Annotated in this window: 49 protein-coding genes, 1 tRNA gene and 1 pseudogene (1 of these 51 running past the window's edge); 19 read left to right on the forward strand and 32 right to left on the reverse strand. The window is 66.7% G+C overall.

The genetic code is table 11. The annotated features are described in order from the left end of the window. The 8 genes from EV687_RS00005 to EV687_RS19010 form a co-directional block, all read right to left on the reverse strand. The coding region (locus EV687_RS00005) for an ABC transporter substrate-binding protein (RefSeq protein ID WP_242612395.1) at positions 1–566 on the reverse strand (566 nt) is incomplete at its 3' end. A gap of 354 nt (positions 567–920) precedes the next feature. Beyond that, a complete protein-coding gene (locus tag EV687_RS00010; RefSeq protein ID WP_122225854.1) occupies positions 921–2,870 on the reverse strand; it encodes a copper resistance D family protein in 1,950 nt (649 codons plus the stop codon). Between the two features lie 67 nt (positions 2,871–2,937). Then, the gene (gene copC / locus EV687_RS00015) at positions 2,938–3,303 is read right to left on the reverse strand and encodes a copper homeostasis periplasmic binding protein CopC (protein ID WP_122225855.1); all 366 of its coding nucleotides are present in this window, start codon (positions 3,301–3,303) and stop codon (positions 2,938–2,940) included. Continuing rightward, a complete protein-coding gene (locus tag EV687_RS00020; protein WP_122225856.1) occupies positions 3,297–4,328 on the reverse strand; it encodes an ABC transporter permease in 1,032 nt (343 codons plus the stop codon). Before EV687_RS00020 ends, copC begins: the two co-directional genes overlap by 7 nt. A 25-nt stretch (positions 4,329–4,353) precedes the next feature. Next, positions 4,354–5,388, reverse strand: coding sequence for an ABC transporter substrate-binding protein (locus EV687_RS00025; RefSeq protein ID WP_162846496.1), 1,035 nt, complete (start codon positions 5,386–5,388; stop codon positions 4,354–4,356). A gap of 70 nt (positions 5,389–5,458) precedes the next feature. Then, positions 5,459–6,304, reverse strand: a complete 846-nt coding sequence (locus EV687_RS00030) for an ABC transporter ATP-binding protein (RefSeq protein WP_207226353.1) — start codon at positions 6,302–6,304, stop codon at positions 5,459–5,461. Beyond that, positions 6,298–7,326 (reverse strand): ABC transporter permease, encoded by a 1,029-nt coding sequence (locus EV687_RS00035; RefSeq protein ID WP_122225859.1) that lies wholly within the window; start codon positions 7,324–7,326, stop codon positions 6,298–6,300. The genes EV687_RS00030 and EV687_RS00035 overlap by 7 nt, the downstream gene beginning before the upstream one ends. A gap of 557 nt (positions 7,327–7,883) precedes the next feature. Beyond that, positions 7,884–8,012 (reverse strand): hypothetical protein, encoded by a 129-nt coding sequence (locus EV687_RS19010; RefSeq protein WP_341273246.1) that lies wholly within the window; start codon positions 8,010–8,012, stop codon positions 7,884–7,886. On the opposite strand from EV687_RS19010, the pseudogene EV687_RS19060 reads away from it, so the two are divergent. Beyond that, positions 7,981–8,230: pseudogene (locus EV687_RS19060) on the forward strand (hypothetical protein); the annotation flags it as partial. The gene EV687_RS19010 and the pseudogene EV687_RS19060 overlap by 32 nt on opposite strands. Before the next feature lie 64 nt (positions 8,231–8,294). Here the strand turns inward: EV687_RS19060 and EV687_RS00040 are convergent. The 7 genes from EV687_RS00040 to urtA all read right to left on the reverse strand — a co-directional run bounded on the left by EV687_RS00040 (position 8,295) and on the right by urtA (position 15,333). Further along, entirely contained in the window at positions 8,295–8,645 is a 351-nt protein-coding gene (locus EV687_RS00040) for an FmdB family zinc ribbon protein (protein WP_122225860.1), read from the reverse strand. 65 nt (positions 8,646–8,710) lie between these two features. Continuing rightward, positions 8,711–9,943, reverse strand: coding sequence for a formamidase (fmdA, locus tag EV687_RS00045; RefSeq protein ID WP_122225861.1), 1,233 nt, complete (start codon positions 9,941–9,943; stop codon positions 8,711–8,713). 198 nt (positions 9,944–10,141) lie between these two features. Beyond that, positions 10,142–10,852 (reverse strand): urea ABC transporter ATP-binding subunit UrtE, encoded by a 711-nt coding sequence (gene urtE, locus EV687_RS00050; protein ID WP_122225862.1) that lies wholly within the window; start codon positions 10,850–10,852, stop codon positions 10,142–10,144. 168 nt (positions 10,853–11,020) lie between these two features. Beyond that, a complete protein-coding gene (urtD, locus tag EV687_RS00055) occupies positions 11,021–11,767 on the reverse strand; it encodes an urea ABC transporter ATP-binding protein UrtD (RefSeq protein WP_122225863.1) in 747 nt (248 codons plus the stop codon). Beyond that, positions 11,764–12,924 (reverse strand): urea ABC transporter permease subunit UrtC, encoded by a 1,161-nt coding sequence (urtC, locus tag EV687_RS00060; protein WP_122225864.1) that lies wholly within the window; start codon positions 12,922–12,924, stop codon positions 11,764–11,766. Before urtC ends, urtD begins: the two co-directional genes overlap by 4 nt. 28 nt (positions 12,925–12,952) lie before the next feature. Beyond that, positions 12,953–13,867, reverse strand: coding sequence for an urea ABC transporter permease subunit UrtB (urtB, locus tag EV687_RS00065; protein WP_122225865.1), 915 nt, complete (start codon positions 13,865–13,867; stop codon positions 12,953–12,955). Between the two features lie 194 nt (positions 13,868–14,061). Beyond that, positions 14,062–15,333, reverse strand: a complete 1,272-nt coding sequence (gene urtA, locus EV687_RS00070) for an urea ABC transporter substrate-binding protein (RefSeq protein WP_122225866.1) — start codon at positions 15,331–15,333, stop codon at positions 14,062–14,064. 299 nt (positions 15,334–15,632) lie between these two features. Between urtA and EV687_RS00075 the strand changes: the two genes are divergently transcribed. From EV687_RS00075 to EV687_RS00120, 10 genes are all read left to right on the forward strand, one after another. Beyond that, positions 15,633–19,055 (forward strand): hybrid sensor histidine kinase/response regulator, encoded by a 3,423-nt coding sequence (locus EV687_RS00075; RefSeq protein WP_122225867.1) that lies wholly within the window; start codon positions 15,633–15,635, stop codon positions 19,053–19,055. Between the two features lie 141 nt (positions 19,056–19,196). Continuing rightward, a complete protein-coding gene (locus EV687_RS00080) occupies positions 19,197–20,012 on the forward strand; it encodes a response regulator transcription factor (RefSeq protein ID WP_242612489.1) in 816 nt (271 codons plus the stop codon). 369 nt (positions 20,013–20,381) lie between these two features. Next, positions 20,382–21,101 carry a GntR family transcriptional regulator gene (locus EV687_RS00085; protein WP_242612396.1) on the forward strand — a complete coding sequence of 240 codons (720 nt, stop codon included), beginning with the start codon at positions 20,382–20,384 and terminating at the stop codon, positions 21,099–21,101. Between the two features lie 14 nt (positions 21,102–21,115). After that, positions 21,116–22,765: an ABC transporter substrate-binding protein gene (locus tag EV687_RS00090; RefSeq protein ID WP_207226354.1), complete on the forward strand. Its 1,650-nt coding sequence runs from the start codon at positions 21,116–21,118 to the stop codon at positions 22,763–22,765. A 22-nt stretch (positions 22,766–22,787) separates the two neighbouring features. Then, the gene (locus EV687_RS00095) at positions 22,788–23,777 is read left to right on the forward strand and encodes an ABC transporter permease (RefSeq protein ID WP_207226355.1); all 990 of its coding nucleotides are present in this window, start codon (positions 22,788–22,790) and stop codon (positions 23,775–23,777) included. Continuing rightward, the gene (locus EV687_RS00100) at positions 23,774–24,691 is read left to right on the forward strand and encodes an ABC transporter permease (protein ID WP_122225870.1); all 918 of its coding nucleotides are present in this window, start codon (positions 23,774–23,776) and stop codon (positions 24,689–24,691) included. The genes EV687_RS00095 and EV687_RS00100 overlap by 4 nt, the downstream gene beginning before the upstream one ends. Beyond that, entirely contained in the window at positions 24,688–25,674 is a 987-nt protein-coding gene (locus EV687_RS00105) for an ABC transporter ATP-binding protein (RefSeq protein WP_122225871.1), read from the forward strand. Before EV687_RS00100 ends, EV687_RS00105 begins: the two co-directional genes overlap by 4 nt. Before the next feature lie 13 nt (positions 25,675–25,687). Then, a complete protein-coding gene (locus EV687_RS00110; RefSeq protein WP_122225872.1) occupies positions 25,688–26,743 on the forward strand; it encodes an ABC transporter ATP-binding protein in 1,056 nt (351 codons plus the stop codon). 86 nt (positions 26,744–26,829) lie between these two features. Beyond that, on the forward strand, positions 26,830–28,404 hold the full coding sequence (locus tag EV687_RS00115; protein WP_122227032.1) for a gamma-glutamyltransferase family protein: 1,575 nt from the start codon (positions 26,830–26,832) through the stop codon (positions 28,402–28,404). 113 nt (positions 28,405–28,517) lie between these two features. Then, the gene (locus EV687_RS00120; protein ID WP_122225873.1) at positions 28,518–29,504 is read left to right on the forward strand and encodes a bile acid:sodium symporter family protein; all 987 of its coding nucleotides are present in this window, start codon (positions 28,518–28,520) and stop codon (positions 29,502–29,504) included. A gap of 42 nt (positions 29,505–29,546) precedes the next feature. Here the strand turns inward: EV687_RS00120 and EV687_RS00125 are convergent, their stop codons facing one another. The 6 genes from EV687_RS00125 to EV687_RS00150 form a co-directional block, all read right to left on the reverse strand. Further along, positions 29,547–31,349, reverse strand: coding sequence for a nitric oxide reductase activation protein NorD (locus EV687_RS00125; RefSeq protein ID WP_122225874.1), 1,803 nt, complete (start codon positions 31,347–31,349; stop codon positions 29,547–29,549). 4 nt (positions 31,350–31,353) lie between these two features. Beyond that, positions 31,354–32,181: a CbbQ/NirQ/NorQ/GpvN family protein gene (locus tag EV687_RS00130; RefSeq protein WP_278044253.1), complete on the reverse strand. Its 828-nt coding sequence runs from the start codon at positions 32,179–32,181 to the stop codon at positions 31,354–31,356. A gap of 5 nt (positions 32,182–32,186) precedes the next feature. Beyond that, positions 32,187–33,230 (reverse strand): aliphatic amidase, encoded by a 1,044-nt coding sequence (locus tag EV687_RS00135; RefSeq protein WP_122225876.1) that lies wholly within the window; start codon positions 33,228–33,230, stop codon positions 32,187–32,189. Between the two features lie 98 nt (positions 33,231–33,328). Further along, a complete protein-coding gene (guaD, locus tag EV687_RS00140; protein WP_122225877.1) occupies positions 33,329–34,660 on the reverse strand; it encodes a guanine deaminase in 1,332 nt (443 codons plus the stop codon). A 15-nt stretch (positions 34,661–34,675) separates the two neighbouring features. Beyond that, positions 34,676–34,993 (reverse strand): Grx4 family monothiol glutaredoxin, encoded by a 318-nt coding sequence (grxD, locus tag EV687_RS00145; RefSeq protein ID WP_122225878.1) that lies wholly within the window; start codon positions 34,991–34,993, stop codon positions 34,676–34,678. A gap of 160 nt (positions 34,994–35,153) precedes the next feature. Beyond that, entirely contained in the window at positions 35,154–36,170 is a 1,017-nt protein-coding gene (locus EV687_RS00150; RefSeq protein ID WP_207226384.1) for an RluA family pseudouridine synthase, read from the reverse strand. A 473-nt stretch (positions 36,171–36,643) separates the two neighbouring features. Here EV687_RS00150 and EV687_RS00155 point away from each other — a divergent pair, with 473 nt between their 5' ends. The 4 genes from EV687_RS00155 (at position 36,644) to EV687_RS00170 (ending at position 42,296) form a co-directional block, all read left to right on the forward strand. Further along, the gene (locus EV687_RS00155) at positions 36,644–36,862 is read left to right on the forward strand and encodes a hypothetical protein (RefSeq protein ID WP_122225880.1); all 219 of its coding nucleotides are present in this window, start codon (positions 36,644–36,646) and stop codon (positions 36,860–36,862) included. Between the two features lie 189 nt (positions 36,863–37,051). Beyond that, entirely contained in the window at positions 37,052–40,129 is a 3,078-nt protein-coding gene (locus EV687_RS00160; RefSeq protein WP_122225881.1) for an Rne/Rng family ribonuclease, read from the forward strand. Positions 40,130–40,348: 219 nt separating this feature from the next. Further along, positions 40,349–41,128, forward strand: a complete 780-nt coding sequence (gene yaaA / locus EV687_RS00165; RefSeq protein ID WP_122225882.1) for a peroxide stress protein YaaA — start codon at positions 40,349–40,351, stop codon at positions 41,126–41,128. Between the two features lie 217 nt (positions 41,129–41,345). Next, on the forward strand, positions 41,346–42,296 hold the full coding sequence (locus tag EV687_RS00170) for a 2OG-Fe(II) oxygenase (RefSeq protein ID WP_122225883.1): 951 nt from the start codon (positions 41,346–41,348) through the stop codon (positions 42,294–42,296). Positions 42,297–42,342: 46 nt separating this feature from the next. On the opposite strand, the gene EV687_RS00175 is transcribed toward EV687_RS00170, so the two are convergent. From EV687_RS00175 to EV687_RS00205, 7 genes are all read right to left on the reverse strand, one after another. Next, on the reverse strand, positions 42,343–43,062 hold the full coding sequence (locus EV687_RS00175) for a Sir2 family NAD-dependent protein deacetylase (RefSeq protein WP_122225884.1): 720 nt from the start codon (positions 43,060–43,062) through the stop codon (positions 42,343–42,345). A 44-nt stretch (positions 43,063–43,106) separates the two neighbouring features. Beyond that, the gene (locus tag EV687_RS00180; RefSeq protein WP_122225885.1) at positions 43,107–43,673 is read right to left on the reverse strand and encodes a manganese efflux pump MntP; all 567 of its coding nucleotides are present in this window, start codon (positions 43,671–43,673) and stop codon (positions 43,107–43,109) included. Between the two features lie 313 nt (positions 43,674–43,986). Next, positions 43,987–44,062, reverse strand: a tRNA-Thr gene (locus EV687_RS00185). A gap of 138 nt (positions 44,063–44,200) precedes the next feature. Then, the gene (locus EV687_RS00190) at positions 44,201–45,385 is read right to left on the reverse strand and encodes an arabinose transporter (RefSeq protein ID WP_122225886.1); all 1,185 of its coding nucleotides are present in this window, start codon (positions 45,383–45,385) and stop codon (positions 44,201–44,203) included. A gap of 183 nt (positions 45,386–45,568) precedes the next feature. After that, positions 45,569–46,591 (reverse strand): class 1 fructose-bisphosphatase, encoded by a 1,023-nt coding sequence (locus EV687_RS00195; RefSeq protein ID WP_122225887.1) that lies wholly within the window; start codon positions 46,589–46,591, stop codon positions 45,569–45,571. A 413-nt stretch (positions 46,592–47,004) separates the two neighbouring features. Continuing rightward, positions 47,005–49,731 (reverse strand): aminopeptidase N, encoded by a 2,727-nt coding sequence (pepN, locus tag EV687_RS00200; RefSeq protein WP_122225889.1) that lies wholly within the window; start codon positions 49,729–49,731, stop codon positions 47,005–47,007. A 303-nt stretch (positions 49,732–50,034) separates the two neighbouring features. Further along, a complete protein-coding gene (locus EV687_RS00205) occupies positions 50,035–50,388 on the reverse strand; it encodes a TIGR04438 family Trp-rich protein (RefSeq protein ID WP_423201053.1) in 354 nt (117 codons plus the stop codon). Between the two features lie 3 nt (positions 50,389–50,391). Here EV687_RS00205 and EV687_RS00210 point away from each other — a divergent pair, with 3 nt between their 5' ends. After that, positions 50,392–50,715, forward strand: a complete 324-nt coding sequence (locus EV687_RS00210; RefSeq protein ID WP_122225891.1) for a c-type cytochrome — start codon at positions 50,392–50,394, stop codon at positions 50,713–50,715. Between the two features lie 87 nt (positions 50,716–50,802). Here the strand turns inward: EV687_RS00210 and murA are convergent, their stop codons facing one another. From murA to EV687_RS00230, 4 genes are all read right to left on the reverse strand, one after another. After that, entirely contained in the window at positions 50,803–52,098 is a 1,296-nt protein-coding gene (gene murA, locus EV687_RS00215) for a UDP-N-acetylglucosamine 1-carboxyvinyltransferase (protein ID WP_122227034.1), read from the reverse strand. A gap of 53 nt (positions 52,099–52,151) precedes the next feature. Further along, a complete protein-coding gene (locus EV687_RS00220) occupies positions 52,152–52,388 on the reverse strand; it encodes a BolA family protein (RefSeq protein ID WP_122225892.1) in 237 nt (78 codons plus the stop codon). A 148-nt stretch (positions 52,389–52,536) separates the two neighbouring features. After that, a complete protein-coding gene (locus EV687_RS00225; RefSeq protein WP_122225893.1) occupies positions 52,537–53,346 on the reverse strand; it encodes an ABC transporter permease in 810 nt (269 codons plus the stop codon). Next, positions 53,343–54,272: an ABC transporter ATP-binding protein gene (locus tag EV687_RS00230; RefSeq protein WP_122225894.1), complete on the reverse strand. Its 930-nt coding sequence runs from the start codon at positions 54,270–54,272 to the stop codon at positions 53,343–53,345. The genes EV687_RS00225 and EV687_RS00230 overlap by 4 nt, the downstream gene beginning before the upstream one ends. Positions 54,273–54,702: 430 nt before the next feature. Here EV687_RS00230 and leuB point away from each other — a divergent pair, with 430 nt between their 5' ends. From leuB to EV687_RS00245, 3 genes are all read left to right on the forward strand, one after another. Next, positions 54,703–55,770, forward strand: a complete 1,068-nt coding sequence (gene leuB / locus EV687_RS00235; RefSeq protein WP_122225895.1) for a 3-isopropylmalate dehydrogenase — start codon at positions 54,703–54,705, stop codon at positions 55,768–55,770. Positions 55,771–55,831: 61 nt separating this feature from the next. Beyond that, complete coding sequence (locus EV687_RS00240; RefSeq protein ID WP_242612397.1) at positions 55,832–56,482, forward strand: exopolysaccharide biosynthesis protein; 651 nt, start codon at positions 55,832–55,834, stop codon at positions 56,480–56,482. Positions 56,483–56,557: 75 nt separating this feature from the next. Continuing rightward, a protein-coding gene (locus tag EV687_RS00245; protein WP_122225896.1) for a LysR family transcriptional regulator crosses the window boundary here: on the forward strand, positions 56,558–56,954 show its beginning. 587 nt of this gene lie beyond the right edge of the window; 397 of the gene's 984 nt are visible here — the first part of the coding sequence; the start codon lies at positions 56,558–56,560; the stop codon falls past the right edge of the window.

Consider the following 56,954-nt stretch of genomic DNA (forward strand, 5'->3'; position numbering starts at 1 on the left):
AAGACGATTTCCTCGCCGTGCTTCCACTCCTTGAGCACGAAGGGGCCGCTGCCGATGGGCTTCTCGCCGATTTCCTTGAGGTCGCGGTCCAGCGAAGCCGCCGAATTGATGCCGAAGGCCGGGCTGGAGAGCAGATCGGCCAGCCAGGGCTGTGGCACCGTGGTGTGGAACTCGACCGTGCGCGCGTCGATGACCTTGGCCTCCTTGAAGAAGGAATCCGGCACGGAGGTGGAAATCTTCAGCCAGAAATCGAAGTTCTTGGCCACGGTGGCGGCATCGAGCCGGGAGCCGTCGGTGAACACCACGTCATCGCGCAGCGTGAAGGTCCAGACCGTGCCATCCTGCTTCCAGGCGGTGGCGAGCCAAGGCTGCAGCTGCTGCTTTTCATCCAGGAACACCAGGCTGTCGAGGAGCTGGCGGCGCGGGTATTCGGCCTGCGTCCACCATTGGTAGAAGGTTTTGGGCTCGATCGAATGCAGGTAGACCAGGGTGTCCTTGTCGTCTTGTGTCGTGGCCGTGGCCGGCACGCCGGCCAGCAGTCCGAATGCGGCCAGGCCATATGCCATCCATTTTGCTGGAAACGCCATTGATGATTACCTCGTGGATTGTTGGGCAAAAAAAGACTGCACGCGAATGGATATTTCGTGCAGTCGGTGATCGGCCTGTCATGGATGGATCAAACCCATTCCGGTATCCCGATTGACAGGGATCAAAATCTATCAATGAAAATGGCAGTCGATTAAGAATATTTGCTTGTATTGTTATTCGCAGCAGGCATGTACTGCGGTAACCCATTCATATGGAAAGTATTTTGTGATGCGTGGTTGATTCGATATTCCAGATGGTGATTTATTCATAAGAAAAATGGATGCCGGTTGCAGCTGGATCGGGTGGCCCGCGAAAAGATCGCGAACAGGTTCTCAGTGCCGGTGGCCGGCCGCGGCGCGGCCGGGCTGGGGCGTGCTGGCGATGACTTCCAGCTCGCGCCGCCAGTCCGTCGCCGAGGGCGGCGCGTCTTCCGGCACGATCTGCAGGCGCAGCCAGCCATCGGGGTCGATCAGGAAACCCGTGCCGGCCAATTGCCCAAGGGGGCGCCCGCCGGCGATGGCCAGCGCCTGCCAGGCATCCGGTCCGTGGGCCGTGCAGTCCACCGCCGGGTTTTCGCCAATGCTTGGCAGCCGTCCGACCCGCACCGTCACGACTGCCATGTCGTCGACGGCCGCAGGCAACCAGCCGCTGGCCGGCGCAGCAGCGGACCCCGGGTCCGCCAGCAGATAGACGAAGTGGCCGCGCAGCTGCGTCAGGCTGCGTTCCGGGCGGTGCGGGCAGTCGATGGCCAGCGCAGGGGGAGGCACGGCATAAGGCCAGCGCTGCGTGCCTTGCACGATGTGGCCCGAGACCCGTGCGCGGAAGTAGTCGATCAGCTGCCAGCGCTGGCGCGCATCCAGCGTGGCGATGGTGCCGTGCGCAAAGGGGCTGTGGCCAATGCGGTCGAACACCCGCGTGAGCCAGTCGAACAGGTCGCCGTCGCTGCGTTGCCAGATGTTGTAGACGCTGAGGTCGGCCGGGTTGTCCTCGCTGCGGGCGCAGGCTTCGGTGCAGTGGCGTTGCAGCAGTTCCTCGCCGCGGACGATGGCGGCGGCGGTGTAGCCCGTCTCCGAACGGTAGAAACTGCCCGGATGCGCGGGCAGCACGAAGTGCCGCAGATTGGGCGCCGGCAGCCAGAGCAGCAGCAGGGCGGCCAGCAGCGGGCCCGCCACGCGCGTGCGTCGCCACAGCAGGCTGGCCAGGCCGAGCAGGAGCACCCCCGCCAGCACGAGGCCGCGCCACACCTCGGTGCGGATCCAGGGCTTCTCCCAGGCGCGCGGATCGGGCTGCCAGGGCAGTGGCCATTGCGGCTGCAGGTGCAGCGCGGGGGGCTGCGAGGCCAGCAGCACGGCCAGCAGCAGCACCGGCAGGCCGGCCACCGTTTCCCAGCCGATGCTGCGGCGCAGTGCGCTGGCGCCGGTGTGCGGCAGGCGCGGCGTCAGCACCAGCCGGTGGAAGGCGGCAAAGGCCAGCAGCAGGGCGAAGCCCAGGATCTTGAGCAGTGCCAGCTGCCCGTAGCGGGTCCCGAGCCAGCCGCCGAGCTGGGTGAGCGGGTTGCCGATCAGGCGTTCGGATTGCCACCAGGCGGTCAGCGCCAGCGTGGCAACGGCGAGCAGTCCCAGCCAGGAAAAGCGCGTGACGGCCAGACGCGCGGCGGAAGGGCTGGCCAGGCGCAGCCACTGCCGCAGCGGCAGCAGGCCACCCAGCCAGGCCCCGGCGGCCAGCACGTGCAGCGCCACCAGCCAGGCCAGCGCGCGGTCTTCCAGCGCGGCGGCATGCCCCAGCCGGGCCTGCAGCGCGACGGCAGTGGCGGCCAGCAGTGCAGCCGGCAGCAGGCGCTGCTGGCTCAGCGTGCTTTGCTGGCTGTCCGAACCTTGAGGCCAGCTACTCACTGCCAGCCATACGGCGGCGAGCGACAGGCCCGTGCGACCCAGCAGGGCCTGGCCGAACTGCGTCTCTGATGCCACCAACCAGAGCGCCGGCAGGCCGGCCTGCTCGGTCATGGTCATGGCCTGGGCGGGCAGCCAGACCAGCACCGCCAGCAGTTGGAGACACAGCGCGACCAGCAGGAGGCGCCGCGTCCACTGGCCGAATGCGGTATGGACGAAGCCGGCCGAGGCGCTGGCGCTATCGGTGGTACCGGTGGTATCGGGGAGTTGCCAGGGCCTGGCGATCCACAGCGCAAACAGCAGGGCACCGAAGATCTGCAGCGAGGCGATCAGGTCGAGGCCGCGCCCGAGCAGCAGGAGCGGCGGCGCCAGGTCGGAAAAGCTCCAGGGCATGAAACGGTGTGCGCCGGCTGTGGCGTGCCTTGGCGGCAAGGCCGGCCACGGCGGCTCGCGGCAGGGTTCAGGGCGTGACGGTGAAGCGGTACTGGCCCTTGGTGCGGTGGGTGTCCACCGAGGTGATGGCCCACTCCACCGTGTAGGCGCCGGCCGGCAGGGGCTGCCGCAGGCCGATGCTGAGGATGCGGGTGTCGTCGCTGGAGACCTGCGGCTGGCCGTCGTCCACCGCCTCGCCGGCGGCATTCTTCACGCTCAGCGCGGCCAGCGCGGGTTCGAGCCGTTCGGTGAAATGGATCTGTACGCGCTCGGGCGCCTGGGCGATGCTGCCATCGACCGGCGGCTGCGCCGATTCCAGGTGGGCGTGGGCCCACAGCGATGCCGAGCCGAGCAGTGCGGCCAGTGCGATGGCCGCGCGATGCGTTCCTACCATTGAATATCCCCTTTGCGGCCAACCACCAGCTTGTTGCGCAGCTTGAAGAGCGCGGTGGTCAGCAGTGAAAAAAGCAGTGCCATCAGGAAAAGACCGGCGATGAGGTGGCCGTAGGCACCCCAGCTTTGCGACCAGTCGAGGAAGTAGCCCAGACCGGACTTGACGCCGACCATCTCGGCGACGACCAGCACCGAGAGCGCGCTGCCCAGGCCCATGAAGAGGCCCACGAACACATGCGGCAGGGCGGCCGGCACGGCCACGCGCAGCAACAGGAACCACTGCGAGGACCCCTGGGTGCGCGCCACGTCGTAGTACTCGGAGGGCACGCTCTCGACGCCGGACCAGGTCAGCACCGCCACCGAGAACCAGGTGGCCAGCGCCACCAGGAACACCCCGGCGGTGAAGCTGCTGGGAAAGGCGAACAGCGCCACCGGGATCAGCGCCGTCGCTGGCACCGGGCCGATGTAGCGCAGCACCGGGCGCGTCCAGTAGCCGACCTTGCGCGACCAGCCGGTCGCCAGGCCCGTCAGGAATCCGGCCGCGGCGCCCAGGCCCACCCCGGTCGCCAGCAGGATCAGCGAGGAACGGATTCCGTCGAGCAGCCGCGCATATTCCTTGAAGTACACCTCGACGATGGCCTGGGGACCGGGCACGTAGGGTTGCTTCCAGTAGCCGGTCTTGCTCGAAGCCACCTGCCAGATGGTCAGCAGCACCGCCAGGCCCGCCAGGCGGGGGCCATTGCGCTCGAACCAGCGGCCCGCGGCACCCAGGCGGCCGCGCAGCGGTATGGCCGCCAGCAGCAGCGCACCGATCAGCACCTGCACGGCGGCGAGGTCGGCGGTGAGGCTGCTGCCGGGCTGCCCGGGCAGGTCCGGCCAGGCGTAGGTGACGAGCCCGGCCAGCAGCCAGGCCAGCCCGGCCACGCCCAGGCGCAGCAACTGCCGGACGGGCGCTGCCACGTGGTTGGCGCTGGCGGTTGTGATGCCGACGCTCTCCGGCGTGTGGCTCAGGGCAGTCTGGGTCATGAAGCGCTCCCGGCTCGGGTCTGCATCAGCTCAGCACGTCCACCGAGACCTTGCGCGCCAGCGCATCGACGTCGGTGCGTCGGCGCAGGATGCCCACTTCCTGCAGGTCCTTGCCATAGGCCGAGAGGTGCTGGACCAGGCGGTCGCCGGCCGGGTAGTGCACGTCGTGTGTGTGCGAGCGGATGATCTCGGCGAGGATGGGGCGCTCGATCGGCGAGTACTGCGTGAAGATCTCGGCAGCCTCGTCCGGGTTCTCGCTGACCCACTGGGCCGATTCGAGCAGCGCGCGGGTGAAGGCGGCGGCATCGCCCCGGCGGTTCTGCACGAACTCCTCGCGAACGCCGATGGCGCAGCAGGCCAGCTGCTGGTGCTCGCCGAAGTGCAGGCCGCCGATTTCGGCGAATTCGTCCTTGTGCTGGCGGAAGGTCACGTAGATGGCCGGATCGACGCCCGAGACCGCCTGCACCTCACCCTTGGAGAGCGCCTCGCCCAGCAGGTCGTTGGGGAAGACCTTCCACTCCACCTCGTTCTGCGGGTTGATGCCGACCTTCTGCAGCTCCACGCTGAGGAATTGCTTGGCCGGGTTGTCGATGCTGGGCACGCCGATCGACTTGCCCTTGAGCGTGGCGTAGTCCACCTCCTGCGCACCGTTCTTGGCCAGCACGCGGATGCAGCCGCCATGCACCGTGCCGGTGAACTTGACGGCCACGCCTTGTTCCAGCGGCTTGAGGTATTGCAGGATGAAGTTGACGTAAGTGTCCACCTTGCCGGCCGCCACCGCCTCCACGCCCTGGGCAAAGCCCGAGCCGAAGTTGACGAACTCGACGTTGGCGCCGTGCTTCTCGAAGAAGCCCTTGGCCTGCGCCACCGGCTGCGAGATCAGGCAGATGCCCGAGCCGTTCCAGCCGACCTTGATGACCTCGCCGGTGGGCTGCTGCGCGCGAGAGAGGCTGGGCAGGCCCACGCCGATGAGCGGCGCGCCCACGGCCAGCGCGGCGGCGCCGCGCAGCAGCCTGCGGCGGGAGGGATCGATGGTGCGGTGATGGAGGGAATGGGTCATGGCATGCCTTTCAGTCTTGCAGCGAGTGACGGGTTGGATAGGGGGCGGACATGGAGGGGAAGGGTGGGGCCTACCAGCTGGCATCCAGCCCCAGCAGCGCCAGGCTCTCGCGCCGCAGTTCGGCCAGGCGCGGATCGCCGCGGTGGCGCGGGTAGGGCAGATCCACCTGGAAATCGGCCTTCACGGCGGCCGGGCGCGGACTGAATACCACCACGCGGGTGGCCATGAACAAGGCTTCCTCCACGTCGTGCGTGACCAGGATCGCGGTGAAGCCCTTGGCGCGCCAGAGCGAGACGATCTCCGCCTGCATGCGCAGGCGCGTGAGCGAATCGAGCTTGCCCAGCGGCTCGTCGAGCAGCAGGATGGACGGGTCATTGACCAGTGCGCGCGCCAGCGAGACGCGTTGCGCCATGCCGCCCGAGAGCTGGTGCGGATAGGCCTTGCCGAACTGGGTCAGGCCCACCAGGTCGATGGCCTGGTCAACCCGCTCGCGCTGTTGCCGCAGGGTGCCCTGTGCCTCCGGGCCCAGCGCCACATTGCGCCAGACGGTGCGCCAGGGAAACAGCGTCGGGTCCTGGAACACCACCACGCGCGACGGATCCGGCCCGGTGATGGGGCGGCCGTTCTCGCCGAGTGCACCTGCGCTGGGTGGCTCCAGGCCCGCGATCAGCCGCAGCAGCGTGGACTTGCCGCAACCCGATGGCCCCAGCAGCGCGACGAACTCGCCCGGCTGGACATCCAGGCTGACCTGGTCGAGCACCGGCAGCACCGCGCCGTCGAGGTCGAAGGCGTGACTGACCTGCTCGATGGCCAGCGATGCCCCGGCGCCCGTTGCCTGAGGCCGGGCGTCTTCCCCGCCGTATGCCCCTGCCCCGATGTCCGGCGCCAGCTCGGGCTTGCGTGCCAGTCCTACCATTTGACCAATCCTTTCTGCCAGGACAGCCAGTGGTCCCGGATCTTGAACAACAGCGTGATGGAGCCCGAGCACACCAGCGCCAGCACCAGAATCGTGGTCCAGACATTGGCGTAGGCCGCCCAGCCCTGCGACCATTGGATGTAGAACGCCATGCCTGCCTTGACGCCGATCAGCTCGGCCACCATCAATGCCGAGAAGGCCGCGCCCAGGGCCATGAAAAGCCCGACGAAGACATTGGGCAGTGCCGCTGGAATGGCCACCTTGGTGATCAGGCCCCAGTTGCCCAGCCCCTGCGTGCGGGCGACGTCGTAGAGCGCCTGGTCAACGTTGGCCACGCCCGACCAGGTCAGGATCGCCACCGGAAAACCCGCCGCCAGCGCGATCAGGAAGATGCTGGCGCTCCAGCTCGTCGGAAACGCCAGGAAGACGATGGGCAGCAGGGCCGTGGCCGGCAGCGGGCCGATGAAGCGCAGCACCGGATGCACCCAATAGCCGATGTGGGTGGACCAGCCGATCGCCACCCCCAGCACGAAGCCGGCCAGCGCGCCCAGCGCGAAGCCGACCGTCACCAGCTGCAGCGAGGCCCAGAGGTGTTTGAGCAGTTCATCCCATTCCCACACCAGCACCTCCAGCAGCGCCTGCGGCGGCGGGAAGAAGGGCTGCGGCAGCCAGCCCAGCTTGGCCGCCGTCAGTTGCCAGACGGTGAGAAACAGACCCGAGACGATCAGCCACGGGGCGCGTCGCGCCAGAAACTGCCCGAGGCGCGGCAGCCACGGCGAGAGCAGGGCGCCGAGCACCAGCAGCGCGGCCAGCACACCGGTGCCGATCACCCATGTACCGGTCTCGCTCCAGTCGCCCACGTCCTCGAAGGCGGCGGCGCTGATGGATGCCAGCGCCCATGCCGCACCGGCAGCCAGGCTGGGCAGGGCAATCTGTCGCCAGCGCCCGATGGGCGCGGCATGCGCGCTTGCGGGCAGCAAGCCGCCCGGGCCGGCTGGATGGGAGGCAAGTGTCGAGGCCATGGGAGTGACAGGGACTTTGGTGGCAGAACTGGGGTTGAAACAGGGCCTGTTGCGTGAAGCCGCGCACAGAAACGAAGCCGGATGATGCTGCAGAATCCTGATTCTGTAAGCGAATACTTTGAAATATGCAAATGAGGTTTCAGTGGAATGGCCGGGGATTCATTGGTGATGTGATATTTGAATATGATGAAAAGTTTTTAGGAAAATTGAATATATATTGAATGGTGAGTCATATCAGTTGGTTGCATGCATGTCCGGGATGGCCTGGGAAAAGGGAGTTTCGGATTGGCTGGACGCAGGCACCGGCTTTTGGGGGGTGAAATGGAACATGCGTCCATATAAAAGTTTGAAATGAGTTGATGCAGGGCGCCATGGTTGTGGCGCCTGGTATTGGTTGCGAGAGAAACCTCTGAATCGAGGGGGGCGATGAAATCGATGAAATCGATGGAGTCGACAGGGTCCGGCGGTTTCCCTCGGTCTTGGCGGACGGCAGGGAAAGGGCGCAATGGAGCCTGCGGCGCGGCGCAGGCTCCGGACCTTGGCGGATGGCGCGCCGATCAGGCTGTGGTCGGCGCCTGCGTCAGGTCGGTCAGCAGGTCATCGATGTGTTCGATGTCGATGGACAGGCGCACCGTTTCCTCCTTGACGCCAAAGATCGGCACGCCAGAGCAGGTGGCCGATGACATCGAGCATTGGTTCAAGGCCCCAGCGCGGCCGATGGCTTCAAGCGGATGCCCGGCGTGCTGTCCGAGGGCCTGCAGGCGTTCGTCGATGAGACTGTGCCCATCCTGCGGCGGCGGGGCCTGTTTGGAGGGGCCTGTTTCGCACCGAGCATGAGGGCAGTGCCGTACGCCACCGCGTGGGTCTGGCCCGGCCGGGCCAGGCACTGCGCGCGGCGGTGTGATTGAATGGCGGGTGCATGCCGATGTCCCATCCATTCATTCCAGGCAGCGCTCGCCCAGGCAGGCTCAGTGGCTGATCATCCACGGCCGCTTGGCGGGCGCGAACTTGGCGCCTTCCGGCGTGGTGACGGTGGCCCTGGATTTGCCGGACTGCCCGCTGCAGCAGCCGCAGCCGGCCGGGTGCTTGTAGCGCTGGTAGTCCTTGGAGCGGATGGGTTCGTGGCGCGCGCGTTCGTTGATTTCGGTGGCCCGGCGGGCATTGCGGGCCATCACGCCCAGGCGCGGTGCGGAGGCAAAGATGCGTCCGCAGTCGCTGTCGCCACATGCGGGGCAGGTAGCAGGCGCGTCGCGCAGTTCGTAGCTGCGCATGGCGTCGAAGCCGCCGCAGCCGTTGCAGTGGTACTCGTAGGTGGGCATGGCCGGTCCTCGGTTGGGCTGGGGTGCGGGGCGAGCCGCAGCTGCGGCGGCGTGCCCCACAAGGTTCAGAGATCCGGCGAGATCGGCATGTCGATGCTGCCGTCGAGGTACTTGACCGGGCCGTTCGGGCTGAGGTTGATGTCGAAGTCGAAGATCTGCGTCGGCAGCCACAGCGTGGCGCAGGAGTTCGGGATGTCGACCACGCCGCTGAGGTGGCCTTGCACGGGCGCCGAGCCGAGGATGGCATAGCCCTGCGCGCCGGAGTAGCCGAACTTCTTCAGGTACTCGATGGCGTTGAGGCAAGCGTTCTTGTAGGCGATGTTGGCGTCCAGGTAGTGCTGGGTGCCGCTCTGGTCGACCGAGATGCCCTCGAAGATCAGGTAGTCGTTGTAGTTGGGCACCAGCGGGCTGGGCTTGAAGACCGGGTTCTTGATGCCGTACTTCTCCACGCCGCCCTTGATGAGCTGCACTTTCATGTGCACCCAGCCGGCGGCCATTTCGATGGCCCCGCAGAAGGTGATCTCGCCGTCGCCCTGCGCGAAGTGCAGGTCGCCCACCGAAAGGCCAGCGCCATCGACGTAGACCGGGAAGTAGATGCGCGAGCCGCGCGAGAGGTCCTTGATGTCGCAGTTGCCGCCATGCTCGCGCGGCGGCACGGTGCGCGCGCCTTCGGCCGCGGCCTTGTCGCGCGCCTCGCCCTGGAGCTTGCCCATGTGCGCGGTGTCGGCCTTGGGCGGGTTGGCCAGCGGCGGCACGCGCGTGGGGTTGGTGTCGATCAGCGCCTGCTCGCGGCTGTTCCAGGTGTCCAGCAGTTCTTTCGAGGGCAGGCAGCCGATCAGGCCGGGGTGGATCTGGCCGGCAAAGCGCACGCCGGGAATGTGGCGCGAGCTGGTGTAGATGCCATGAAAATCCCAGATGGCTTTTTGTGCCGACGGGAATTCATCGGTCAGGAAGCCGCCACCGTTGGTTTTGGAGAAAAAGCCGTTGAAGCCCCACGGCGCCTCTTCCTTGGCGCCGAGGTCGAGCAGGTCGACCACCAGCAGGTCGCCCGGCTCGGCACCCTTGACGCCGACGGGGCCGGAGAGGTAGTGCACGATGGACAGATCCAGGTCGCGGATGTCGTCGGCGCTCTCGTTGTTGCCGATGGCTCCGGCCGTCCAATCATAGGTTTCGAGGATGAAGTCGTCGCCGGGGTTGACCCAGGTGGCCATCGGGATGTCCGGGTGCCAGCGGTTGTGCACCTGTTCGTTCTGCGTGGCGGGCTGGTTCAGATCGACCTTGATGAGGGTTTCGGCCATGGTGAGCTCCTTGTGGGCTGGGGTGAAGAATCGGCAGGGTGAGGTTCGGTTGCTCAGGCGCGACCGCGGAGCAGGCGCGGCCCGGGCCAGGCCCCCCCGCGGAACGGGCTTTGCCAGGCCGCTGGGGGTGTACCCTTTCCCGCGCAGCGCGGCGAGAGAAGGGGGGAGGCGGCGCAGCCGCACGGGGGATGCGCCATGTCAGACCGAGAGATAGGACTTGATGTGCGCCTGGTCGGTGTCGGCCCGGGCGGTCTCGTGCACGAAGCGGCCGCCCTCGATGACGAACAAGCGGTCGGCCACGTCCATCGCGAACGACAGCACCTGCTCGGAGACGACGATGGTGAGCTTGCGCATCTCGCGGATCTCGTTGAGCGCCTTGGCGATGTCCTTGATGATGGAGGGCTGGATGCCCTCGGTCGGCTCGTCGAGCAGCAGCACCTTCGGGTCGGTCACCAGCGCGCGGGCAATCGCCAGCTGCTGCTGCTGGCCGCCGGAGAGGTTGCCGCCCTTGCGCCGGCGCATCTCGAAGAGCACCGGGAACAGCGCGTAGATCTCGTCGGGCACGCTCTTGCTCCTGGCATTCTCCAGCCCGGTCTGGATGTTCTCCTCGACGGTGAGGGTGGGGAAGATCATGCGGCCCTGCGGCACGTAGGCGATGCCCTTGGCCACGCGCCGGAAGGGCTCGTCGCGGCTGACGTCATGCCCGGCCACCCGCACCTGGCCGCTCTTGAGCGGCAGAATGCCCATCAGGCTCTTGAACAGCGTGGTCTTGCCCATGCCGTTGCGGCCCATGATGGCCACGGTCTCGTTCGGCAGGGCATCGAAGGAGATGCCGTGCAGCGCTTCGCTCTGGCCGTAGGCGGTGTGCACGTCCTGCACGGAAAGATTGGCGTTGGTGGCGTTGTTCATTGGGGCTCTCCGGTGCCGCGGCATGTGCGGCTTGAAGGGGGCGCGTTGAAACAGGCAGGGCCCGCGGAACTGGCTTTGGCAGGCCGCTGCGGGAGCCCCCCTTCCCGCGCAGCGCAGCGCGGCGGGAGAAGTTGGGCGCGGCGAAGACGTTCGAGGGGATGCTCCATGTCAGTGCCCCAGGTAGACATCGATGACCTTCGGGTCGGATTGCACCTTCTCCATGGAGCCTTCGGCCAGAATCCTGCCCTGGTGCATCACCGTCACCTTGTGGGCGATGCGCTTGACGAACTCCATGTCGTGCTCGATGACGATGACGGCGCGGTTCCGGCAGATGCGGTTCAGCAAGTCGGCGGTGAGGTCCCGCTCGCTGGCGCTCATGCCGGCAATCGGCTCGTCGAGCATCAGCAGTTCCGGGTCCTGCATCAGCAGCATGCCGATCTCCAGCCATTGTTTCTGGCCGTGCGAGAGCAGGCCGGCCTCCACCTCCAGCCGGTCGGCCAGGCCAATGTCGCTTGCCACCTCCTGCACGCGGGCCTTGACGGCGTCGGTGCACTGGAAGGCCAGCGCGCCGAACACCGAGCGGCCTTCCGGGTAGGAGACCTCCAGGTTCTTGAAGACCGACAGGTTCTCGTAGATCGACGGTGTCTGGAACTTGCGGCCCAGGCCCAGGCGCACGCGCTTGAATTCGGGGATGCGGGTGATCTCCTGGTTCTTGAACTTGATGGAACCGGAGCTGGCGCGGGTCTTGCCGCAGATCAGGTCCAGCAGCGTGGTCTTGCCCGCGCCATTGGGGCCGATGATCACGCGCAACTCGTTCCTGTCGATGTAGAGAGTCAGGTTGTCGATGGCCTTGAAGCCGTCGAAGGAGACCGTGAGATCTTCCACGGCCAGGGCGAAGTCGGTGTTGGTGCTCATGCGGCACTCCCTTCTTTGGCATCCCGTGCGGTGGTGGCAGGCGCGGAGTCGGCTTCGGCCTTCGCCACCGCGGTGGCGGCCCGGCGCCTGAAGAGGCGTGGCTTGATGTGTTCCTCCCACACCCCGGCCAGACCCATCGGGAAGGCCATGGTCACGCCGATGAAGAGCGCGGCCATCAGGAACAGCCAGGCGTCGGGGAAGCTCTCGGAAAAGGCGGTCTTGCCGGCGTTGATGAGCAGCGTGCCGTAGACCGCGCCCACCAGGCTCATGCGTCCGCCCACGGCGGCGTAGATGACCATCTCGATCGAAGGCACGATGCCCACGAACGAGGGAGACATGAAACCCACCTGCAGCGTGAAGAGCGCGCCGCCGATGCCCGAGAGCGCCGCGGCCAGGCAAAAGGCGAAGATCTGGAAGCTCGCCACGTCATAGCCGGAGAAGCGCACCCGGTCCTCCTTGTCGCGCATGGCCAGCAGCAGCGTGCCCAGCTTGCTGGTCTGGATCCAGCGGCACAGCACGATGGCGCCGATCAGCAGCGCGCAGCAGACGAAGTAGAGGATGTGCTTGGCCTCGTCGGTGCGGATGTCCCAGCCCAGCAGGGTCTTGAGGTCGGTGATGCCGTTGACGCCGCCGGTATAGCCCTGCTGGCCGATGATGAGCACCGTCAGGATCAGCGCCACCGCCTGCGTGATGATGGCGAAGTAGACGCCGCTGACGCGCCGCTTGAACATCGCATAGCTCACCAGCCAGGCCAGCGCCATGGGCACCAGGATCACCGCGATCAGCGCCAGCGGCAGACTCTTGAAGGGCAGCCAGATCCACGGCAGCTCGGTGATCTGGTTCCAGTCCATGAAGTCGGGAATGCCCGGCGTGGACTGGATCTTGGTGGCTTCCGGGTCGGAAGCCTCGAGCTTGAGGAACATCGCCATGGCATAGCCGCCGAGGCCGAAGAACACGCCCTGGCCGAGACTGAGAATGCCGCCGTAGCCCCACAGCATCACCAGCCCCACCGCGACGAAGGCGTAGCACAGGTACTTGCCGATCAGGTTGAGGCGGAAGATGTCCAGCGTCATCGGCAGTACCAGCAACAGCAGTGCGCTGAGGATCAGCAGGCTGACGAGCTGGTAGCGCCCGATCCATTGTTTGATTGCGTTCATGGAAATCGCTCCTTGCTTAGCGGGGCCTTCAGCGGCGCACCTTGCTGGCGAACAGGCCTTGCGGGCGGATCATCAGGATCACCACGATCAGCGACAGCGTCAGCACCTTGGCCATCGAACCGCTGAGGAAGAACTCGGCAATCGACTGGGTCTGGGCGATGCCGAAGGCCGAGGCGACGGTGCCCAGCAGGCTGGCGGCGCCGCCGAAGGTGACGACCAGGAACGAATCGACGATGTAGAGCGAGCCCGAGGTCGGCCCGGTCGAGCCGATGGTGGTGAAGGCCGCGCCGGCGACGCCGGCGATGCCGCAGCCGATGGCGAAGGTGAGGCGGTCGGTTTTCTTGGTGTCGATGCCGATGGCATTGGCCATCATCCGGTTGCTGACGGTGGCGCGCACCCGCAGGCCCCAGCGGCTCTTGTAGAGCGCGAGCATCACCAGGCCCGTGACCAGGATGGTCAGGGCCAGCACGAACATGCCGTTGATGGGGATGTCCAGGCCCTCGGCGGGTGCCCAGGAACCCATCAGCCAGTCGGGCAGCGTCGGGCTGACTTCCTTGGGGCCGATGAAGGTGCGAAAGCATTGCTGCAGCGCCAGACTCACGCCCCAGGTGGCCAGCAGGGTATCGAGCGGGCGCTTGTAGAGGTGGCGGATCAGCGCCCATTCGAGCAGCCAGCCGGCGATGAAGGCCACGATGAAGGCCAGCCCGATGGCGACCGGGAAGTAGGCTGACATCAGATTGGGCATGTGGTTCTGCGTGAGCACCGAGGCCATGAAGATGACGTAGGAGCCGATCGTCATGAACTCGCCGTGCGCCATGTTGATGACGCCCATCTGGCCGAAGATGATGGCCAGCCCGAGCCCCATCAGCAGCAGCACGGCAAACAGCGAGAGGCCGGCGAAGCCCTGCATCAGGGTGATGTTCCAAATGTCTGTCCAGGTCATGGCCTGCTCCTTTTCATGGCCCGCCGGGCGGCGCCGGAAACCGCGCGGGTAGGGCGCTGGCTGCGTTGTCGTTGAAGGGGATGATCGGATGGGGTGAGGGAAGGCGGGGGCAGGCGCATGCGGATGCGGATGCGGCACGCAGCGGTCGCCGGCATTGCCGGGCGACCGCTGGCGGGCCGCCGCCCGCCGGGGCTTTACTGGTAGCCGGCCGGGAACGGATCGGGCTTGATCAGCTCGGCCGATTCGGCCACCACCTTGAAGGTGCCATCGGGCTGGCCCTGGCCGATGCGTGCCTTGCTCCACAGGTGGTGGTTTTCGTCGATCTTGACGTAGCCTTCCGGCGCGGTGGTCAGCTCGATGCCCGGCGAGGCCGCCACCACCTTGTCGATGTCGAAGCTGCCGGCCTTCTCGACGGCGGCCTTCCACAGCCACGGGCCGAGGTAGGCGGCCTGCGTGACGTCGCCGATGACGGCGTTGGGGCCGTACTTGGCCTTGAAGGCCGCGACGAACTTCTGGTTGTTCTCGTTCTCGAGGGACTGGAAGTACTTCATCGACGAGTAGAAGCCGGCGAAGTTCTCGCCGCCCACGCCGGTCATCTCGTCCTCGGTGACCGACAGCGTCAGCAGGAACTGCTTGTCACCGGTGATGCCGGCGGCCTTGAGCTGCTTGTAGAAGGCCACGTTGGAGCCGCCCACCACGGCGCAGAAAATGCAGTCGGGCTTGGCGATCTTGATCTTGTTGATCAGCGAGTTGAAGTTGGTGTGGCTCAGCGGGTAGTATTCCTCGCCGACCACCTTGCCGAGCTTGCCCACGCTTTCAATGTGTTTGCGCGCGATCTTCATCGAGGTGCGCGGCCAGATGTAGTCGGAGCCGACCAGGAAGAAGGTCTTGGCGGCCTTCTCCTTGGCGCCCCAGTCGAGGCTCCAGATGATCTGCTGGGTGGCTTCCTGGCCTGTATAGATGACGTTCTTCGACTGTTCCAGGCCTTCGTAGAAGGTGGGGTAGTAGAGCAGGCCGTTTTCCTTCTCGAAAATCGGCAGCACGGCCTTGCGCGAGGCGCTGGTCCAGCAGCCGAACACGGTGGCGACCTTGTCGCCCACCAGCAGCTTGCGGGCCTTCTCGGCGAAGGTCGGCCAGTCGGAGGCACCGTCTTCCTTGATGACCTTGATCTTGCGGCCGAGGATCCCGCCCATCTCGTTGATCTGGTCGATGGCGAGCTGTTCGGCCTGGATCGAGCCGGTCTCGGAGATCGCCATGGTGCCGGTGGCCGAGTGCAGCTGGCCGACGGTGACTTCGGTATCGGTAATGGCCAGGCCGGTAGTGTTGACCTGGGCGGTCGGCGGTGTCTGGCCATAGCCAAGCCTGCCAAGGCCCAGTCCCATCAATGGCAGTGCCGCGGCGCCCTGGAGCAGACGACGGCGACGCAGGGCCAGCAGTTCGGGCGGAAGTTGGGGTTTGTTGGACATCGTTGACTCCATGCAAGGTTGAGGAAGGGGGGGCCATCAGTCCGGCTCGGCAATCCGTGGGCCGGCAGGTGCTCCATCAGGGAAATCACCATGGCCGAGATGGTGCGGGGCGGGCTTCTCTTCGCCAATACGTCATTTGACGTATCGGGAGCGGCGGCCATGCCGCCGAGAATCCGCTGGACCGGTCCGCCACAGCAGGATGTCGTGGCGCGGGTACGGTTTTTGCGTATCCTGCCGACCGGCCGTTCACGCGGTGCCGGCACCTGCTTCCTGCCTCTTGTCACTCACCCATCACCCACATGTCCGCCGCAAGCCCACAGAAAATCCTGCGCATCCGGCGGGACTACAACACCTGGGTGGCCAACGAAACCCTGGAGGATTTCGCGCTGCGCTACACGCCGCGCAGCTTCCGGCAATGGTCCGAGTTCCGCGTGGGCAACACGGCCTTTGGCGCCACGTCGTTCCTGGCGCTGGAGGCGATCGGCGCGGCGGTGGCGCTGAGCTATGGCTTCACCAACGCGGTGTGGACCATCCTCGCGGTGGGGCTGATCATCTTCCTGACGGGGCTGCCGATCTCCTATTACGCTGCGCGCTATGGCGTCGACATGGACCTGCTCACGCGCGGCGCGGGCTTTGGCTACCTGGGCTCGACCTTCACCTCGCTGATCTACACGACCTTCACCTTCATCTTCTTTGCGCTGGAGGCGGCCATCCTGGCGCTGGCCCTGCGGCTCTACCTCAACTGGCCGCTGCATTGGCTGTACCTGCTGTCGTCGCTGGCGATCATCCCGCTGGTGATGCGCGGCATCACCCTGATCTCGCGGCTGCAGCTGTGGACGCAGCCGATCTGGATCGTGCTGTTCCTGCTGCCCTTCATCGGCATCTGGGCGCAAAGTCCGCACCTGTATGCCGAATTTACCGGCCTGGTCGGGCGCATTTCCGGCAGCAGCGGTTTCGACCTGCTGATGTTCGGGGCCGGCAGCACGGTGATCCTGGCGCTGATCGTGCAGATCGGCGAGCAGGTGGACTACCTGCGCTTCCTGCCGGAGAAGACGCCGCAGAGCCGCTGGCGCTGGTGGACGGCGGTGGTGGTGGCCGGGCCGGGCTGGATCGTGCCGGGTGTGATCAAGATGCTTGGCGGCGCCTTTCTCGCCTTCGTGGCGCTGCAGCACGAAATCCCGCCCGAGCAAGCCATGGAGCCCACCCGCATGTACCTGGCCGGCTTTGCCTATGTCTTCGGCGATCCGGCCGTGGTGGTGGCCGTGACGGTGCTGTTCGTCATCGTCTCGCAGATGAAGATCAACCTCACCAACGCCTATGCCGGCTCGCTGGCCTGGTCGAACGTGTTCGCGCGTCTGACGCACAGCCATCCGGGGCGCGTGGTGTGGCTGGTCTTCAACGTCATGATCGCGGTGCTGCTGATGTGGCTGGGCGTCTTCAAGGCGCTCGAGCATGTGCTGGGCATCTACGCCAACATCGCCATCGCCTGGGTTGGCGCGTTGGTGGCCGATCTGGTCATCAACAAGCCCCTGGGCCTGAGCCCGCGGGGCATCGAGTTCAAGCGCGCCTACCTCTACGACATCAACCCGGTCGGCATCGTCTCCATGCTGGCGGCGGCCGTGCTCTCCATGACCGCCTATACCGGCGTGCTGGGCGCATGGGCCAGCGCCTTCTCGTCCTTCATCGCCCTGGGCACGGCGCTGCTGCTGGCGCCGCTGCTGGCCTGGGCGACGCGCGGGCGCTACTACCTGGCGCGCCGGGACGCACCCCGCTGGCGGGCCGGCGAGCACGTCACCTGCTCGATCTGCGACAACGTCTTCGAGTCCGAGGACATGGCCTGGTGCCCCGCCTATGGCGCGCCGATCTGCTCCTTGTGCTGCACGCTCGAATCGCGGTGCCACGACCGTTGCAAGACCGGCTCGCGCGCCCCCGAGCAGGTGCGCGCCTGGGTGCAGCACTGGCTGCCGGCGCGTCTTGCGGCGCGCTTCAACTTCCGTGTCGCCCACTACCTCGGGGTGGCCTGCGGCATGGTGGTATTGGTGGCCATCATCCTGGGCATCATCTACGCGCAGGAAGTGCTCAGCGGCAAGGGCGTGATGTTCCGCCAGGATGAGTTGCGCACGCTGTTCCTGAAGGTTTTCGCGATCTTCTCGGTCATCGCCGCGGTGGTGGCCTGGTGGGTGGTGCTGGCCAGCGAGAGCCGCAAGATGGCGCAGGACGAGTCCAATCGCCACAACGTCCTGCTCAGCCAGGAAGTCGAGGCGCACCGCCGCACCGACGCGGCGCTGCAATCGGCCAAGGAGGCGGCCGAGGCCGCCAACCAGGCCAAGACCCGCTACGTGGCAGGCATGACGCACGAGTTGCGCACCCCGCTCAACAGCATCCTGGGCTACACGCAGATCCTGCTGCGCGGCGATGGCGAGGCCCCGCTGCCGCCGCGCGAGGCAATCCGCACCATCCACCACAGTGGCGAGCACATGCTTGGCCTGATCGACGGCTTGCTGGACCTGGCCCGCATCGAGGCCGGCCGCCTGCAGCTCGACCGCCAGCCGCTGGCCTTCGCCGCCTTCATGGACGACGTGGTGCAGATGATCGCACCGCAGGCCCAGGCCAAGGGCCTGGCCTTCCACTACACGCATGCCGGGCGGCTGGCGCGCTGGGTCAATGCCGATGCCAAGCGGCTGCGCCAGGTGCTCATCAACCTGCTTTCCAACGCCGTCAAGTTCACCGACAGCGGCAGCGTCACGCTGCACGTGGACAGTCAGCGCGAAGTCATGCAGTTCGATATCATCGATACAGGTCCCGGGGTGGCGCTGCAGGACCGCCAACGCATCTTCCTGCCGTTCGAGCGAGGCGCCGCCGGGCGCCGCAATGGTGCGCCCGGCACCGGCCTGGGCCTGACCATCACGGCCTTGCTGACCTCCCTGATGGGCGGCGAGCTGCAGCTGGTGGCCAGCAGTGGTTCCGGCAGTACCTTCCGCTTGCGGCTCTACCTCCCGGAAGTGGCCGATCCCGGCATCAGGACCGCGGTGCCGCGCGCCATCACCGGCTACACCGGCAGACGGCGCACGCTGCTGGTCGTGGACGACCAGCCGGTGCAGCGCCAGATGCTGGCCGGCATGCTGCTGCCGCTGGGCTTCGAGGTGCGCGAGGCCGCCAGCGGCACCGAATGCCTGGAGCTGCTGCAGGCGTTGGTGCCGGATGCCATACTGCTGGACTTGAGCATGGACGACATGGATGGCTGGCGCACCGCCGATGCCATCCGGCAGGCCGGTTTTCAGGCACTGCCCATCATCATCGTTTCGGCCAACCTGTTCGAGAACCAGCCCGAGCGCCTGCGGGCGCACGATTGCCAGGCTTTCGTCGGCAAGCCGGTGATGGAGTCGGAACTGCTCAAGACCCTGCATGCGCAGCTGGACTGCGAATGGATTTTCCAGAGCGTGCCCGCGCCGGTGGTGGAGACTGTCCAGGTCGATTTCTCGCTCCTGCAGGAACCAGAGCGCCTGGAATTGCTGCAGCTGGCACAGATGGGGCATGTCCGCGGGCTGCATCGCGCCGCCGAACGGATCGAGCGTGCCGATGCGGCCATGACTCCCCTGTGCGACTGGATCCGGGAGCGGCTCGATGCCTTCGATCTGGAGGTGCTGATCGAGATCCTGGGCAAGTCGGGTGGACCTGCGCCACCCGCCATTCCCGTGATGACCAGCCATGAAAAGCATTGAAGCAGAGGAACAGCCATGATGCCAGGTGGAGACAAGTCCGTCGGGGCGGGTACCGGCCCGGACATTCTGCTGGGTGGGGCAGCAAGCCGCCGCCCGTCCCCGGTGGTGCTGGTGGTCGATGATGACCCCGCCAGCCTGCGCATGCTGTGCGACGCGCTGGAGGCCGGCGGCTACACCGTGCTGATCGCCACCAGCGGCGAGGCCGCGCTGCAACGGCTGGCGCATGCGGCGCCCGATGCCATCCTGCTCGATGGTGTCATGCCTGGCCTCTCGGGCTTCGAGACCTGCCGGCGCATCAAGGCCGATCCGCGCAGCGCGCACATTCCGGTGCTGTTCATGACCGGCCTGGGCGAAACCACCGACGTCGTGCAGGGCTTCGAGAGCGGCGGGGTCGACTACGTCGTCAAGCCCATCCGCATCGCCGAAGTGCTGGCGCGGCTGCAAACCCACACCCGCAACGCGCGCATGGCCCAGTTTGCCCATGCCGCGGTGGATGTCGCCGGCATGGGCGTGCTGTTCGTCGACCTGGACGGCAGCGTGGTCTGGCTATCCCCGCAGGCGACGCAGTGGCTCCAGCAGGCCGGTGGCGTCAGCCAGTTGCCGCCGGCCTGGCAGGCGGCGCGACAGGCCGGTGCCAGCCTGCAGCTGCCCTGGGACGAGCGCCATGTCATGCACATCCGCAGCATCGGCGCGCCCAGCGCCGGCGAGCTGATGCTGCTGCTGCGCCTGGAGGCGCAGAACGCGGAGACCGGCTCACGGCTGCGCGATGCGGCCCTGACGGCGCGCGAGACCGAAGTGCTCTCCTGGGTCGCCAAGGGCAAGACCAACCGCGACATCGCCGAGATCCTGCAACTGAGCCCGCGCACGGTCAACAAGCATCTGGAGCATGTCTTCGAGAAGCTGGGCGTCGAGACACGCGCGGCGGCGGCGGCCCTGGCCAGCCGGGAACTGGCCTGAGCGCCTGTTTCCGACTCTTGCGGCGCGGTGCACCGCAGCGCAGTCAGGCGGAACGAGGACGCGGCCGCCTCGGCATGTCCTGCAATGGCAATGGATACCGGCGGATGGTTCCCATCGGCCATCTGGCAGACCCCATCTTCATACGGCCTGACCGCACCATCCCGGCGCATTCGCACCATTGGATGGCATGCCCGGCTGGCGTGAACGCCCCCATTCGGCGCGCCATACCGCCGACAGTGCGTTGTGGTGCCGACTTTCCCGTCTTCCTTTTCCTCTCCTGCTGATGCCGGTGCCCGGTTTGGGCTGGCATGGATTCTGCTTGAGGTGGATAACTGTATCCAATTATCCAGTCATCCAGTTTCACGTTTCATGTCGAATCCTATGCTGCCCGGTCAGGACATCTACCACTTCGCCTCCACGGCCGAGGAGGATGCCTACCGCCACATCCACGCCGCGATTCGCCTGGGGCGCTACCAGGCGGGACAGCGCCTGGTGCCCGAGACCATTGCCGCCGAGATCGGCACCAGCCGCATGCCGGTGCGCGAGGCTTTCCGGCGCCTGGCGGCGGAGGGGCTGGTGACGATCCGTCCCAACCGCGGCGCAGTGGTAACCGGGCTGGACGTTGCCGACATGCAGGAGATCTTCGAGATGCGCGCGGTGCTGGAAGGCCTGGCCGTGCGGCTGGCCTTGCCCAACGTCACGCGTGCAGTGCTGCAGACGCTCGATGAGCTGCTCGACCGCATCGACGACCGCGATGAGAACCTGGCCGACTGGACCACTGCGCACCGCCATTTCCACGAGACGCTGTGCCGTCTCAGTGGTCGCCCGCGCCTGGTGCGCCAGATCGCCAGCCTGCATTCGCTGGTGGAGCCGCACATGCGGCTGTGGATCAACCAGGTCGAGTCGCGCCCGAGCGCTCGCGGCGATCACCAGCATCTGCTCGACGCGCTGCGCGATGGCGACCCGCTGTTGTGCGAGCAGGCCATGCGCGCGCACGTGCTCGACACCGTTCCCGACTTGCTGGCGCTGCTGCCGCCTGCCGTTACCAGCCGCCATGTCGTGACCAAGCCTTTTTCTTCCAACTTCTGATGAGGAGTGACCCCATGTCCATGACCGATTCCAAAGGCAATTCCGCCACCGACCACAAGGCCCTGCTGGCCGAGAAGATGGCCACCGATTTCCGCCGCCGGGACCTGTTCAAACTGGCCGCCGCCGGCACCGGACTGCTGGCCGCCTCGGCGTTCGGCGTGGGCAAAGCGCATGCGCAGGCCAAGCGTGGCGGCACGCTGACGCTGGCATGGCTGGATGCGATCGACACGCTCGATCCGCACTTCACGATGTCGGGCGGCTCGATCAAGGTGATCAACAACGTCTTCAACGGCCTGCTCAAGGTCGCCTACGACGGCCAGAAGGTCAGCTTCGCGCCGGACCTGGCCGAGTCTTGGGACATGGTCAGCGAGACCGAGCACGTCTTCAAGCTGCGCAAGGACGTGACCTTCCACAACGGCGATGCCTGCGATGCCGAGGCGGTCAAGTGGAGTCTGCTGCGCGTGGCCGATCCGGAAGTGAAGTCGCCCCATGCCTGGAAGTTCGCGCAGCTCGATGGCATCGACATCGTCGATCCGCTCACCATCCGCCTGCGTTTCAAGAAGCCGTTCGCCTTCCTGCCAGTCGCATTGACGGGCAGCACCGGCCGGGCCGGCACCATCGTCTGTCCGCGCGCGGTGCAGGAGTCGGGCAAGGGCTTTGGCCGCAAGCCGGTGGGCACCGGGCCCTTCAAGTTCGTGAGCTGGCGCGAGAACGATTCGATCGAGCTGGCGCGCAACGCTGCGTATTTCGAGAATGGCCTGCCATATCTGGACCGGGTGGTGATCCGCCTCATCAAGGAACCCAGCGCGGGCGTGGCTGCCGTGATGGCCGGCCAGGTCGATGGGCTGTCAGTGTGCCCCTTCCAGTTCATCCCGCAACTGCGCAAGAACCCCAACCTCAGCATCTACGGCCAGGTCGAGGGCAATTACTCCTTCCTCGGCATGAACAACAGGCGTGCGCCGTTCGACGACAAGCTGCTGCGCCAGGCCGTGGCTTTTGCCATCAACCGCGACGTGATCGTCGAGCAGAGCTACTTCGGCGAGGCCATTCCGGCCTTCACCGCCATCTCGCCGCCGATGACGGATTTCTACGACCCCAACATCGCCAAGAGCGGCAGGGGCCAGTTCTTCGATCTGGAGAAAGCCAAGGCCTTGCGTGCCCAGTCCAAGGTGCAGGGCGAGATCAACCCGGTCTACATCGTCACCGATGGTTTCACCGGCTCGGGCGGCATGGGCACCCGCAATGCGCAGCTGATTGCGCCGATGCTCGAGCAAATCGGCATCAAGCCCAAGATCGAGCTGGTCGATCGGGCCGTGTGGGCGCAGCGCCGCAACGCGGGCGACTTCGACCTGTATGACGAAGCCTGGATCGCCGACCTCGACCCGGACGAGACCATCACCCCCGAATGGTCGACCGGCAAGCCCTGGAATTTCGTCGGTTACAGCAATCCGGCCTTCGACCAGGCGGCTGCGGCCGCCGGCGAGACCATGGACACCGCGCGGCGTCGGCAACTCTACATCGAGGCCGAGGACATTCTGATGGCCGACGCGCCGCTGGCGGTGCTGGCGCACATGAAGGTGTTCAAGATCCTGGCCAAGAAGGTGCAGGGCTTCGAGTACATCCCGGCCGACCTGCTGGACCTGCACCGCGTGTCGCTGGCCTGAGGCCTGTGAGCGGGAATCGACAATGACAGCCACCACGATGAATGCCCCCTGGACGGGCAACCCCTGGCTGCGACGGGCCCTGGCGGCCATTGGACAGACCGTGCTGGTGCTGTTCGTGGTCTCCGTCGTGAGCTTCGTGTTCCTCAAGCTCACGCCGGGCGATCCGGTGACGGTGATGCTGGGTTCGGACTTCTCGCAGGAGTCCTACGACAAGCTCTACCACGACCTCGGGCTGGATCTGCCCTGGGCGCTGCAATACTGGCACTGGCTGCTGAATTTCGTGCAGGGCGACTGGGGCCAGTCCTACGTGAGCCACCAGGACATCTTCGACCTGGCGGTCAAGGAAGCCCTGCCGGTGACGCTGACGCTGGCGGGTCTGTCGCTGCTGATTGCGCTGGTGGTGGGCATTCCGCTGGGCGTGGTTGCGGCGGTGCGTCGCAACAGCTGGGCGGATGTGCTCGCCAGCGTCACGGCCATTGGCGGCAACGCCTTTCCCAGTTTCTTCCTGGGGGTGGTGCTGATCTGGGTGTTCGGCGTCTGGCTGGGCTGGTTCCCGACCATGGGCTATGTCTCGCCCTGGCAGGACTTCCGTGCGGGCCTCTGGCATCTGGCGCTGCCGGCGCTGACGCTGGGCGCCTGGTACGTGGGGCTGATCGCCGCGGTGACGCGCTCGAGCCTGCTGGAGGTGCTGGGCCAGCCCTACATGGCGGCCGCCCGTGCCCGTGGCGAGCCGCAGTGGCGCGTGATCTGGGTGCACGGCATGCGCAACGTGCTGATGCCGCTGGTGACGGTGATCGGCCTGCAGCTCGGCGGCATGCTGCGCGGCGCCGTGATGACCGAGGTGGTGTTCACGCTGCCGGGCCTGGGCATGATGATCACGCAGGCCGTGCAGACGCGTGAATACACCGTGGTGCAGGCCGGCATCATGATGACGGCGCTGCTCTTCGTGCTGGTCAATTTCGTCGTCGACCAGACCTATGTTCTGCTGGACCCGAGGCTGCGCAAGAAATGACCCATTCCACGACATCTTCAATGAGCACGTCCGGCACGGCACGCCCGGCGGCAGTACCGGTGGCGGCTTCGCGCGGGCGGCGCTTCTGGCGCGCACTGCGCGGCCAGCACAAGGCCATGGCCGGGGGCAGCATCGTGCTGCTGTTCATCCTCGCAGCCCTCCTGGCACCCTGGCTGGCGACACACCCGCCCGCCGCGCAGGACCTGATGGCGGCCATGCAGGCCCCCTCGGCCGCGCATTGGTTCGGCACCGACTCGTTCGGGCAGGACATTTACTCGCGGGTGTTGTATGGCGCACGCTCGGCGCTGTGGGTTGGCTTCGCGTCGGTGGCGCTCGGCCTGGTGGGCGGCGTGGCCATCGGCCTGATCGCCGGGCTCAAGGGCGGGCGCACCGAATGGGCGCTGATGCGAGTGGTCGACGGCTTGCTGGCGTTCCCCGAGCTCATCATGGCCATGGCTTTCATGGCCGTGCTGGGCCTGGGTGTGGGCAACGTCATCTACGCGCTGGCGCTGTCCTTCGTCGGGCCGTTCGCGCGCATGGTGCGGGCCGATGTGCTGCAGGTCAAGCAGCGCCCCTTCGTCGAGGCGGCGCGCCTGATGGGCGTGCCGCAGCGTGACATCGTGGTGCGGCACGTGCTTCCCAACATCGTCTCGCCGATTCTGATCCAGGCCGGCATGCGAGTCTCGATCGCCATCCTGCTGGGTTCGGGTCTGTCTTTCCTCGGATTGGGGGTGGTTCCGCCGACGCCCGATTGGGGGCTGATGATCTCGGAAGGGCGCGGCTTCATCATGATGGCGCCGTGGATGTCGGGTATTCCGGGCGTGGTGCTGGCGGTGTTGCTGGTGGGCCTGAACCTGGCTGCCGAAGGCTTGCGCGACGCGCTCGATCCGCGCACACGGGGAGGCCACGCATGACCACCACTGCCATTTCTACCCGAGACACGGCCGTGAACGTCGCGCCTGGTGCCTTGCCGTTGCAGGCCGAGAACTTCACGCTAAGGCGCGGCCGTGTGGCGGTGCTGGACGCCGTGTCGCTGACGCTGGGCGAGGGGCAGACGCTGGCACTGATCGGCGAGAGCGGCGCTGGCAAGTCCACGCTGGCCTTTGCCGCGATGGGTTTGTTGCAGGAACGCGGCGTCAGCATGGAAGGCATGCTGCGCGTGGGTGGCGACGATGTCGCACATGCCCCCGAAAAGCAGCTGCGCCAGTGGCGCGGCACGCGCATGGGGTTGATCTTCCAGGATGCATCGGCGGCGCTCAATCCCTGCTTCACGGTGCTCGAACACCTGAGCGAACCGCTGCGCCGCCACCGCGGCTACAACCGCGCGCAATGCCGCGAGCGCGCGCTGGCGCTGCTGGACAGCGTTGGCATCGCTGACCCCGAAGCGCGTCTCAAGGCCTACCCGCACGAACTCTCGGGCGGCATGCAGCAGCGGGTGATGATCGCTATCGCGCTGGCCTGCGAGCCGCGCCTCTTGCTGGCCGATGAACCCACCAGCGCGCTGGACGTGACCATCCAGGCGCAGATCATGGCGCTGATCCTGGAACGGGTGCATGCATTGGGTGCCTCGGCCGTGTTCGTGCTGCACGATCTGGCGTTGGCCACCCAGGTGGCCGACCGGGTCGCGGTGATGTATGCCGGCCAGATTGTCGAGGAAGGACCGGCCGGGGAGGTGCTCAATCATCCCCGCCATCCCTACACGCAGGGCCTGCGCGCCAGCGCGGTGGAGTTTGGCGCCGAGCGCCTGCATCCGATCGCCGGTGTGGTGCCGGCGCTGGCAGACATGCCGCAGGGCTGCCGGTTTGCGCCGCGCTGCCCGCGCGCGACGGCTCAGTGCGGCGAGCGCCCGGTGCCACGCGCGTTTGGCGATGTGATGGTGGCGTGCTGGAACCTGTGAGGACGATGCAAAGATGACAACGAGCATGATGAATCCGGCGCCTGCCAGCGCCCGCGCGGCGGCTGCGTCGCCGCTGTTCTCGCTGCTGGACGTGGAAAAGGTTTTCCCCATTGACAGTGGACGGCGCCAGCTCAAGGCGCTCGACGGTATCCGGCTTGAACTGCGGCCGGGCGAATCGCTGGCGCTGGTGGGCGAGAGCGGCTCGGGCAAGTCCACGCTGGTGCGTGTGATGCTGGGGCTGGAGCCGGCCAGCAACGGCCGGGTGATCGTCGGCACGCAGGACCTGGCCAGCCTGGACCGCGCCGGCCGCCAGAAGTTCGCCCGCGAAGTGGCCTACATCTACCAGGATGCGCGCGGTTCGCTGAACCCGCGGATGACGGTGGGCGCGCTGCTGGCCGAGCCGATCCGCCTGCATCGCCTGCGCGAGAGCCGGGAGGTGGATGGCCGCGTCGATGAGCTGCTCGCGCAGGTCGGCCTGCCGGAGGCAACGCGCTACCGTTACCCGAGCGAGCTCTCCGGCGGGCAGGTGCGCCGCGTCGCGGTGGCGCGCGCCCTGGCCAGCGAGCCGCGTGTGATCGTTGCTGACGAATCGGTGGCGGGCCTGGATGTCTCGGTACAGGCGCAACTGCTGAACCTGCTGCGCGACCTGCAGCGCGACACTGGTCTGGCCATGGTTTTCGTCACGCACGACCTGGGCGTGGCCGCCTATCTGTGCGAGCGGGTGGCGGTGATGTACCTGGGGCGCATCATGGAGCTGGGGCCCTCGCAGGACATCCTGCGCGCGCCGCGCCACCCATACACGCAAGGGCTGCTGCAGGCCTTTCCGCGTTTTGATGCGCCGCTCACCGTCAGCCTCAAGGGGGAGATTCCCAGTCCGGCCAATCTGCCGCAGGGTTGCCGCTTCCAGAGCCGCTGCCAATGGGTGCAGGAGGACTGCCGGCAGACCGATCCGGTACAGCGGCCGCTGCCGGGCCGGCAGGTGGCCTGCTTGCATCCGCTGCCGGTGCCGGAGTCCGGTATCCTGCACGCTGCATCACCTGGCGCCGCGCCGCGTGGTCGCAGAGCCTGATGTATCCAGAAATTCAGAAAGATAGACAAGGAGATCCGATCTTGGCTTCCAGCTTCACCCCCAACCCGGCGCGCGGTGTGCGCGGCATGGTCACGGCACCGCATTCACTGGCCAGCCAGAGCGCGCTGGCAGTGCTGCGCGAAGGCGGCAACGCCGTCGAGGCGATGGTGGCCGCCGCGTCCACCATCGCGGTGGTCTACCCGCACATGAACAGCATCGGCGGCGACGGCTTCTGGCTGATTTCGCAACCGGGCCAGGCGCCGCGCGGCCTGGAGGCCTGCGGCGCGACGGCGCAGGCGGCCAGCATCGAAGCCTATCGTGCCGCCGGCTTGCAAAGCATTCCGTTCCGTGGCGGCATGGCGGCCAACACGGTGGCCGGCACGATTTCCGGCTGGGATGCGGCACTGCGCTATTCGCGCGAGGCACTGGGCGGGCGGCTGCCGCTGGCACGCCTGCTGGGCGACGCCATCGACTATGCGCAAGGGGGCATCCCGGTCACCGGCAGCCAGTCGGTCTGCACCGCCCAGCGCATTGCACAGCTGGCGCCCATTGCCGGTTACGCCAGCACCTTCCTGAACGCGGACGGCAGCGCGCCCGCGCCCGGTAGCCTGTTCCGCCAGCCGCGCCTGGCGGCCACGCTGCAGCATCTGGTTGCAGATGGGCTGGACGACTTCTACCGCGGCGAACTGGCACGCAGCATGGCCGCCGACTTGCAGGCGGTTGGGAGCCCGCTGGCGCTGGCCGACCTGCAGGCGCATCAGGCGGTGTGGAAGACGCCGCTGGCACTGTCGCATTCGCTGGGCACCATCTACAACATGCCGCCGCCCACGCAGGGGCTGGTGTCCCTGCTGATTCTCGGTCAGCTCGACCGCCTGCTCGACGCCGCCAGCATGTCGCCGCTGGGGGCCAGCTATGTGCACGCCTGCGTGGAGGCGACCAAGCAGGCCTTTGCGATCCGCGATCGCCACATCACCGATCCGGCATACATGCGCGTCGACCCGCAGGATTTCCTGCAGGCCGCCAAGCTGGATGAGATGGCTTCGCGCATCTCGCCCGCGCAGGCGTTGCCATGGGGCAATGGCCAGGGCCCGGCCGATACCATCTGGATGGGCGTGATCGATGGCAATGGCGTGGCCGTGAGCTTCATCCAGAGCATTTACCACGAGTTCGGCAGCGGCGTGGTGCTGGCCAACTCCGGCGTGAACTGGCAAAACCGCGGTTGCAGCTTCTCGCTCGACCCTGAGGCGCTCAATCCGCTGACGCCGGGGCGAAAGCCTTTCCACACGCTCAATCCGGCGATGGCGCGGTTCGCCGATGGCCGCACCATGGTCTACGGCAACATGGGCGGCGACGGGCAGCCGCAGTCGCAGTCGGCGGTGTTCAGCCGCATCGCGGTGTTCGGCATGAACCCGCAAGCGGCCATCGCCGCGCCGCGCTGGCTGCTGGGCCGCACCTGGGGCGAGAGCAGCGATTCGCTCAAGCTGGAAGCGCGCTTCCCGGCCGAGACGGTGGAGGCACTGCGGCGCATGGGCCATGTGGTGGACGTGCTGCAGCCGTTCGACGAAAGCATGGGGCATGCCGGCGCCATCGTGCGCCATGCCGATGGCAGCTTCGAGGGCGGCAACGACCCGCGCAGCGACGGCGTGGCGCTGGGCTGGTGAGCAGGTTCTCAGCGCCTCTGCACGGCTTCTGAGACAATGCCGGCCGGCCTGCCATCGCGGGTGGCCGGCTCTGAGCCGGTTCCCGGACCATGCAACCAAGAAAGAAGAGATCCATGCCGCGTTTGCGCTTTCTCCCCGACCGCTTCGTGCTGGTGCTGCTGGGCACCGTGCTGCTGGCCTCGCTGCTGCCGCCCAGCGGGCGTGCGGCGATCGGCTTTGAGTGGCTGACCAATGCGGCCATCGCACTGCTGTTCTTCATGCACGGTGCCAAGCTCTCGCGCGAGAGCATCATCGCCGGGGTGTCGCACTGGCGGTTGCACCTGCTAGTGTTCGCCTTCACGTTCGCGCTGTTCCCGCTGCTCGGGCTGCTGATGCGGCCGATGCTGGAGCCGCTGATCGGCCCCGAGCTGATGCTGGGCATGCTGTACCTGTGCGCGCTGCCGGCCACGGTGCAGTCGGCGATCGCCTTCACCTCGATGGCGCGGGGCAACATCCCGGCGGCCATCTGCAGCGCGGCGGCTTCGAGCCTGCTGGGTGTGTTCATCACGCCCATCCTGGTGCTGTGGCTGATGGGCGTGCAAGGCGGCGATGCCGCGGGCTCGGTGGCCGATGCCATCGGCAAGATCACCCTGCAACTGCTGGTGCCCTTCATTGCCGGGCAGATCGCGCGGCGCTGGATCGGCGGCTGGGTGGCGCGCAACAAACAGTGGCTCAAGTATGTGGACCAGGGCTCGATCCTGCTGGTCATCTACACCGCGTTCGGCCGCGCCGTGCACGAGGGGCTGTGGCAGCAGGTGCCGCTGGCGAGCCTGCTTTTGCTGCTGCTGGCCTGTGCGCTGCTGTTGGCGCTGGTGCTGGCCATCGTGTGGTGGGGCAGCAAGGCGCTGGGTTTTGACTTGCCGGACCGCATCACCATCCTGTTCTGCGGCTCCAAGAAGAGCCTGGCCACTGGCGTGCCGATGGCGCAGGTGCTGTTTGCCGGTGGCGCCATCGGCGCCATGATCCTGCCGGTGATGCTGTTCCACCAGATCCAGCTGATGGTGTGCGCCTACCTTGCGCAGCGTTTTGCGCAGCGCAAGGACGTCGCCGAAGACGCCTGACGATTTATCTGCTGTCGGGCGTGGAATAGGTGCGGGATGTCGTCACGCGCCGAGCAATCCGCGCAATGCCTGCGGCAACTGCTCGGGGTGCTGTACGCGGCGCCACTGATGCATGCCCCAGAGCCGGTCGAGTGCCGCCGTGGCATCACTGGCCGCACACAGACAGGCCACGCGCACACCCGCCTGCCGCAACTCGCGCAGTGCCTGCCGGGTGTCGTGTTCAAGGTAATGGGGGGCATGGACGTCGATGTCGTGCACCTCGGCATCGCCGAGCACGATCAGCAGCCGCTGGCTTTCGGGGCGCTGACCCAGCAAGGAGCCGGCGTGACGGAGCACGGCGCCGAGCCGGGTCGAATAGCCGCTTTGCAGGCTGCCCAGGCGCCGCTGCAGGCGCGCATCCACCGCATCATCGAAATCCTTGAGGCAGCCCATGCGCACGGCATGGCGGCCGTCGGAGCAAAAACCGTGGGCGGCGCTGCGCCAGCCGGCCTGCTGCATGCCGGCCAGCAGGCTGCTGGCGAGCTGGCGGTGCATGTCCAGGATGGTGCCGCCATCGCCATCGCCATCGCCATCGCTGACCAGGCGCGTGGCCGTGGAGGCCGAGTGATCCAGCAGCACCAGCGCCGCCGTGGAGGCAATGCCGTGCTGGCGTTCGAAGATGCGCCAATCACCGTCATGGCCGCTGCGGCGCTGCACGCCGGCCTGCACGGCGGCGTCGAGCTGCAGGGCATCGCCCTCGTGGTGCAGGTCATGCCGGCGCGCCAGTGTCAGCCAGTGGGGGCGCTGGTTGCGCAGAATGCCCGTCAATGCCTGCACCAGCAGCGGGGGCGGTGCCCGCCATGGCTGGCCTTCGGCAGCCGCGAAAGTATGCACCGAACACCAGTTGCGCCGTAGCTGGCGGATGCGGGCATCCCATTCGGGGTGGCGTGTCTGCGTGGCGTCGGGAGCGTCGGTGGCGTTTGGGGATGGCCCTGGCTGATGGCGCGGTGGGGGTGGCGCAGGCGGCTGGGCGATGGTCTTTTCGGCGCCGGACTGGTACCACAGCCAATGGTTGTCGTCCCGGTACAGTGGCAGCGGCCGGTAGCTGCGCGGATTGAGGGCGCGGCGCATTTGCCCGAGCTCGTTGCCCAGCTCGGAGGCGAGCCTGCGCAGCGCCACCGGATCCTGGGTGAAGTCGTGGTGTTCCTGCATGCGCTGCCTGAACAAGGCCTGGCCCTTGCGCACCCAGGGGTGCGGGTCTTCGACGGCCGGGTCGGCCAGCGCATGTGCGAGCCGGCGCAGCAGCGCCTCCAGAGAAGCATCATCGGCAGGCGCCCGGGCGGCCGCCTGTGCATGCCAATGGCACCACAGTCGTTGCAGGCCGGGCAACTCGCGCGCGGCCAGTTGTTCGATGCGGGCGTCTTCCAGCACGCCCAGCAGCACCTGGGTGATCGGAGGTACGCCGGCGGTGTCGTAGCGGTGGCGTGAATGCACCAGGTGTGCGGCGGCGTGGGCGCTCGCGGCGAGGTACCAGCGGGTGAGATCGACCAGCACTGTGTCGGTGGTGGGGTGGTGATCCTGGTCCTGCCGGGCCAGCGTGTCCAGACCATGCAGTCCGTGGCGTTCGTGCTGCAGTTTATGCCAGAGCTGCCCGGCCCCGAGCTGCGCCGGCAGCAGCAGACCCGAGGGCAGGATTTGCGGCGCGGCGGGAAGCGGCGATGCGCCCGCCGAGGCATCTGCGGCCGTCTGCAGTGGTGGTGCTTGGTTCCACAGCAGGCGCAGCCAGGCCTGCAGCAGGGTGCGCAGCTCTGCCAGGCGGACCTGCGCTGCCTGCGGGCTCTGGCTTGAATCGAATGCCAGGGGCAAAGAGTCAGAAGCTCGCATCGATGGCGGCGGCCAGGGCCTGTTGCATGTCGGCCGCGTCGCTCAAGGGCGTGGCAATGGCCATCTGGCAGGCGGCGCGCGGTGCCATGCCTTGCGCGACGAACTGGGCTGCGCGCACCAGCATGCGGGTGGAGGCGCCTTCGTCAAGGCCGTTGCCAACCAGCCGCCGCGTGCGCGTGCCCAAGGCCACCAGCGGTCTGGCTTGCGCGGCATCGATGCCTGCCTCGTGCATGAGAATGGCCGCTTCCAGCTCGGGTGGCGGGTAGTGGCATTCCAGTCCGCAGAAGCGCTGGCGTGTGGACGTCTTGAGCAGGCGGCCGCCGCCGGGGTTGTACGACACCACCAGCATGAAATCCGGGTGGGCGTGGACAAGCTCGCCGTGGCGGTCCAGCGGCAGCATGCGGCGGGTGTCGGACAGCGGGTGGATGGCCACCAGCGTATCCGGCCGCGCCTCGACTACTTCGTCCAGGTAGCAGATGGCGCCGTGGCGCGCCGCCAGCGTCAGCGGGCCGTCCTGCCAGCGCGTGCCGTCTGCATCGAGCAGCCAGCGGCCCAGCAGGTCGCCGGCAGTGGTGTCCTCGTTGCAGGCGACGGTGACCAGCGGCAGGCCCAGGCGCCAGGCCATGTGCTCGACCAGCCGCGTCTTGCCGCAGCCGGTCGGGCCCTTGAGCAGCAGCGGAGTGCGTTGATGGAAGGCGGCTTCGAACTGCTCGATCTCGCCGCCGGCCGGAGCGTAGTAGGGCTGCGCATCGAGCCGCCACTCGTCCAGCGCGTGGCTGCCTGTATCTGCTGCCATGCCCATGCCACCGATCATGGCGCTCATTGGTGGACCTGGGCGGTGTCCTCGTTGGGCAGGCCTTCGATGGGCGCTTCGGCGGTGCCGATGGTGCTGCGGGTGAACGATTCGACCATCTTGCGCGTGCCCTCCGGATCGTTGACCCATTTGCCGTAGAACTCATACGGGCACTCGGCCACGCCCTTGTCGCCGTCGTGCGAGTTGATCACGCCGGTGTAGCCGCGGTGCACCAGCTTGAAGAGGTGGTTCTCGCTCTGGCCGTTCTTGCGGAAGTCGCGGATCAGGCTCTTGGAGAGGGCCGCGTACTGGATGCCCATTTCCTCTTCGCCGCACTCGCCCAGCGTGCGGCCATCGAAGCCGATCAGCGCCGAGTGGCCGAAGTACGAATACACGCCGTCGAAGCCCGCCGCGTTGGCCACGGCCACGTAGGTGTTGTTGGCAAAGGCCATGGCCTTGCTGATGAGGATCTGCTGCTCCTTGGCCGGGTACATGTAGCCCTGGCAGCGCACGATCAGCTCGGCGCCCTTCATCGCGCAGTCGCGCCAGATCTCGGGGTAGTTGCCGTCGTCGCAGATGATCAGGCTGATCTTCATGCCCTTGGGGCCGTCGCTGACGTAGGTGCAGTTGCCCGGGTACCAGCCCTCGATGGGTACCCAGGGCATGATCTTGCGGTACTTCTGCACGATCTCGCCCTGGTCGTTCATCAGGATCAGCGTGTTGTAGGGCGCCTTGTTCGGGTGCTCCTCGTGGCGCTCGCCGGTCAGCGAAAACACGCCCCAGACCTTGGCCTTGCGGCAGGCCTCGGCGAAGATCTCGGTCTCGAAGCCGGGGCAGCTCGCGGCGTTCTCGTACATTTCGGCACTGTCGTACATGATGCCGTGGGTGCTGTACTCGGGAAAGATCACCAGATCCATGCCGGGCAGGCCGGACTTCATGCCGACCACCATGTCGGCAATGCGGCGGCAGTTCTCGACGACCTCGGCCTTGGTGTGCAGGCGCGGCATCTTGTAGTTGACGACGGCCACGCCGACGGTGTCGCGGCTGCTGGAAATATCACCATGAATCATGTGGCACTCCTGAAGGCGGTTCGCAGAATCGATGGAGAAATTCTAGGAACCGCCCCGGCAGCGGCCAATACGTCATTTGACGTACAGGGGAGCGAGCGTCAGTCGGCGGGCCGTGCGGCGATGTGGCTGCGCACGACGAGGCGGTCGTCGCCGAGCACGATCATTGCGAACAGCAGTTCTTCGAGATTGGCTGCCAGCGCGGTGCGGCGCGCCAGCAGCGGCGTGGCCTGCGGATCGAGCACGATGAAGTCGGCCTCGCAGCCCGGCTGCAGGTTGCCGACCACGCCTTCGAGGCCCAGCGCAGCCGCGGCCGCGCCGGTGTGGTGCCACCACAGCGCGGAGGGGCGCAGCGACAGCCCCGGCTTGGTCTGGCCCTCGCGGCCGACGTAATAGGCCGCCAGCATGGTGTGGAACGGGCTGAAGCTGGTGCCGCCGCCGACATCGCTGGCCAGGCCCCAGGCCATGCCGGTGCGGGCAGCGGCCTCGAAGTCGAAGAATCCGCTGCCGAGAAACAGGTTGCTGGTGGGGCTGACGGCGGCGGCGCTCCCGCACTCGCGCATCAGCGCGCGGTCGGCATCGTCGAGGTGGATGCAGTGGGCATAGACGGCGCGCGGGCGCAGCAGGCCGGCGCGTGCATACACGTCCAGGTAGGAGCGTGCCTCGGGGAACAGCTCCCGGACCCAGCGGGTCTCGTCGAGGTTCTCGGCCACGTGGCTCTGGATCCAGGTGTCCGGATAGAAGGCCGCCAGTTCGCCGGCGCCTCGCAACTGGGCATCGCTGCTGGTGGGCGCAAAGCGTGGCGTGATGGCATAGCCCAGCCGCTCGCGCAGGTGCCACTCGTCGATGAGTTCCTCGGAGTCAACGAGGCCTTGCTCGGTGTCGTCGCGCACGCCGTCCGGGCAGTGGCGGTCCTGCAGCACCTTGCCGGTGATGAGGCGCAGCCCGCGCAGCCAGGCGGCGTTGAACAGGGCCTGGACCGACTCCGGATGCGAACTGGCAAAGACCAGCGCGGTGGTGACGCCGTGGCGCGTCAATTCGTTCAGGAAAAACCCGGCCACCTCGGCGGCATGGCCGGCATCGGCAAAGCGGCTCTCGGCCGGGAAGGTGTAGGTCTCCAGCCAGGGCAGCAGGCCATCGGCGGGGGCACCGATGATGTCGGTCTGCGGGTAGTGCAGGTGCAGGTCGATGAAGCCCGGGGCGATGAGCTTGCCAGGCCAGTGCGTCACTGCCAGGCCGGGATGGCGCGCCAGCACGGCCTGGTGGCTGCCGACATCGACGATGCGCGCGCACCGCCCGCCGGCCCCGGCCGTCTCGACGACCAGCAGGCCGTCGCTCTCGTACAGCGGCGACCCCTGCGCGTCAAAGCGCAGGATGGCGGCTCGGTGGCCATGGAGAACGGGGGCGGGCTCTTTGGGAGGAGTGAAGGGCATGCCGTGGCCAAGCACTTACTGTGCCAGCAGCTTCTGCAGTTCGCCCGATTCGTACATTTCCATCATGATGTCCGAGCCGCCGATGAATTCGCCGTTGACGTAGAGCTGCGGGATGGTCGGCCAGTGGCTGTACTCCTTGATGCCTTGGCGGATCTCCGGGTCTTCCAGCACGTTGACGGTGGTCAGCGTCTTGAGGTCGACGCCGGAGGCCTTGAGGATCTGCGTGGCGCGGCCGGAGAAGCCGCACATCGGAAAGCTCGCGCTGCCCTTCATGAACAGCACGATGGGGTGGGACTTGACCAGTTGGTCGATGCGTTGTTGTACGTCGCTCATGGGGAGTGTCCTGTGGAGACCCTGTCGGGGAGAAATGGAAAAGAGCGGGCGGGCGGGCCGCGCCGGAGGAGTGAAATTGTGACGAATTTTGCCCCAGCTTGCGCGGTGCGTCTGCCATTTCCGCATGGCCCGGAGCCGACTCGACATCCTTCGCAGGGTTTCAAGGCCGGCGTGGCGGCACGAACAGGTCGGGGCCAAGCTCGCAGGTGAGGGTGATGGGCGCATCTGTCAAGGGGTGGCTGAACTGCAGCCGCCAGGCGTGCAGGAACATGCGTGGCAGGCCGTGGCGCGCCAGCCGGCGGTTCCAGTCGAAATCCCCGTACTTGTCGTCGCCGGCGATCGGGTGGCCGCCGCTGGCGGTGTGCACGCGGATCTGGTGGGTGCGGCCGGTCTTGATGGTCACCTCCAGCAGGCTGGTGGCCGGCAGGCCCTGCTCGGGCACCGGTGGAAAGCTCTCGCGCACCCGCATCAGCGAGAGCGCGCGCATCCCCTCGGCGTCGTCCTTTCCGGTGGGGCGCACGCGCCGCTCGCCGTCGGGCAGCAGGTACTTGCGCAGCGGCGTGTCCACCACCTTGCGGTTGGCCGGCCACTGGCCCTTGACCAGCGCCAGGTAGGTCTTGCCGGTGCTGCGGGCGCGGAACTGGTCCTGCAGGCGGGTGAGGGCGCTGCGTTTCTTGGCGATCAGCAGGATGCCGGAGGTTTCGCGGTCGAGCCGGTGCACCAGTTCCAGAAAGCGCGCCTCGGGCCGTGCCGCGCGCAGTTGCTCGATGACGCCAAAGCTCACGCCGCTGCCGCCATGCACGGCCACACCGGCGGGTTTGTCGATGGCGATCAGCGCCTCGTCCTCATAAAGGATCGGGAAGCTGCGCGCCGGCGCGCTGGAAGCGGTCTCGGCGGGCGGGGTGGTGTCGGCGCTGCCGCGCACCGGCGGCACGCGCACCACGTCGCCGGTGGCCAGCCGGGTGTCGGCCTGGGCGCGGCCCTTGTTGACGCGCACCTGGCCGCTGCGGATGAGCCGGTAGACGTGGGTCTTGGGCACGCCCTTGACTTCCCGGAACAGGAAATTGTCGAGGCGCTGGCCTTCCCATTCGTCCCCCACGGTCAGCAGGCGTGCCGGGCTGGGGGCTTTCGGCGCCTTGGCGCTGCCCAGGATGGCATCGGGGGCGGCATCGGCCATGGCGGCAGGAGCCGCGGGGGCGCGCGGCGGACGGGGGCGGGAGGACATCGGGCCTTGTTTCATAGATCAGGCCAGAGTGTACGCGGCGCAGGGCTGGATCGCGCCGGTGTCCGCCTGGGGTTGAAAATCCGGTGGGCGTGTCAACGCGTGTGTCAATGCGCGGATGTTGCCCTTATAATCATCCGGTTCATGCATCTTCGGTTCGGATGCGCCCCGCGCCAAAGCGCGGCGCGCTCCGCCCGCTGTCCGCCCCAGGCCTGTCCGGGGAGCCGGGCAGATGCCGTGAACGAACATGCCTGCCAGACCGGCCGCAAGCCCGCCAATTCGAGAAAAACGTGGCTTGTGTACCGTCTGATGGGGTCTTGAACAGATTCGAACCGGAAATTCTTGCCAGACGACCGCAAGGCGCGTGCCTTCCGCTGGCGCAGGGACCGTACCTGCGCGACGGGTCGTCTGGGGACGCAAGCGAAACCATGCTGGTCATTTTCCTGATGCTCTCCACGGCGCTGCTGTGGCTGCTGTGGCAGTCGCAGCAGCTTCGTGTGCGCGTGTTGCACGCCGACCGGGAGCCGCCAGCATGCGAACAGGTGGGAGAGGGGGTGGCTCGGCATGGACCGGTGGCCGCCAGCGACAACCCCGCCGTCGCCTTCATCCAGGTGCTCCCTCCACCCGATCAGCCCGCACGGCCATGAATGTTCATGGCGCGCGCCGCTGCTGGTGAGCCAGAAGCCCCGCATGCTTTCTTCGATGGAAATCTGTTCGAGCCTGCCCAAGGCATAGGCGGCCCTTTGTCGGGCCGGTTGTCAAGAACAGAGACTTCGGTGCCACCCGCCCGAGAGGCGGTGCGGCAGTCCGGAGGAAACCACTGAAGGAATGCTCCCATGAAGCGGATGCTGATCAATGCCACGCAGGCCGAGGAACGCCGGCTGGCCATCGTCGACGGACAGAAACTGCTCGACTACGAAATCGAGATCGAGGGGCGCGAACAGCGCAAGGGCAACATCTACAAGGCGGTCGTCACCCGCATCGAGCCCAGCCTCGAAGCCTGCTTCGTCGACTACGGCGAAGAACGCCACGGCTTCCTGCCGTTCAAGGAAATCTCGCGTCAGTATTTCGCCGAGGGCATCTCGGTCAGCCAGGCCAAGATCAACGAGGCCATTCGCGAAGGCCAGGAACTGCTGGTGCAGGTCGAAAAGGAAGAGCGCGGCAACAAGGGCGCGGCGCTGACCACCTTCATCAGCCTGGCCGGCCGTTACGTGGTGCTGATGCCCAACAATCCGCGCGGCGGCGGCGTTTCGCGCCGCATCGAGGGCGACCAGCGCACCGAGCTCAAGGAGGCGATGGACCAGCTCGAGTACCCCAAGGGCATGTCCATCATCGCGCGCACCGCCGGCATCGGCCGCACGGCCGAAGAGCTGCAGTGGGATCTGAATTACCTGCTCAAGCTGTGGACCGCCATCGAGGAAGCCGCTGGCGGCGGCAAGGGCGCATTCCTGATCTACCAGGAATCGAACCTGGTGATTCGCGCCATCCGTGATTATTTCAACGCCGACATCGGCGAAATTCTGATCGACACCGACGACATCTACGAGCAGGCCTCGCAGTTCATGGCGTACGTGATGCCCGAGAACGCGCCCCGCGTCAAACGCTACCGCGACCCGGCTGCGCTGTTCTCGCGCTTCCAGATCGAGCACCAGATCGAGTCGGCCTATGCCCGCACCGTGCAACTGCCGTCGGGCGGCGCCATCGTGATCGACCAGACCGAGGCGCTGGTGGCGGTGGACGTCAATTCGGCCCGTTCCATCAAGGGCGGAGACATCGAGGAGACGGCCACGCGCACGAACCTCGAGGCGGCCGAGGAAGTGGCCCGCCAGTTGCGCCTGCGCGACCTGGGCGGCCTGATCGTGATCGACTTCATCGACATGGAGGAGAGCAAGAACCGCCGCGACGTCGAGAACCGTCTGCGCGATTCGCTGCGCCAGGACCGGGCCCGCGTGCAGTTCGGCTCGATCAGCAAGTTCGGCCTGATGGAGATGAGCCGCCAGCGCCTCAAGCCTGCGCTCTCCGAAGGCGCTTCCATCCCGTGCCCGCGCTGCGGCGGCACCGGCCATGTGCGCGACACCGAAAGCTCGGCACTGCAAATCCTGCGCGTCATCCAGGAAGAGTCCATGAAGGACAACACCGCCGCCGTGCACTGCCAGGTGCCGGTCGAGGTGGCCAGCTTCCTGCTCAACGAAAAGCGCGCCGAGGTCGCGAAGATCGAGATCCAGCAGCGCGTGAGCGTGCTGGTGGTGCCCAACAAGGCGCTGGAGACGCCGAATTACCGACTTGAACGCCTCAAGCCCGACGACAGCCGCCTCGACGACCTGCAGGCAAGTTACAAGCTGGCCGAGGACATCGAGGATCCGCTGGCGAACACGCGCCGCTCCAAAGAACCGACCAACCGCCAGACGGCGGTGCTCAAGGGCCTGCTGCCCGATGCGCCGCCACCGGTGGTCGCACCCAAGCCCGAACCCGTTGCCCAGGCACCCGCCGCAGTTGCAGCGGCTGCCCCGGCATCCGTGGCTGCTCCGCGGCCGCTGGGTTTCTTCGAGCGCATCAAGATCTTCTTTGGCCTGGCTCCTGCGCCTGTCGCGCAGCCAGTGGCACCGGTCGCCGAGCCGGAGAAGGGCGATTCGCGTGGCGGCAATCGCCGCAAGCCGGGCACATCTGAAGCCAATCGCAATGGCCGAGGCAGCCGGGATGGCCGCAATGGCCGCGGTGGCGACAGCCGGCAGCAGCCGCGCGAGGCCCGCGAAGGTCGGGAGGGGCGTGAATCGGGGACAGCCAACCTCGCCGCAGGCCGCACCGAGCGCGGCGAGCGTGCCGAAGGCAGTCAATCCGGACGCAGCCGCCGCAATGGCGAGCCGCGCGCGCCACGTCAGGAAGGCAATGGCCAGCCATCGGGCCGCGCCCGCGACAGGAGCCGGGAGGAAAGGGAGACCGACGCCGGCAACGAGGCCGTGCGTGAAGCACGCGAGGCACGTGAGCCCCGCGAGTCGCGTGACTCCGGCCGCAGCGGTGAAGGCCGCGAGGACGGTCAGGGCCGCAGCCGCCAGCGTGGCCGCCGCAACCTCGAGCAGGCCGAGCGCAATGAGCGCGGTGTGGAGGTGACCGACGAGCGCACCAGTCCAGCCGGTGGCGCCGACAAGGCTGGCGATGGTCAGGCACCGCAGCGCGAGCCGCGCCGTGGCCGCCACTCGGCGCCAGTCGCCGGCGAGGCGACACAGGCCCAGCGCGATGCCAATCTGGAGGCCCCGGTGGGCCTGGCGGACGAGCAGGGTGCCGAAGGTGCCGGCGAAGAGGCGCGTGAGGAGCGCCGCGAACGCCGCTCGCGCGACCGTTATGGACGTGACCGTCGTCGCCAGGATCGCGACGTCGCCGCCGGCCAGAATGACGGAGCCGAGGCGACGGACCTTGCCGACGATGCACAGGCATCCCGCCCGGACCTTGCCGCAGCGGACGATGTCCAGCCGCGCCGCCGCAGCTATTTCGAGACGGCGCAGCAGCCCCAGCCGCTGCAGGAATCGGCGTTGGCCGCCGTGAGCGAACTCGTCGAGGAGCCGGTCGAGCAACCGATCCGGCACACGGCCGAGCCGGTCAGCTCAGCCGTGGCCGTCAAGCTGCAGCCCGAGGCCGTACCCGCCGAGGACCGCAAGACCAGCGTGAACGCTGGAGCCGCCAAGGTCTTCGTGCTCGATGTGGCGACCCTGGCCGCCGTGGCTGAGCAGGCTGGCCTGCAGTGGGTGCATTCCGATGCCGACAAGGTCGCCGCCGTCCAGGCAGCCATTGCCGCAACGCCCAAGCCGGTGCATGTGCCGCGCGAGCGGCCGGCCCCCATCGTCATCGATGAGCAGCCGCTGGTGCTGGTGGAAACTCGCAAGGACCTGGCCCAGGCCCAGTGGCCCTTCGATCGCTGATACCTCTGCCGTGCCGGCGGCATGGCTGGCGGCCAGCGCCAGCCGGCCATGCCATACTCGGCATTGCTTGATGAGAGAAGGCTGGGCCAGCGTGTTGGTGGCAGCAGTTGCGTCTGCGGGCCAGGCGGGTCGTCAACGCCGCAGCGTGCTGGCGGCCAGATCTCTTGTGGCATCAGGCGATACCAGACGACATCAGAACAAGTCCCTCAAGGAGTTTGCATGCTGTTTCTGCTTTCCCCGGCCAAGTCGCTCGATTACGACAGTCCGGTCGATCCGACCCTGCCGGCCACCGAGCCTCGGTTCATCGATCAATCGGCCCGCATCATCGAGGTGATGCGCACCAAGTCGCCGGCCGAGCTGTCGGCGCTGATGGACATCAGTGCCAAGCTTGCCGATCTCAACGCCAGGCGCAACCAGGCCTGGAGTCGCCACTTCACCCCCGACAATTCGCGCCAGGCCGTGCTGGCCTTCAATGGCGATGTCTATGAGGGCCTGCAGGCCGCATCGCTCAAGGAGGGCGAACTGCAGTGGGCACAGGATCACATGGTCATCCTCAGTGGCCTCTATGGCGCGCTGCGGCCGCTCGACCGGCTGCAGCCCTACCGGCTCGAGATGGGTACCCGTCTGCCGGTCGGTGCGGCCGAGAACCTCTATCAGTTCTGGCAGGCCACGCTAGCCGATTACCTCAACGAACGGCTGGCCGCGCAGAAGACGCCGGTGGTGGTCAATCTCGCTTCCAACGAATACTTCAAGGCCGTCGACACGCGCCGCCTCAAGGCGCGTGTGATCGACTGCGTGTTCCAGGACGAGAAGAACGGCCAGTACAAGATCATCAGCTTCTATGCCAAGCGCGCGCGCGGCCTGATGGCGCGCTATGCCATCGAACATCGGCTCGAACACCCCGAGAAGCTGCAGGGCTTCGATCTGGACGGCTACGCCTTCCATGCCGCGGGCTCCAGCGAGGATCGGCTGGTGTTCCGCCGCCGCGAGGCGCACTGAGCATGCGGGGCATCCGTGTCCCGCCGACCGGTTGTTGCTAGTGTCGCGAATCAGAAGTTCATTGAATAAATGAAGATGTCGAAATCGTTGTCAGGCAAGGCGCAAACCGCAGTGATAGCCATAGCTATCATGAGGATTTGTAACGCAGCATGGCGGCGATTCTCGGCATCTTTATGAGACGAACTTCTGATTCACGACACCAGGGAGCAGGCCCGCCATGTCCAACATCTTCACGAACCCGCATCTGACATCCGTTACGCCGGAACTGCGTGACTGGATCATCACCCAGGCCAAGGCCGGTGTCTCGGCACCCCGGGCCCTTCAGGCCATGCTCGACGCCGGCTGGCAGGAGGAGGTGGCGATGGCCGCGCTGGAATCGGCGCTGCTGGACCACCTGCAGGGTGGCCTGGCGCATGCGCAAACTGGCAGCACCGGTGGCAATGCGCAAGCTGCCGCCGTTGCAGTGGCGGCGCAGCCCGGCGCCGACGGGCAAGGGCAGGGCGCATCGCCGATGCCGGATCTGGCGCTGGACGGAGCGCCTGCCGAGCTCGATGCCGGGGATCGCCGGGTGCGCGTCATCATGAACCTGCAAAAGCCCCGTGTCGTGGTGCTCGATGGGCTGCTCGATGCGACCGAATGTGCCGAGCTGGTGAGTCTGGCCAAACCTCATATGAAGCGTTCGCTGACGGTGGACAGCCGCAGCGCCAGCGGTGGCGATGAACTCAATGCAGACCGCACCAGCGAGGGCATGTTCTTCGAGCGTGGCCAGCATCCGGTGGTGGCTGCGCTCGAAGCGCGCATCGCCCACCTGCTGGGCTGGCCCGTCGAGAACGGCGAAGGCCTGCAGGTGCTGCGCTACGGACCGGGTGCCGAATACAAGCCGCATTACGATTACTTCGAGCCGGGTTTGCCGAGCACGCCGACGCTGCTGCGGCGCGGCGGCCAGCGCCTGGCGACCATGCTGGTCTACCTGAACACGCCCGCGCAAGGTGGCGGCACCATCTTCCCGAATGCCGCGCTGGAGGTCTGTGCCCAACAGGGCATGGCCGTGTTCTTCAGCTACGACCGGCCCGACCCCGGCACCTTGTCTCTGCATGGCGGCTCGCCCGTGATCAGCGGCGAGAAATGGGTGGCCACCAAATGGCTGCGTGAACGCCAATTCCAGTAAAGCAATGGCCAAAAGCTCGCGTTGCCGTTGCCAATAGCTGCGCCATTCAGCGAGGCGAACTGCCGTCGTTCTCCGGTATGCCGGCCCTGCCCAGCCATTGCCCGACCAGCCGGGGCACGGCCTCGGTGGCGTTGGTGCGCCAGAAGGCAAAGCCTTCGGGGCGGCGCTGCACGTCCAGCGCCACCAGCACGCGCTCGGCATCATCCGGCGTATATTGCAGCAGGCCCGCTGCCGGGAAGACCGACAGCGAGGTGCCGACCACCAGCACCTTGTCGGCCTGCGCAAAGGCTTCGGCTGCTTCATCGAGGCGCAGCACGGCTTCGCCGAACCAAACCACGTGCGGGCGCATCTGGCTGCCATCGGGTGCCAGTTCGCCCGGCAGGATCTCCGGTTTTTGGAGCGGCAGCACCAGTGAGGCGTCGCGAGAGCTTTGGCCCTTGAGCAACTCGCCATGCAGGTGGATCACGCGGCTGGAGCCGGCACGCTCGTGCAGATCGTCGATGTTCTGGGTGATCACGCTCACCGTGAAGCGCTCTTCCAGGGCGGCAATCGCCCGGTGGGCGGCATTCGGCTGGGCGGCCAGCACCTCGCGGCGGCGCTGGTTGTAGAAGTCGAGTACCAACTGCGGGTTGGCGGAAAAACCTTCGGGCGTGGCCACGTCCTCGATGCGGTGCTCGTGCCAGTAGCCACCCATGTCGCGGAAAGTCTTGAGGCCACTCTCGGCGCTGATGCCGGCGCCGGTGAAGACAATGATGTGTTCGGACATGCTCGCTCGCAAAAATGGTGGATGCGGTGGTGGTACGGGCCGGCCTACTTCAGATGCTCATAGAGGATCAGTGCACCGACGATCATGAGGATCAGGCCGCCGGCGATCTCGGCACGCTTGCCAAGCACCGTGCCGACCACTTTCCCGGCCAGCACGCCCAAAGTCACCATCACGAAGGTGCACAGCCCGATGACGGCGGCCACCACTGCAATGTTCACCGTGGTGAAGGCCAGACCGACACCCACAGCCATGGCATCGATGCTGGTGGCCAAGCCGGTCAAGGCGGTCGAGAGCAGCGAATTGGAGCCCGGGTTTTCGCTCATGTCCCTGTCACCATCCTCGCCGACGGCGGCATAGATGGTGTGGATGCCGAGGCCGACCAGCAGAATGAATGCCACCCAGTGATCGTATTCCTCGATCAGCTCGGAGGCCACGGATCCGATCAGCCAGCCGATGACAGGCGTGACGGCCTCGATACAGCCGAAGATCAAGCCGATTTTCAGCGCATCGGACAGCCGTGTCCTGGCCATGCCGGCACCACGGGCCAGGGCGGCGGCGAATGCGTCGGTGGACATGGCCATGCCGAGCATCAGAATGGAGATGGGATTCATATGGGGATGGTTCTGCAGGCCGGACGAGATGCAACGATGACACCCATGTCGGCCAGGCCCATGTGGTGCAATCATTGGTCTCGCCTACCCAAGAACACAGGTTCAGAACCAGGTTGCCAGCGCCACGGCCTGGACGGGCCGAATGTGTTGACGCGGGCGCCTCATGCATGAAGCCGGCTACTCCCCAAAGAGGCCCGAATGCTAACACAAGCGGGCGCTGCTGCGCCCGGGAGTGGGCAAAGGCCGGCAGGGCGCCTGTCGGCAGAAAAAAACGCACCGGTCTGCCATGACGGGTGCGTTCTTCAGGGAAGTCTGGTGCCGGATAGAGGAGTCGAACCCCCGACCTTCTCATTACGAATGAGCTGCTCTACCAACTGAGCTAATCCGGCGTCTGTAAACCGCAGATTATAGCGTGTTCCAGCAGCTCATCCAGATTCGATCGGGCATTCGTCATTCCACCTGCCGCTTGCCGCTTGCCGCCTGGCGCTGGGGTTGATGCTGTGCAGTGCTTTGTCGGCACATCCGCGTCAGCGCGCCTTGCTGGACCGGTGCAGCATCATGGCCATCACCAGCAGCAGCCCGAGCAGCGCTGCAAGGGCACCGGCCAGGAATACGCGGGCATGGCCGAAGTGATCGGCGATCAGCCCGGCCAGTGGCCCGGTGGCGCCGTAGGCCAGATCCTGGAAGGCTGCGAAACCGCCGATCGCCGTGCCGCGCAGGTGCATCGGCACGCGGTTGACGGCCTCCAGGCCCATGGCCGGGAATATCAGCGAGCAGCCGATTCCGGTCAGTGCCGCGCCGGCCATTGCCAGGATGGGCGAAGGCGCCAGCCAAAGCAGTGCCTGGCCCAGCGTCTCCACCGCCAGCGAGGCCAGCGCCACCGGTATGCCGCCCAGGCGGTCGGGCAGCCCGCCGCCAAAGATGCGCACGGCCACGAAGCCCAGACCGAAGCAGGTCAGGCCAAAGCCCGCGCCGTCCCAGCCGTTGGCGATGAAATACAGCGGGAAGAATGCACCCAGCGCAGCAAAACCAACCCCCTGCAGCAAGACCACCGCGCCGGGCTGCCATATCCGGCCCAGCACCTGTTTGAATGGGGGGCGTGTACCTGCATGGGCCGGTGCAGTGGCGGGAACGGACGCCAGTATCAGAGCACCGGCCAGTGGCAACAGGCAGCTGACCGCCATCAGCCCGGCAAAACCCAGCAATTGCGAAAGCCACAGCCCGAGCGGGCCGCCAAGCGCGAATGCACCATACATGGCCATGCCGACCAGGGCCATGACGCGGCCTGAGCGGGCCGGTCCCATCATGGCCATGCCCCAGCCAAGAATGCCAACCAGCGCCAGGCTTTCGCCGACACCCAGCAGCAGCCGGCCAGCCAGCAGCACGGCGTAGGCCAACTGCGTCGGCATGGCGGGCAACGCCGAGAGCAGGCATACCAGCGTGGCTGCCAGGTAGATGGCCAGGCCGAGCAGCAACGTGGGCTTGCCGCCGCGTTCATCGGTCAGGCGTCCGGCCCAGGCCCGGGTGCATATGGTGGAAAGAAAGGCAATGCCTACGGCCAGGCCGGAGGCGATATTGCCCATGTGCAGGCTGCCCGACACTTGCACGGCCACGGCCGGCAGGGCCATTGCCACGGTCAGGTAGCTCAGAAACAGGGCTGCCGCCATCCGGATCAGGTGGCGTAATGGCATGTCATCGGCCAGCCGGGTCATGGTTTGCTCCTTGTGTGCAAAGAGCGGTCCCACGACCGGAACGATGCAGAGCCGCGCAAGCGAAGCACCGCCCACCGGTCGCGAGGACCGCGGGAGATGCGTTGGTTGACGTGAACGCTTACGACGCGGCGGCCGGCTTGAAGCCTGCTCGCCGCGAGGGGGCAGTATAGCGGGTGGCGGTGATTACTGCCCAGCCGTTTCGGCCTCGGCGTAATACTGCGCAACGCGATCGACTTCGTTCTTCGAGCCCATGATGACGCTGACGCGTTGATGCAGGGCCGTCGGCTCCACATCGAGGATGCGTTGGTGGCCGTTGCTGGCGGCGCCGCCGGCCTGTTCGATCAGCCAGCCCATCGGGTTGGCCTCGTAGAGCAGGCGCAGCTTGCCGGGCTTGTTGGGTTCGCGCTTGTCCCAAGGGTAGAGGAACACGCCGCCGCGGCTGAGGATGCGATGGATGTCGGCCACCATGGAGGCGATCCAGCGCATGTTGAAGTTCTTGCCGCGCGGGCCTTCCTCGCCGGCCAGGCATTCATCGATGTAGCGGCGGATGCTGGGATCCCAGTGACGCAGGTTGCTCATGTTGATCGAGAACTCCTTGGTGTCCTCGGGGATGCGCACGTTCTCGTCGGTGAGGACGAAGGAACCTTGCTCGCGGTCGAGCGTGAACATGGCCACGCCATCGCCGACGGTGAGCGCCAGAATGGTCTGCGGCCCGTAGATGCAATAGCCGGCCGCGACCTGCTTGGCCCCCGGCTGCAGGAAATCCTCGGTGGTCACGCCGGGGTGGTCATGAGGCTTGAGCAGCACGCTGAAGATGGTGCCGATGCTGACGTTGACGTCGATGTTGGAGGAGCCGTCGAGCGGATCGAACAGCAACAGGTATTCGCCCTGCGGGTAGCGGTTGGGCACCACGTAGATGCCTTCCATTTCCTCGCTGGCCATGGCGGCCAGGTGCCCGCCCCATTCATTGGCCTCGATCAGCACCTCGTTGGCGATGATGTCGAGCTTCTTCTGCACTTCGCCCTGCACGTTCTCGCTGCCGGCACTGCCGAGTACGCCGCCAAGCGCACCCTTGTTGACTTCGAAGCTGATGCGCTTGCAGGCGCGTGCCACCACTTCGAGCAGCAGCCGGAGCTGGCCGGGGATCAGACCGTCGACGCGTTGCTGTTCGACGAGATAGCGGGTGAGGGAGATTTTTTTGGACATGGAGTTCAGGGTTGTCTACAGGAACGGAGGACGCAATCAGTTGCGGGCATTGTGATGGCAGCAACCGGGGATTTCTTGGTGTTAGCGTATCGCAGCCGCCTCTTCAGTGCGGACGGCAGCAGCTGGGGCCGCTGCTGCAACGGGCTCGGCTACTGGCGTCGCAAGTCGTGCTGGAGACTGCGTGCGCGCGTTGCCAGGCGTGGTGGAGTGTGAACCGCGTGGCCCGTAGGGGCTGACGGCCGTCAAGGCCATCATGGCGATGGCGAACCACCAGCGTGAAAGCGGCTCGCCCCCGGTTATCTGGCTGAGCAAGCGCGGCCTGAACAGGCAAGCCAGCACCGCGATGAACAGAACGTTAAAGGCAATCATGTGAGTTGCTTAGACCGACGTATGCCGGGCGGCATAGGGCATGGCTATACCAGTGCCTTTTCAATGATCTCCCTCACATCCTTGCTGAGCTTGTCCTGCGCGGCAACGCGGCGCAGGGCGGCTTCGGCATGGTGGCGGAAGGGCTCGTCGAGCTTGCGCCAGGCATCGAGCGCGCGCGCCAGGCGGGCGGCGACCTGGGCGTTGATGGCGTTCAGGGCGATCACCTGATCGGCCCAGAACTGGTAGCCGGCGCCGTCTTCGCGGTGGAAGGCGGCGGGGTTGGCGTTGGTGAAGGCAAAGATCAGGCTGCGGGCGCGGTTGGGATTCTTGAGGTTGAAGTCGGCGTGCTGCATCAACTGCTGCACTTTGTGCAGGCCTCTGCCGCCTGCGTCGGGTGCCGAGGCCTGCAACTGGAACCATTTATCCAGTACCAGCGCTTCGTTCTTGAACAGCTGATGGAAGCGGGTCAACGCCGGCTCGGCCAGCGGGTGGCCGGCGTGCACCAGGGCGGTCAGCGCGTTGAGGCGGTCGGTCATGTTGCCGGCGTCCTTGAAGCGCTGGTAGGCCTTGCCGGGCCAGACCGCGTCGCCGGTCTCGGCGGCCAGCAGGCACAGCATGAACAAGGCCTTGGCGGCGAGCGCGCGCCGGCCGGCCGACTGGGCGTCGGGACGGTAGGCGCCGGTGTCCTGGTGCGCCTCCCACACGGCCTGCCATTCGGGCGCCAGCGCGCGGGCCAATTGGCGCTGCGCGGCCTGGCGCACCTGGTGGATGCGCTGCGGGTCGACCACGTCGAGCTGTTCGGCGAGGTAAGCCTCGCTCGGCAGCGTCAGCATCAGGTCCTGGAAGGCGGCATCGAGCTGCGGATCGCGCAGCACCTGGCGCAGCGCGTCGATGAAGCGTTCGGGCAGCACGGTCGGCGTCGGCGCGGCCTCAGCGCTGGCATCACCGGCGCCGATGGCCGCCAGCAGCAGGCGCTGGGCCCATTGCTGGCCGGCTTCCCAGCGGTTGAACGGGTCACTGTCATGTTCGAGCAGCACTTCCAGGGCTTCGTCGCCGAGATTCTGGTGCAGCACCACCGGGGCGCTGAAGCCGCGCAGGATGGAGGGAATCGGGGCCTCCGGAACGTTTGCAAAAGTGAAGGCCTGCAGGCTGTCGTGCAGCACCAGCGTGTGCTCGGATGCGGCGGGCTCGATGCCTTCGGCGCTTTGCAACTGCAGCTGCAGCGGCTGGCCACTGGCTGAGAACAGCGCCACGCGAAGCGGAATGACGGCCGGCTGCTTGTCGGGCTGGCCGGGCGTGGGCTTGATCTTCTGGGTGAAGGTCAGCGTGTAGGTCTGGGCGGCGGCATCGTGCTGGCCCACGGCATAGACATGGGGCGTGCCGGCCTGGCTGTACCAGCGCTTGAATTGCGGCAGCAGGCGTGCCAGTTCGCTCTCGGGATTGGCATCGGCAATGGCCTGGGCGAAGTCGTCGCAGGTGACGGCCTGGCCATCGTGGCGTTCGAAGTACAGGCTGACGCCTTTGCGAAAGCCCGCCTCGCCCACCAGCGTGTGCATCATGCGCACCACTTCCGCACCCTTTTCGTAGATGGTGACGGTATAGAAGTTGTTGATTTCCTGGTAGCTGTCGGGGCGCACCGGGTGGGCCATCGGGCCGGCATCCTCGGCGAACTGCACGGTGCGCAGGAGGCGCACGTCCTCGATGCGCTTGACGGCGCGGGCGCTGTCGCTGCCGGCCATGTCCATCGAGAACTCCTGGTCGCGGAATACCGTCAGGCCTTCCTTGAGCGAGAGCTGGAACCAGTCGCGGCAGGTGATGCGGTTGCCGGTCCAGTTGTGGAAGTACTCGTGTCCGACCACGCTCTCGACGTTGGAGAAGTCGGTGTCGGTGGCTGTGGCCTGGTTGGCCAGCACGTACTTGGTGTTGAAGATGTTCAGGCCCTTGTTTTCCATCGCGCCCATATTGAAGTCGCTGGTGGCGACGATCATGAAGCGCTCCAGGTCTAGGTGCAGGCCAAAGCGCGTCTCGTCCCAGGCGATGGAGGCGATCAGCGATTGCATGGCATGCTCGGTCTTCTCCAGGTCGCCGGGCCGCACATAGACCTGCAGCAGGTGCTCGCAGCCGTTGCGCGCCTTGATGTGCTGCTCGCGCGCGACGAGCTGGCCGGCCACCAGCGCGAACAGGTAGCTGGGCTTGCGGAACGGGTCATGCCACTTGGCATAGTGGCGTCCACCTTCGAGCTCGCCCTGTTCAACCAGGTTGCCGTTGGAGAGCAGCACCGGGTAGGCGGCCTTGTCGGCGCGCAGCGTGACGGTATAGACGCTCATCACGTCCGGACGGTCGAGGAAGTAGGTGATGCGGCGAAAGCCCTCGGCCTCGCACTGCGTGAAGAAGGTCCCCTGGCTGACGAACAGGCCCGAGAGCAGGGTGTTCTTGTCGGGCTGGCAGGTGGTGAATATCTCCAGGTCGAAGCCGGCCTCGTCGTCGGGCAGGTTCGAGAGCACCAGCAGGCCGTCCTCGAGTTTGAAGCTCGCGCCCTGGCCGTTGACCAGCACGCGCGCCAGATTCAGTGCCTCGCCATGCAGGCGCAGCGGCTGTTCGGGCGCGGCCGGGTTGCGGCGCACGCGCATCTTGTTGAGTACACGGGTTTTGGCGGGCTCGAGGTCGAAGCAGAGATCGACGGTATCGATCCAGAACGCGGGGGGCAGGTAGTCCTGCCGGCGCACCACGCTGGGCTCGACGGCGGCTGCAATCAATGTGTTGTCGGTCATGGTGTTCAATGCTCATGCGGCAGCGCCTGGCGGCGACTGCGCTGAAGAAGGCCGCTTGGCGCACAAGGCGCGACACGGAAGATGGATACGTGTGGATGGACGGATGGATGTCAACGGGCCTGGGCCCACGGGCTCCATTATCGCCAATGTGCCAGGCGGAGCCGGCCCGGCGAGAATTTGTCACACCGCAGCGCGCGCCTGCCGGGGCAACCCGACGGGCAAGAGACCAAAAGCGCGCCGGGCGGCGTTGACCACTCATTTTCGACCTCCACCGCGACCCGCGAAAAGACCGTGAGCAGGTTCTCAGCGGCGGTGCTTGGGGCCCAGGCCGAGCCGCTCTTTCTCGCGGGCGATGCGGGAGGCCTTGCGGGCATCTTCCTTTTCCATCACCTTGCGCTTGGTGTAACCGGAATAGTCCGCCCAGCTCCACCACGCCGCCGTCAGGCCGAAGGGGATCGCAAACCACCACCACGGCCAGTCGGCCACCGGACCGACGGCGAAGAACTTCAGGGCAAGCAGCAGGATGGAGAGGCCAAGCAGATACATGGTGATCGGTGGTCTGGTGGGAGGGCTGGCGAAGGCCGGAGGCCTTGCTGCCAGATGGTGCCGGATAATGGCGACAATGATACCCGTGCCCCGCGACCAGAAGGAATCCATGCCATGCGCGCCACCATTCGCCACGCCGCTTTGCTCGGCGGCCTGATCGGGCTTGCGGCCCCCGCGCCGGCCCAGCAGGCCGATGCCGCCGCGCTGGCCAAGAGCAAGAACTGCCTGGCCTGCCATGCCACGCACCGCAATGTGGTCGGGCCGTCATTCAAGGTGGTGTCCGAGAAGTATGCCGGCAAGAGCGATGCCGTGCCGCAGATCGCCGCGCGCATTGCCGCGGGCAGCTCAGGCATCTGGGGGCCGGTGCCGATGCCGGCCAACCGCGTCAGCGCCGACGAGGCGCGGCAACTGGCCGAGTGGATTCTGACGATCAAGTAGCGCAGTCGGCCAAAGGGCGCGCCAGGCAGAAAGAAAAGCGCATGCTCTCCGGCATGCGCTTTCTGATTGGCCTCTGAGCAGGTTCGTTCAGGCGCAATGGCCGCCGTGGCTGCTGCGACGGATGTCGGCGCCCAGTCCGCGCAGCTTGCTCTCGATGTCGTCGTAGCCGCGGTCGAGGTGGTGCAGTTCGCCCACGCAAGTCTCGCCTTCGGCCACCAGTCCGGCGATCACCAGGCTGGCCGAGGCGCGCAGGTCGGTGGAGTTGACGGCGGCGCCGCTGAGCCGGCTGCCACCCTCGACCACCGCAACCTTGCCATCGGCCTGGATGTGCGCGCCCAGGCGCTGCAGCTCGCCCACGTGCATGAAGCGGTTCTCGAAGATGGTCTCGGTGATCGTCGAGGTGCCTTGCGCCACGCAGTTGAGCGCCATGAACTGCGCCTGCATGTCGGTCGGAAAGCCCGGGTACTCGGTGGTGCGAAAGCTCTGCGCCTGCAACTGGCCGCTGGCGGCGCCGGGGCTGCTGATGCGGATGCCGTCGTCCAGGCATTCGATGCCCACACCCATGTCGCGCAGCTTCTCCAACACAGCGCCCAGGTGTTTGCCCCGGGCCTTGTGCAGCAGCACCTCGCCGCCGGTGGCGGCCACCGCGCACAGGAAGGTGCCAGCCTCGATGCGGTCGGCCACCACGCTGTGCTCGCAGCCATGCAGGCGCGCGACGCCCTGGATGCGGATGCGGCCGGTGCCATGGCCCTCGATCTGCGCGCCCATGGCGATCAGCATCTCGGCGAGGTCGACGATCTCGGGTTCCTGCGCGGCATTGGCCAGGATGGTCTCGCCTTCGGCGAGAGCGGCGGCCATCAGCAGGTTCTCGGTGCCGGTGACGGTGACCATGTCGGTGGTGATGCGGGCGCCGCGGAGGCGTTGCACGCCGCGTGGCAGCGTGGCAATGATGTTGCCGTGCTCGACCACCGTCTCCGCGCCCATCGCCTGCAGGCCACGGATGTGCTGGTCCACCGGGCGCGAGCCGATCGCGCAGCCGCCCGGCAGCGCCACCTTGGCGTAGCCGATGCGCGCCATCAGCGGCCCCAGCGCCAGGATGGAGGCGCGCATGCTGCGTACCAGCGCGTAGGGCGCTTCGGGTTCGCCCAGACGGCCGGCGTGCAGGTGGGCGGTGTTGCCGGCGTCGTGCCGGGTGGCGACGCCCATGTGATGCAGCAGCGCCAGCATGGTCTGCACGTCATGCAGGCGCGGCACATTGTGCAGGGTGACGGGTTCGTCGGTCAGCAGCGCCGCGCACAGCAGTGGCAGTGCGGCGTTCTTGGCGCCGGAGATGGTGACCTCGCCATTGAGGCGCTGGCCACCGCGGATGATCAATTGTTCCATGGTGTCGGACACGGTGTTGGAGGGGACGATGGCAGCGGCGGTGCGGGCCGGGCTCAGCGGGCCTGCCACTCGGCGGGCGTGAGGGTCTTCATCGAGAGGGCATGCACTTCATCGGTGTGCATGCGGCTGCCCAGCGTGGCGTAGACCTTCTGGTGGCGCTGGATCGGGCGCAGCCCCTCGAACTCGCTGGAGACGATGGTGGCAAACCAGTGGCGGCCGTCGCCCTGCAATTCGATGTGCTGGCAGGCAAGGCCCTGGGTGATGAGGGTCTGAAGTTCTTCTGCGGTCATGGGGTGGTCGGGAGTGGGGCGGGCAGGAGGCGGCTGTGTGCGTCTTGCGCACCGCCATGCCGGCTCGAACAGGCTGAAACAGGCTCGGACAGGAAAGATGGCAGATTGTCCATCCAAAGTGTGAAGTCAGTGAGAAGTGGCGCTACGCTCAGCTGCGAATCTTGTAACCCTTCTTCAGCAGCGTGAGGGCCAGCCAGCCGGTTGCCAGCCAGGCGCCGGCAGTGATTGCCAGGCTGAGCCAGGGCGAAAAATCGCTCTGGCCCAGCAGGCCGTAGCGGAAGCCGTCGATCATGTAGAAGAACGGATTGAGATGGCTGATGCCCTGCCACAGGGCCGGCAGCGAATGGATCGAATAGAACACGCCGGAGAGAAAGGTCATCGGCATGATCAGGAAGTTCTGGAAGGCGGCGAGCTGGTCGAACTTGTCGGCCCAGAGCCCGGCGATCACGCCCAGCGTGCCCAGCAGCCCGGCGCCGATGACGGCGAACAGCAGTGCCCAGAGCGGGTGCTCGATGCGCGGCGTGGTAAAGAGCAGCGTCACCAGCAGCACGCCCAGGCCCACCACCAGACCGCGCACGATGGACGAGCCCACGTAGGCGAAGTACCAGGCCCGGTGCGACAGCGGCGTCAGCAGCAGGAAGACCAGGTTGCCGGTGATCTTGCTCTGGATCAGGCTTGACGAGCTGTTGGCGAAGGCGTTTTGCAGCACGCTCATCATCACCAGCCCCGGCACCAGGAACTGCGTGTAGCTGAGGTCGCCATAGACCACCACACGGTCTTCGAGGACATGGCCGAAGATCATCAGGTACAGCAGGGCCGTGAGCACCGGGGCGGCGATGGTCTGGAAGGCCACGCGCCAGAAGCGCTTGATCTCCTTGATGAAGAGCATTTGCCAGCCGCTGGACGGGCTGGCGGCGGGGCTTTGCAGGGGGCTGGTTTTTATGGGGTTCGTGCTCATACGGCGAAGGGAAGGCTTTCCTGCTGGCCCATGATGTTGACGAATACGTCCTCCAGGTCGGCGCGGCGGATCTCCATGTCGCTGATCACCACGGCTGCTTCGCGCAGCGCGGCCAGCAGGCGCTCGACCTCGGCGGCGTCGCGTGCTGGTATCTGCACCACCCGGCCGGTCACGCGCGCCAGCGCTGCCAGCGCATCGGGCAGGCGCTGATCGGTCTTGAACTGCAACACGTTGTGGCTGGCGCTGGCGAGCAGCCGGGTGGTGTCGTCCAGCGCCACCAGGCTGCCGCGCTTGAGCATGGCGATGCGGTGGCACAGCGCCTCGGCTTCCTCCAGGTAATGCGTGGTCAGCAGCACCGTGTGGCCCTCGCGGTTGAGACGGTCGATGAAGTGCCACAGGGTCTGGCGCAGCTCCACGTCGACACCGGCGGTGGGCTCGTCGAGCACGATGATGGGCGGCTTGTGCACCAGTGCCTGGGCCACCAGCACGCGGCGCTTCATGCCGCCCGAGAGCTGGCGCATGTTGGCATCGGCCTTGTCGGCCAGGCCCAGCTGGTGCAGCAGTTCATCGATCCACGCATCGTTGTGGCGCAGGCCGAAATAGCCCGACTGGAACTGCAGCGTCTCGCGCACCGAGAAGAACGGGTCGAAGGCCAGCTCCTGCGGCACGATGCCCAGCCGCTGGCGGGCCTGCGCGTAGTCCTTCTGCACGTCGAAGCCCTGCACCAGCACCTTGCCGCCCGTGGGCCTGGCCAGGCCCGCGAGAATGGCGATCAGCGAGGTCTTGCCCGCGCCGTTGGGACCCAGCAGGCCGAGGAATTCTCCTTCGCGGATGTCTAGGCTGACGTCGAACAGCGCCTGGAAGCTGCCGCCTGGCGTCGGGTAGGTCTTGCTGACGGACTGGAAGGAGACAGCGGCTTGGGGCATGGTGATGGGGCAAGGGGTGCGACGGCGCCGCCGCGATGCATAAGGGCCCGCCGTGCGAGACGGCGATGGCGATGCGAGGCCGCACGGCCCTGGAGGCATGGCAGCGCGAGGGCGAAGGCCCGCATTGTAGGGCGGGGCGCCCAAGCATGCATGGCGCGACATGCGGCACCAGCGCGGCACCAGTGCGGCATGTGGCCGCGTGCATGCCGGCCGAGCCCCGATACAATGCCCTCCATTGCGGTGCAGGGGCATCGGCGCGCGAAATGGCGCGGAACTTCCGCAGACCGATGCGGCAAAGGCCCCGACCTGCAGTTGTTGTTTCCCCTCGTTCGAAGCGCACATCTGATGTGCCGTTTGCCCTGGCCTGCAGAGCCCACGGGTGAAAGGCATCGTCAAGAATACTGATCATTGGCCCATTCCTGAGATACCCATGAAAATTGCCATTCTTCCCGGTGACGGCATCGGCACCGAAATCATTGCCGAGGCGGTCAAAGTCCTCAAGGCGCTGGATCTGACGTTCGAGATGGAGACTGCGCCGGTGGGCGGTGCGGCCTATGCCGCGCACGGCCATCCGCTGCCCGAGGCCACGCTGGAGCTGGCCAAGGCCGCCGATGCCGTGCTGTTCGGCGCCGTGGGCGATTTCCAGTACGACAAGCTCGAGCGCGCGCTGCGCCCGGAGCAGGCCATCCTCGGCCTGCGCAAGGAACTGGGCCTGTTCGCCAATTTCCGCCCGGCGATCTGCTACGAGGAGCTCACGCATGCTTCCAGCCTCAAGCCCGAGCTGGTGGCGGGGCTGGACATCCTGATCATCCGCGAACTCACTGGCGACATTTATTTCGGCCAGCCGCGCGGTCGCCGCACTGCGGTCGATGGACATTTCCCCGGTGCCGAGGAAGCCTTCGATACGATGCGTTATTCCCGCCCGGAGATCGAGCGCATTGCTCACGTGGCCTTCCAGGCTGCCCGCAAACGCGGCAGGAAGGTGCTTTCGGTGGACAAGGCCAACGTGCTGGAGACCTTCCAGTTCTGGCGCGACGTGGTCACCGAGGTGCACCAGGCCTATCCGGACGTGCAGCTCGAGCACATGTACGTGGACAATGCCGCGATGCAGCTCGTCAAGGCACCCAAGAACATCGACGTGCTGGTGACTGGCAACATGTTCGGCGACATCCTCAGTGACGAGGCGGCGATGCTGACGGGCTCGATCGGCATGCTGCCCTCGGCCAGCCTGAACGAGAAGAACCAGGGTCTCTACGAGCCCAGCCACGGCAGCGCGCCGGACATCGCCGGCAAGGGCATTGCCAATCCGCTGGCGACGATACTCTCGGCGGCGATGATGCTGCGCTACTCGCTGGGCCAGCCCGAGGCGGCCGACCGGATCGAGCGTGCCGTCAAGAAGGTGCTTGCCAGCGGCCTGCGTACCGTCGACATCTACAGCGAAGGCACGAAGAAGGTTGGCACGGTGGAGATGGGCGACGCCGTCGTGGCGGCGTTGTGAACATTGTGAGCGTTGTGACCGTGCTGCGGCAGTTTCCCCCCCACCAGCGACACCTTGTACCGTGACGAGTCCCGATCCCGACTCCTTCTCGGCACCGCCGCGGAGTGCGGACCTGTCGGCCAGCGAGGTCATCGCGCACCTGCTGGCCCGCATGGACAAGCCCTCGTTCAGCGTGCGCGAGCTGATGGCCATGATGGGCGACAAGGGCCTTCTGATGCTGTGCGCGCTGATGACGCTGCCGTTCCTGTTTCCGGTCTCGATCCCCGGCGTCTCGACGGTGTTCGGCTGTGCCATCTTGCTGATCGCGCTCTCGATCAGCCTGGGGCGCCTGCCATGGCTGCCGGGCTTCATTGCCGATCGCCAGCTCGATGCCGCCAAGCTCAAGCCGGTGCTGCTGCGCGGCATCCAGTTCCTGCGCCGGCTCGATCGCTTCCTGCGCCCGCAGCGCCTGCGGGCACTCACGGGCGGGGTGATGAACCGGCTCAATGGCCTGGCCATCATGGCCTCTGCGGTCTTGCTGATGCTGCCGTTGGGCCTGGTGCCATTTTCCAACACGCTGCCGGGCGTGGCGATCCTGCTGCTGGCCATGGGCATTTCGCAGCGCGATGGGCTGCTGGTGCTGGGCGGCTACCTGATGATGCTCCTGACGGTGGTGTACTTCGCGTTCCTGGCCTGGTCGGCCTGGGCTGCCGGCACGCACTTCTTTGGTTGAGGTTCTCGCAACGAGGGACGGCTTGGAACGCACAGGAAAACAACACGCTGGGATTAGGGAAGGGCACTTTGCACCATGAACCGCAGTCTTGAAATGGAGGTCTTCGCGGCCGTCGTCGATGCCGGTAGCTTCGTGCGGGCCGGCGAGGCCCTGAACATGTCCAAGGCGGCCGTTTCGCGCCACGTCGATGCGCTCGAGAAACGCCTGGGCGTGCGGTTGCTGCAGCGCACCACCCGGCGTTTGGCGCTGACCGAGGAGGGCAGCGGCTTCTACCACCACTGCCGCGACATTCTCGCGGCCATGGAGTCGGCCGAGGCCGAGGTGACTTCGCGCGTGCTCGAGCCCTCGGGCACGCTGCGCATCAACGTGCCGGTGTCCTTTGCGCAGCGCCACCTCGATCCGCTCTGGGGCGAGTTCCTGCGGCGCTACCCGAAGGTGGGTCTGGACATCACGCTCAACGACCGCGTGGTGG

It is taken from the genome of Corticibacter populi, from assembly GCF_004217315.1.
GTDB classification, from domain to species: Bacteria; Pseudomonadota; Gammaproteobacteria; order Burkholderiales; family Burkholderiaceae_C; genus Lampropedia; species Lampropedia populi.

What these genes read in the sequence shown, in the direction of transcription:
- EV687_RS00025 (WP_162846496.1), bottom strand. Translation starts at nt 5,388, where the DNA reads ATGACCCATTCCCTCCATCACCGCACCATCGATCCCTCCCGCCGCAGG.
- EV687_RS00035 (WP_122225859.1), bottom strand. Translation starts at nt 7,326, where the DNA reads ATGGCCTCGACACTTGCCTCCCATCCAGCCGGCCCGGGCGGCTTGCTG.
- EV687_RS00155 (WP_122225880.1), top strand. Translation starts at nt 36,644, where the DNA reads ATGCTGGTCATTTTCCTGATGCTCTCCACGGCGCTGCTGTGGCTGCTG.
- EV687_RS00230 (WP_122225894.1), bottom strand. Translation starts at nt 54,272, where the DNA reads ATGCCCCAAGCCGCTGTCTCCTTCCAGTCCGTCAGCAAGACCTACCCG.
- pepN (WP_122225889.1), bottom strand. Translation starts at nt 49,731, where the DNA reads ATGACCGACAACACATTGATTGCAGCCGCCGTCGAGCCCAGCGTGGTG.
- EV687_RS00085 (WP_242612396.1), top strand. Translation starts at nt 20,382, where the DNA reads ATGTCGAATCCTATGCTGCCCGGTCAGGACATCTACCACTTCGCCTCC.
- EV687_RS00135 (WP_122225876.1), bottom strand. Translation starts at nt 33,230, where the DNA reads ATGATTCATGGTGATATTTCCAGCAGCCGCGACACCGTCGGCGTGGCC.
- copC (WP_122225855.1), bottom strand. Translation starts at nt 3,303, where the DNA reads ATGGTAGGAACGCATCGCGCGGCCATCGCACTGGCCGCACTGCTCGGC.
- urtB (WP_122225865.1), bottom strand. Translation starts at nt 13,867, where the DNA reads ATGACCTGGACAGACATTTGGAACATCACCCTGATGCAGGGCTTCGCC.
- EV687_RS00175 (WP_122225884.1), bottom strand. Translation starts at nt 43,062, where the DNA reads ATGTCCGAACACATCATTGTCTTCACCGGCGCCGGCATCAGCGCCGAG.
- EV687_RS00160 (WP_122225881.1), top strand. Translation starts at nt 37,052, where the DNA reads ATGAAGCGGATGCTGATCAATGCCACGCAGGCCGAGGAACGCCGGCTG.
- EV687_RS00080 (WP_242612489.1), top strand. Translation starts at nt 19,197, where the DNA reads ATGCTGTGCGACGCGCTGGAGGCCGGCGGCTACACCGTGCTGATCGCC.
- EV687_RS00020 (WP_122225856.1), bottom strand. Translation starts at nt 4,328, where the DNA reads ATGACCCAGACTGCCCTGAGCCACACGCCGGAGAGCGTCGGCATCACA.
- fmdA (WP_122225861.1), bottom strand. Translation starts at nt 9,943, where the DNA reads ATGGCCGAAACCCTCATCAAGGTCGATCTGAACCAGCCCGCCACGCAG.
- EV687_RS00210 (WP_122225891.1), top strand. Translation starts at nt 50,392, where the DNA reads ATGCGCGCCACCATTCGCCACGCCGCTTTGCTCGGCGGCCTGATCGGG.
- EV687_RS00115 (WP_122227032.1), top strand. Translation starts at nt 26,830, where the DNA reads ATGGTCACGGCACCGCATTCACTGGCCAGCCAGAGCGCGCTGGCAGTG.
- EV687_RS00220 (WP_122225892.1), bottom strand. Translation starts at nt 52,388, where the DNA reads ATGACCGCAGAAGAACTTCAGACCCTCATCACCCAGGGCCTTGCCTGC.
- urtD (WP_122225863.1), bottom strand. Translation starts at nt 11,767, where the DNA reads ATGAGCACCAACACCGACTTCGCCCTGGCCGTGGAAGATCTCACGGTC.
- urtA (WP_122225866.1), bottom strand. Translation starts at nt 15,333, where the DNA reads ATGTCCAACAAACCCCAACTTCCGCCCGAACTGCTGGCCCTGCGTCGC.
- EV687_RS00030 (WP_207226353.1), bottom strand. Translation starts at nt 6,304, where the DNA reads ATGGTAGGACTGGCACGCAAGCCCGAGCTGGCGCCGGACATCGGGGCA.
- EV687_RS00195 (WP_122225887.1), bottom strand. Translation starts at nt 46,591, where the DNA reads ATGTCCAAAAAAATCTCCCTCACCCGCTATCTCGTCGAACAGCAACGC.
- EV687_RS00105 (WP_122225871.1), top strand. Translation starts at nt 24,688, where the DNA reads ATGACCACCACTGCCATTTCTACCCGAGACACGGCCGTGAACGTCGCG.
- murA (WP_122227034.1), bottom strand. Translation starts at nt 52,098, where the DNA reads ATGGAACAATTGATCATCCGCGGTGGCCAGCGCCTCAATGGCGAGGTC.
- EV687_RS00110 (WP_122225872.1), top strand. Translation starts at nt 25,688, where the DNA reads ATGACAACGAGCATGATGAATCCGGCGCCTGCCAGCGCCCGCGCGGCG.
- EV687_RS00225 (WP_122225893.1), bottom strand. Translation starts at nt 53,346, where the DNA reads ATGAGCACGAACCCCATAAAAACCAGCCCCCTGCAAAGCCCCGCCGCC.
- EV687_RS00180 (WP_122225885.1), bottom strand. Translation starts at nt 43,673, where the DNA reads ATGAATCCCATCTCCATTCTGATGCTCGGCATGGCCATGTCCACCGAC.
- EV687_RS00120 (WP_122225873.1), top strand. Translation starts at nt 28,518, where the DNA reads ATGCCGCGTTTGCGCTTTCTCCCCGACCGCTTCGTGCTGGTGCTGCTG.
- EV687_RS00090 (WP_207226354.1), top strand. Translation starts at nt 21,116, where the DNA reads ATGTCCATGACCGATTCCAAAGGCAATTCCGCCACCGACCACAAGGCC.
- EV687_RS00010 (WP_122225854.1), bottom strand. Translation starts at nt 2,870, where the DNA reads ATGCCCTGGAGCTTTTCCGACCTGGCGCCGCCGCTCCTGCTGCTCGGG.
- EV687_RS00190 (WP_122225886.1), bottom strand. Translation starts at nt 45,385, where the DNA reads ATGACCCGGCTGGCCGATGACATGCCATTACGCCACCTGATCCGGATG.
- yaaA (WP_122225882.1), top strand. Translation starts at nt 40,349, where the DNA reads ATGCTGTTTCTGCTTTCCCCGGCCAAGTCGCTCGATTACGACAGTCCG.
- guaD (WP_122225877.1), bottom strand. Translation starts at nt 34,660, where the DNA reads ATGCCCTTCACTCCTCCCAAAGAGCCCGCCCCCGTTCTCCATGGCCAC.
- EV687_RS00075 (WP_122225867.1), top strand. Translation starts at nt 15,633, where the DNA reads ATGTCCGCCGCAAGCCCACAGAAAATCCTGCGCATCCGGCGGGACTAC.
- EV687_RS00205 (WP_423201053.1), bottom strand. Translation starts at nt 50,388, where the DNA reads ATGGATTCCTTCTGGTCGCGGGGCACGGGTATCATTGTCGCCATTATC.
- urtC (WP_122225864.1), bottom strand. Translation starts at nt 12,924, where the DNA reads ATGAACGCAATCAAACAATGGATCGGGCGCTACCAGCTCGTCAGCCTG.
- EV687_RS00040 (WP_122225860.1), bottom strand. Translation starts at nt 8,645, where the DNA reads ATGCCCACCTACGAGTACCACTGCAACGGCTGCGGCGGCTTCGACGCC.
- EV687_RS00170 (WP_122225883.1), top strand. Translation starts at nt 41,346, where the DNA reads ATGTCCAACATCTTCACGAACCCGCATCTGACATCCGTTACGCCGGAA.
- EV687_RS00095 (WP_207226355.1), top strand. Translation starts at nt 22,788, where the DNA reads ATGACAGCCACCACGATGAATGCCCCCTGGACGGGCAACCCCTGGCTG.
- EV687_RS00130 (WP_278044253.1), bottom strand. Translation starts at nt 32,181, where the DNA reads ATGATCGGTGGCATGGGCATGGCAGCAGATACAGGCAGCCACGCGCTG.
- grxD (WP_122225878.1), bottom strand. Translation starts at nt 34,993, where the DNA reads ATGAGCGACGTACAACAACGCATCGACCAACTGGTCAAGTCCCACCCC.
- EV687_RS00100 (WP_122225870.1), top strand. Translation starts at nt 23,774, where the DNA reads ATGACCCATTCCACGACATCTTCAATGAGCACGTCCGGCACGGCACGC.
- leuB (WP_122225895.1), top strand. Translation starts at nt 54,703, where the DNA reads ATGAAAATTGCCATTCTTCCCGGTGACGGCATCGGCACCGAAATCATT.
- urtE (WP_122225862.1), bottom strand. Translation starts at nt 10,852, where the DNA reads ATGAACAACGCCACCAACGCCAATCTTTCCGTGCAGGACGTGCACACC.
- EV687_RS19010 (WP_341273246.1), bottom strand. Translation starts at nt 8,012, where the DNA reads ATGTCATCGGCCACCTGCTCTGGCGTGCCGATCTTTGGCGTCAAGGAG.
- EV687_RS00150 (WP_207226384.1), bottom strand. Translation starts at nt 36,170, where the DNA reads ATGGCCGATGCCGCCCCCGATGCCATCCTGGGCAGCGCCAAGGCGCCG.